The 57,671-nt window shown below is 67.1% G+C and carries 47 protein-coding genes and 1 pseudogene (2 of these 48 running past the window's edge); 17 read left to right on the forward strand and 31 right to left on the reverse strand.

The window, feature by feature from the left end; genetic code table 11:
- The 3 genes from ABIB38_RS04770 to ABIB38_RS04780 all read right to left on the reverse strand — a co-directional run.
- Positions 1-259 carry the beginning of an ABC transporter permease subunit gene (locus tag ABIB38_RS04770; protein WP_429202205.1) on the reverse strand. The gene continues 1,553 nt to the left of window position 1, outside the view, so 259 of the gene's 1,812 nt are visible here — the first part of the coding sequence; the start codon lies at positions 257-259; its stop codon lies beyond the left edge, outside the window.
- A gap of 2 nt (positions 260-261) precedes the next feature.
- Entirely contained in the window at positions 262-1,137 is an 876-nt protein-coding gene (locus tag ABIB38_RS04775; RefSeq protein WP_429202207.1) for a branched-chain amino acid ABC transporter permease, read from the reverse strand.
- A gap of 66 nt (positions 1,138-1,203) precedes the next feature.
- Complete coding sequence (locus tag ABIB38_RS04780) at positions 1,204-2,445, reverse strand: ABC transporter substrate-binding protein (RefSeq protein ID WP_429202209.1); 1,242 nt, start codon at positions 2,443-2,445, stop codon at positions 1,204-1,206.
- Positions 2,446-2,600: 155 nt separating this feature from the next.
- On the opposite strand from ABIB38_RS04780, the gene ABIB38_RS04785 reads away from it, so the two are divergent.
- Both ABIB38_RS04785 and ABIB38_RS04790 read left to right on the forward strand, forming a co-directional pair.
- Positions 2,601-3,482: an IclR family transcriptional regulator gene (locus ABIB38_RS04785; protein WP_429202211.1), complete on the forward strand. Its 882-nt coding sequence runs from the start codon at positions 2,601-2,603 to the stop codon at positions 3,480-3,482.
- Positions 3,483-3,581: 99 nt separating this feature from the next.
- Positions 3,582-3,960, forward strand: a pseudogene (locus ABIB38_RS04790) (transposase); the annotation flags it as partial.
- 129 nt (positions 3,961-4,089) lie between these two features.
- On the opposite strand, the gene ABIB38_RS04795 reads toward ABIB38_RS04790, so the two are convergent.
- Entirely contained in the window at positions 4,090-4,863 is a 774-nt protein-coding gene (locus ABIB38_RS04795; protein ID WP_429202213.1) for an IclR family transcriptional regulator domain-containing protein, read from the reverse strand.
- Between the two features lie 144 nt (positions 4,864-5,007).
- Here ABIB38_RS04795 and pcaH point away from each other — a divergent pair, with 144 nt between their 5' ends.
- The 4 genes from pcaH to pcaD are packed head-to-tail and all read left to right on the forward strand — an operon-like array spanning position 5,008 to position 8,927.
- Positions 5,008-5,700 (forward strand): protocatechuate 3,4-dioxygenase subunit beta, encoded by a 693-nt coding sequence (pcaH, locus tag ABIB38_RS04800; protein WP_429202215.1) that lies wholly within the window; start codon positions 5,008-5,010, stop codon positions 5,698-5,700.
- Positions 5,701-5,712: 12 nt separating this feature from the next.
- Positions 5,713-6,240: a protocatechuate 3,4-dioxygenase gene (locus tag ABIB38_RS04805; protein ID WP_429202217.1), complete on the forward strand. Its 528-nt coding sequence runs from the start codon at positions 5,713-5,715 to the stop codon at positions 6,238-6,240.
- A 12-nt stretch (positions 6,241-6,252) separates the two neighbouring features.
- On the forward strand, positions 6,253-7,644 hold the full coding sequence (gene pcaB, locus ABIB38_RS04810; RefSeq protein WP_429202219.1) for a 3-carboxy-cis,cis-muconate cycloisomerase: 1,392 nt from the start codon (positions 6,253-6,255) through the stop codon (positions 7,642-7,644).
- A gap of 20 nt (positions 7,645-7,664) precedes the next feature.
- Entirely contained in the window at positions 7,665-8,927 is a 1,263-nt protein-coding gene (gene pcaD, locus ABIB38_RS04815; protein ID WP_429202220.1) for a 3-oxoadipate enol-lactonase, read from the forward strand.
- A gap of 42 nt (positions 8,928-8,969) precedes the next feature.
- Here pcaD and ABIB38_RS04820 read toward each other — a convergent pair whose 3' ends face one another.
- Positions 8,970-9,926 carry a PDR/VanB family oxidoreductase gene (locus ABIB38_RS04820; RefSeq protein WP_429202222.1) on the reverse strand — a complete coding sequence of 319 codons (957 nt, stop codon included), beginning with the start codon at positions 9,924-9,926 and terminating at the stop codon, positions 8,970-8,972.
- Positions 9,923-10,966, reverse strand: coding sequence for a Rieske 2Fe-2S domain-containing protein (locus tag ABIB38_RS04825; protein WP_429202224.1), 1,044 nt, complete (start codon positions 10,964-10,966; stop codon positions 9,923-9,925). The genes ABIB38_RS04820 and ABIB38_RS04825 overlap by 4 nt, the downstream gene beginning before the upstream one ends.
- A 163-nt stretch (positions 10,967-11,129) precedes the next feature.
- Here ABIB38_RS04825 and ABIB38_RS04830 point away from each other — a divergent pair, with 163 nt between their 5' ends.
- Positions 11,130-11,627: a MarR family winged helix-turn-helix transcriptional regulator gene (locus ABIB38_RS04830; RefSeq protein ID WP_429202226.1), complete on the forward strand. Its 498-nt coding sequence runs from the start codon at positions 11,130-11,132 to the stop codon at positions 11,625-11,627.
- 25 nt (positions 11,628-11,652) lie between these two features.
- On the opposite strand, the gene ABIB38_RS04835 is transcribed toward ABIB38_RS04830, so the two are convergent.
- The 8 genes from ABIB38_RS04835 to ABIB38_RS04870 all read right to left on the reverse strand — a co-directional run bounded on the left by ABIB38_RS04835 (position 11,653) and on the right by ABIB38_RS04870 (position 18,958).
- Entirely contained in the window at positions 11,653-12,828 is a 1,176-nt protein-coding gene (locus ABIB38_RS04835; RefSeq protein WP_429202835.1) for an ABC transporter substrate-binding protein, read from the reverse strand.
- Positions 12,829-12,933: 105 nt separating this feature from the next.
- Entirely contained in the window at positions 12,934-13,635 is a 702-nt protein-coding gene (locus ABIB38_RS04840; RefSeq protein WP_429202227.1) for an ABC transporter ATP-binding protein, read from the reverse strand.
- A complete protein-coding gene (locus tag ABIB38_RS04845) occupies positions 13,628-14,401 on the reverse strand; it encodes an ABC transporter ATP-binding protein (protein WP_429202229.1) in 774 nt (257 codons plus the stop codon). Before ABIB38_RS04845 ends, ABIB38_RS04840 begins: the two co-directional genes overlap by 8 nt.
- The gene (locus ABIB38_RS04850; RefSeq protein ID WP_429202837.1) at positions 14,398-15,411 is read right to left on the reverse strand and encodes a branched-chain amino acid ABC transporter permease; all 1,014 of its coding nucleotides are present in this window, start codon (positions 15,409-15,411) and stop codon (positions 14,398-14,400) included. The genes ABIB38_RS04845 and ABIB38_RS04850 overlap by 4 nt, the downstream gene beginning before the upstream one ends.
- A gap of 56 nt (positions 15,412-15,467) precedes the next feature.
- The gene (locus tag ABIB38_RS04855; protein ID WP_429202231.1) at positions 15,468-16,334 is read right to left on the reverse strand and encodes a branched-chain amino acid ABC transporter permease; all 867 of its coding nucleotides are present in this window, start codon (positions 16,332-16,334) and stop codon (positions 15,468-15,470) included.
- 79 nt (positions 16,335-16,413) lie between these two features.
- Entirely contained in the window at positions 16,414-17,616 is a 1,203-nt protein-coding gene (pcaF, locus tag ABIB38_RS04860) for a 3-oxoadipyl-CoA thiolase (protein WP_429202233.1), read from the reverse strand.
- Positions 17,617-17,618: 2 nt separating this feature from the next.
- Positions 17,619-18,269, reverse strand: coding sequence for a CoA transferase subunit B (locus tag ABIB38_RS04865; protein ID WP_429202235.1), 651 nt, complete (start codon positions 18,267-18,269; stop codon positions 17,619-17,621).
- A 23-nt stretch (positions 18,270-18,292) separates the two neighbouring features.
- Positions 18,293-18,958 (reverse strand): 3-oxoacid CoA-transferase subunit A, encoded by a 666-nt coding sequence (locus tag ABIB38_RS04870; RefSeq protein ID WP_429202236.1) that lies wholly within the window; start codon positions 18,956-18,958, stop codon positions 18,293-18,295.
- A 223-nt stretch (positions 18,959-19,181) separates the two neighbouring features.
- Between ABIB38_RS04870 and ABIB38_RS04875 the strand changes: the two genes are divergently transcribed.
- Complete coding sequence (locus tag ABIB38_RS04875) at positions 19,182-20,036, forward strand: IclR family transcriptional regulator domain-containing protein (RefSeq protein WP_429202238.1); 855 nt, start codon at positions 19,182-19,184, stop codon at positions 20,034-20,036.
- Between the two features lie 158 nt (positions 20,037-20,194).
- On the opposite strand, the gene ABIB38_RS04880 is transcribed toward ABIB38_RS04875, so the two are convergent.
- Positions 20,195-21,295, reverse strand: a complete 1,101-nt coding sequence (locus ABIB38_RS04880; RefSeq protein WP_429202240.1) for a porin — start codon at positions 21,293-21,295, stop codon at positions 20,195-20,197.
- A gap of 192 nt (positions 21,296-21,487) precedes the next feature.
- On the opposite strand from ABIB38_RS04880, the gene ABIB38_RS04885 reads away from it, so the two are divergent.
- The gene (locus ABIB38_RS04885; protein ID WP_429202242.1) at positions 21,488-22,663 is read left to right on the forward strand and encodes an ABC transporter substrate-binding protein; all 1,176 of its coding nucleotides are present in this window, start codon (positions 21,488-21,490) and stop codon (positions 22,661-22,663) included.
- A 63-nt stretch (positions 22,664-22,726) separates the two neighbouring features.
- On the opposite strand, the gene ABIB38_RS04890 is transcribed toward ABIB38_RS04885, so the two are convergent.
- Positions 22,727-23,212, reverse strand: coding sequence for a MarR family winged helix-turn-helix transcriptional regulator (locus tag ABIB38_RS04890; protein ID WP_429202244.1), 486 nt, complete (start codon positions 23,210-23,212; stop codon positions 22,727-22,729).
- 91 nt (positions 23,213-23,303) lie between these two features.
- Between ABIB38_RS04890 and ABIB38_RS04895 the strand changes: the two genes are divergently transcribed.
- The 8 genes from ABIB38_RS04895 (at position 23,304) to ABIB38_RS04930 (ending at position 36,242) form a co-directional block, all read left to right on the forward strand.
- The gene (locus ABIB38_RS04895) at positions 23,304-24,140 is read left to right on the forward strand and encodes a p-hydroxycinnamoyl CoA hydratase/lyase (protein WP_429202246.1); all 837 of its coding nucleotides are present in this window, start codon (positions 23,304-23,306) and stop codon (positions 24,138-24,140) included.
- A gap of 108 nt (positions 24,141-24,248) precedes the next feature.
- Positions 24,249-25,694, forward strand: coding sequence for an aldehyde dehydrogenase (locus tag ABIB38_RS04900; RefSeq protein WP_429202247.1), 1,446 nt, complete (start codon positions 24,249-24,251; stop codon positions 25,692-25,694).
- A gap of 11 nt (positions 25,695-25,705) precedes the next feature.
- Positions 25,706-27,589: a feruloyl-CoA synthase gene (locus ABIB38_RS04905; RefSeq protein ID WP_429202249.1), complete on the forward strand. Its 1,884-nt coding sequence runs from the start codon at positions 25,706-25,708 to the stop codon at positions 27,587-27,589.
- Positions 27,590-27,612: 23 nt separating this feature from the next.
- Positions 27,613-28,779, forward strand: coding sequence for an ABC transporter substrate-binding protein (locus tag ABIB38_RS04910; protein ID WP_429202251.1), 1,167 nt, complete (start codon positions 27,613-27,615; stop codon positions 28,777-28,779).
- Positions 28,780-28,897: 118 nt separating this feature from the next.
- A complete protein-coding gene (locus ABIB38_RS04915; protein WP_429202252.1) occupies positions 28,898-30,628 on the forward strand; it encodes a tannase/feruloyl esterase family alpha/beta hydrolase in 1,731 nt (576 codons plus the stop codon).
- Positions 30,629-30,877: 249 nt separating this feature from the next.
- Entirely contained in the window at positions 30,878-32,449 is a 1,572-nt protein-coding gene (locus ABIB38_RS04920; protein ID WP_429202254.1) for a tryptophan halogenase family protein, read from the forward strand.
- Between the two features lie 236 nt (positions 32,450-32,685).
- Positions 32,686-32,928, forward strand: coding sequence for a hypothetical protein (locus tag ABIB38_RS04925; RefSeq protein WP_429202256.1), 243 nt, complete (start codon positions 32,686-32,688; stop codon positions 32,926-32,928).
- A 251-nt stretch (positions 32,929-33,179) separates the two neighbouring features.
- Positions 33,180-36,242: a TonB-dependent receptor gene (locus ABIB38_RS04930; RefSeq protein WP_429202258.1), complete on the forward strand. Its 3,063-nt coding sequence runs from the start codon at positions 33,180-33,182 to the stop codon at positions 36,240-36,242.
- 195 nt (positions 36,243-36,437) lie between these two features.
- On the opposite strand, the gene ABIB38_RS04935 is transcribed toward ABIB38_RS04930, so the two are convergent.
- The 15 genes from ABIB38_RS04935 to ABIB38_RS05005 form a co-directional block, all read right to left on the reverse strand.
- On the reverse strand, positions 36,438-38,837 hold the full coding sequence (locus ABIB38_RS04935) for a glycoside hydrolase family 3 N-terminal domain-containing protein (RefSeq protein ID WP_429202259.1): 2,400 nt from the start codon (positions 38,835-38,837) through the stop codon (positions 36,438-36,440).
- A 329-nt stretch (positions 38,838-39,166) separates the two neighbouring features.
- A complete protein-coding gene (locus tag ABIB38_RS04940) occupies positions 39,167-41,995 on the reverse strand; it encodes a TonB-dependent receptor (protein WP_429202261.1) in 2,829 nt (942 codons plus the stop codon).
- 121 nt (positions 41,996-42,116) lie between these two features.
- A complete protein-coding gene (locus tag ABIB38_RS04945) occupies positions 42,117-43,079 on the reverse strand; it encodes a carbohydrate kinase family protein (RefSeq protein WP_429202263.1) in 963 nt (320 codons plus the stop codon).
- Positions 43,076-44,194, reverse strand: coding sequence for an ABC transporter ATP-binding protein (locus ABIB38_RS04950; protein ID WP_429202265.1), 1,119 nt, complete (start codon positions 44,192-44,194; stop codon positions 43,076-43,078). Before ABIB38_RS04950 ends, ABIB38_RS04945 begins: the two co-directional genes overlap by 4 nt.
- A gap of 13 nt (positions 44,195-44,207) precedes the next feature.
- Positions 44,208-46,598 carry a GH32 C-terminal domain-containing protein gene (locus ABIB38_RS04955; RefSeq protein ID WP_429202267.1) on the reverse strand — a complete coding sequence of 797 codons (2,391 nt, stop codon included), beginning with the start codon at positions 46,596-46,598 and terminating at the stop codon, positions 44,208-44,210.
- Between the two features lie 61 nt (positions 46,599-46,659).
- A complete protein-coding gene (locus ABIB38_RS04960) occupies positions 46,660-47,637 on the reverse strand; it encodes a family 43 glycosylhydrolase (RefSeq protein ID WP_429202269.1) in 978 nt (325 codons plus the stop codon).
- A gap of 28 nt (positions 47,638-47,665) precedes the next feature.
- A complete protein-coding gene (locus tag ABIB38_RS04965) occupies positions 47,666-48,550 on the reverse strand; it encodes a carbohydrate ABC transporter permease (RefSeq protein ID WP_429202271.1) in 885 nt (294 codons plus the stop codon).
- A complete protein-coding gene (locus ABIB38_RS04970; RefSeq protein ID WP_429202273.1) occupies positions 48,550-49,617 on the reverse strand; it encodes a carbohydrate ABC transporter permease in 1,068 nt (355 codons plus the stop codon). Before ABIB38_RS04970 ends, ABIB38_RS04965 begins: the two co-directional genes overlap by 1 nt.
- Complete coding sequence (locus tag ABIB38_RS04975) at positions 49,614-50,897, reverse strand: sugar ABC transporter substrate-binding protein (RefSeq protein ID WP_429202275.1); 1,284 nt, start codon at positions 50,895-50,897, stop codon at positions 49,614-49,616. Before ABIB38_RS04975 ends, ABIB38_RS04970 begins: the two co-directional genes overlap by 4 nt.
- Positions 50,894-51,919 (reverse strand): LacI family DNA-binding transcriptional regulator, encoded by a 1,026-nt coding sequence (locus tag ABIB38_RS04980; RefSeq protein ID WP_429202277.1) that lies wholly within the window; start codon positions 51,917-51,919, stop codon positions 50,894-50,896. The genes ABIB38_RS04975 and ABIB38_RS04980 overlap by 4 nt, the downstream gene beginning before the upstream one ends.
- A 220-nt stretch (positions 51,920-52,139) precedes the next feature.
- Positions 52,140-52,466, reverse strand: coding sequence for a tripartite tricarboxylate transporter TctB family protein (locus tag ABIB38_RS04985; RefSeq protein WP_429202279.1), 327 nt, complete (start codon positions 52,464-52,466; stop codon positions 52,140-52,142).
- A 22-nt stretch (positions 52,467-52,488) separates the two neighbouring features.
- Positions 52,489-53,961: an aldehyde dehydrogenase family protein gene (locus tag ABIB38_RS04990; protein ID WP_429202280.1), complete on the reverse strand. Its 1,473-nt coding sequence runs from the start codon at positions 53,959-53,961 to the stop codon at positions 52,489-52,491.
- Positions 53,962-53,993: 32 nt separating this feature from the next.
- Entirely contained in the window at positions 53,994-55,775 is a 1,782-nt protein-coding gene (locus ABIB38_RS04995) for a thiamine pyrophosphate-binding protein (RefSeq protein WP_429202281.1), read from the reverse strand.
- 44 nt (positions 55,776-55,819) lie between these two features.
- Complete coding sequence (locus ABIB38_RS05000) at positions 55,820-56,797, reverse strand: Bug family tripartite tricarboxylate transporter substrate binding protein (protein WP_429202283.1); 978 nt, start codon at positions 56,795-56,797, stop codon at positions 55,820-55,822.
- 35 nt (positions 56,798-56,832) lie between these two features.
- Positions 56,833-57,671 carry the 3' portion of a porin gene (locus ABIB38_RS05005; RefSeq protein ID WP_429202284.1) on the reverse strand. 226 nt of this gene lie beyond the right edge of the window, so the window shows 839 of its 1,065 coding nt (coding positions 227-1,065); its start codon lies off the right edge, out of view; the stop codon is at positions 56,833-56,835.

Below are 57,671 nucleotides of genomic sequence, written 5' to 3' on the forward strand. Positions count from 1 at the left end.
GGATCATGCCGAGGCCGAAGCGGGTCGACAGGATGGCCACCGCATAGGCACCGATGGCAAAGAGGCCGGCCTGGCCCAGGCTGATCAGGCCAGTCAGGCCGGTGAGCAGGTTCAGCCCGAGGGCGACCATGACGTAGATCAGCAACAGCATCCAGATGCGCAACTCGTACACGTTGGCCACCATGTGGGGCAACAGGTACAGGGCGATGCCGAGTCCGGCCACCAGCACCGGAAACCCGAATTTTTTGATCGTATGCATATTCATACTTTGGCCACCTCTCTGCGTCCGAAGATTCCTTGAGGGAATGCCAGCAGGATCAGGATCATGATCGAGAAGCCGACGATTTCCCGCGCTGCCGAACTGATGTAGCCTTCGACAAATTTTTCCATCACGCCGTACAGCAGGCCGGTGATGACGACACCGCGCGCACTCGTGACACCGGCCATGATCGCGACCGCAAAACCCTTGAGACCGATCAGCACGCCCATGGTGGCGGATACCTGGATGATCGGGCCCACCAGGACCCCGGCAAAGCCGCCCAGGCCGGCTGCGAGGCCGAATGAAATCCCGGTGACGCGGCTGACGTTGATGCCCATCAGGCCAGCGGCGACCCGGTTGAAAGCGATGGCCCTCATCGCGCGGCCCAGCATGGTGCGCCGGTAAAAGATTTCCAGGCCGAACATGAAGGCGATGGCGAACGCGGGAATCAGCAGTTCCTGCAGGTAGACCCCGGCGCCGAAGATCTCGATCGGCTCGTCCACGCCGGGCGACGGCAAGGCACGCGCAAACGAGCCGAACTTAATGGTGGCAAAACTCTCGACCATGATGCCGATCGCGATCGTGGTCAACATCCAGCCGATCGCACTGGCGTCCTTGTTGAACGGCCGGACCGCCAGGCGCTCGACCAGCATCCCGTACCCGACACAAACGATGACTGCCAGTGGCAGGCCCACAGCCAGGGAAATACCGGCGTCAAGGCAAACCACGGCGACGACGCCACCGACCATGACCACGTCCCCGTGCGCAAAATTGACCGCACGGCAGGCGGACCACATGATGTAGAACCCCAGTCCGATCAGGCTGTAGATCGCGCCGATCGACATCCCGCTTAATACATATTGAATGAAGGTACTCACTTTAAGACTCCCAGGTTTCGTCGCGCTGACGCGGCATCGCGCCAGCGCCAGCGCAGGAATTGCCGATTACTTGTATCGGGTCTGTGCCAGCGGCAGCAGCGCGCCGTCCTGCCAAACCGTCAATTTGTAGTCCTTGGGAAGAATCGCATCATGTTTCTCGAGCGATGCGCCAAAGGCCGGGTTGTAGTTGGCAACCAGTCCCTGGTGCTTGACGCGAAACAGCGCGTCACGCACCTTCGCCCGGTCATAGCTCCCGGCCACCTCGATCGCCTTGGCGATCAGGTACACCGCGTCATACGCGTTGGCGGTGCCGCTGCCCATCTTGAGTTCCGAGGGTTTTTTCAAGCCGAACTTCTGCGCAATCTTTGCGTAGACTGCGGCCGTCCTGGCGTCTTGCTGCCCCATCCAGCTGAAGGTCTGGACCACCATGACGCCATTGGCCAGCGGGCCGGCGATTTCACCGAGGTTCCCAGCCAGGCCCCAAGCGCCTGCGATCACGGGCCGGTACTTGAGCTTGTCCATGCCGCGCAGGATCTGGTTGCCTTCACGGTCCAGTGCAAACATGACGATCGCTTCAGCGCCGGCGGCCCGCGCGCGCATCAGTTGGGCAGTCATGTCCTGGTCGCCCCAGTTGAAGGTTTCCATCGCAACCGGCGTGACGCCATTCTTGAGCAGTGCGGCCTTGACGTCCGGCGCGGCACCGTTGCCCCACCCGGTGTTTTCATAGAAGACCGCGACCTTCTTGTTCGGTGCGCGCTTCAGGGCGACATCGACCAGGTATTCGGCGACCCAACGGTCCTTGGCGGAGACACGGAACATCCATTTGTTCGTGCCGCTGTCAGGCTCGATGATCTTGGTGCCGGCCGCCATCACGCCAACGTAGGGTATGCCGATCTTTTCGATCGGATCGCGCATCGCCAGCGCCACGCCACTATGGTAGCCGCCCAACATCGCGATGCAGTTATCGGCCAGCGCGATGCGGCGCACGTTATCGACGCCCTTCGGCGGCTGGCCGGCATCGTCATACATCTTGAGCGTGAGCTTCTTGCCCAGCACCCCACCTTTGGCGTTGATCTCGTCGAGCGCCACTTCGGCTCCCATCCTTGCCGCATCACCGCTGAAGGTGGCGGGGCCCGTCAGCGCGCCCGAAAAACCGATGCAGGACTGTTTGTCCTGGGCCTGCACCGGCGACGAACCGACCGCCAGCAACAGCCCGGCGGCGGCTGCGAATGTACGTACCACCAAACTCGTCTTTTTCATTTCGAACTCCCTCTGATTGGAAACGGTGCAAGATGCGTGAGCGCGCACCAAATTGCTGCGCAATGCACCAGAAAGAAGCGTTCACACTGTGAACTAATTTCCGATTGCTTGCGAGTTGAGTAAACAGTACATTAAAATCATTGGCTTATAGCGGCCCGCGCATAATTTTACGGTCCAGATAGTGAACTAATCGGAGTAACACAATGAGCGCAAGCATCGACAAATCGATCGCGGCACGAGTCGGGAAGCGATCCAGGGAGGGTTCTTCAGAAACTGCATCGGGGACGCAAAGCATTCACCGCGCCGCGCGGATCCTGCGTGAAATCGCCTCCTACAGCCTGAATGGATTACGCCTGGTCGACCTGGCCAGGCAACTGGACCTGAACCGCACAACAATCCACCGGATCCTGAATTGCCTGATCGAAGAGGGCCTGGTGATGCAGAACCTGACGTCGCGGCGCTATGTGCTTGGGCATGGGCTGTTCGAACTGGGGCTGACCGCAGCTTCGCAATTCAAGCTGCGCGAAATCTGCGGCCCCTCGCTGGAACGTATTGCAGCCGAAACCGGACATACCGCATTCATGACCATCCGCAGCAACTACGATGCGCTGTCGATCCAACGGGTTGATGGGACAACCCCGCTGGACATTCCCGCGCTCGATATCGGCGTGCATCGCCCTTTGGGCGTTGGCGCCGGCAGCCTGGCAATATTGAGCGCCCTGGCCGACGATGAGATCGAACGGATCGTATCGGCGAATGCACGACGGCTCGCGGGTTTCGGCAAACTGACAGTGCCGCTGCTACTGGAAATCGCCCGGCAATCGCGTGAGGCCGGCTATGGAATTCACGACGGGCGCATGATTGCCGGCATCAGCGGCGTTGGGGTCCTGGTGCATGACGGCTCCGGCGCTCCGCTGGGCGCCATCAGCATTTCGGCAAAGGCCGACTGCCTGCCATTGAAAGCGCAAGGCGAGATCGTCCTGATCCTGAAGAAGGAGGCGCGGGCGATCCAGAACTTGCTGCACCAGGCGAACTTTGACATGGCCGAATACAACCGGCAGTACCTTCAAGGGAAATTCCGCTGAGGATCGCGTCGGTAGAACGCCATGGCCAAAGCACTTCTCCCCAAAGACCTTTGGTCGCTTGTAGCAACTCATCTCCCGACCCATCGTCGCAGATCGTAGAAAGGCGCACGGCCACGTATCGATGATCGCGCGACCCTGACTGGGATTCTATTGTGCTCAAGACTGGGATGCCGTGGGAACACCTGCCTCGCGAACTCGGCTGCGGCATTGGCATGACTTGTTGGCGTCGACTGCACGAATGGATGCAAGCCGGCGTTTGGCAGCGCATCCACGAGGCAGTTCTGCGACGACTGCGAGAGCACGACCCGATCATCCGGGATCGAGCTAGCGTTGATGCTGCCAGCGTACCGGCCCCTGCAGGTGGCGAACATATGGGCCCGAAACCCGACCAATCGTGGCAAGCTTGGCTGCAAGCACCATGGATCAACGTGGCCTGCCGCTCGACGCCAAGATGTCGGGCGCCCAGGTGCACGACACACGTTGACTTATTCCGTCATCGCGAATCCGGCATGAGCGACGGGCAGACATCCATCAGGCGTCTCTTTCACTTGCCTGCTCGCTCATCTGCTGGCGGTACGTCCAGAGGTCTTGTCAGGCGCTTAGCCGCTTACAGCAGCGCGCCCAACTCGACCTGAATCTTGATCATCGCCGGCAGGCAGCGCTCGACCATCTGCTGGGCAGGCAGGCGCGCCGCGTGGACGCTGACGTTCATCGCGGCCACGACGTCGCCGCGAAAATTCCTGAGCGGCACCGCAATCGCGCGCAGGCCCAGTTCCAGTTCCTGGTCGACCAGGGCGTAGCCCTGGGCCCGGCTGCGCGCGATTTCCAGCGCCAGGCGTTCCTTGTTGACGATGGTGTGCACGGTGATCTGCTCGGGCTGGGCGCGTTCCAGGAACTCGTCGACCCGCTCCTGCGGCAGGCTGGCGAGCAGCATCCGCCCGTTGGCCGTGCACCAGGCCGGCACGCGCGTGCCCGGCTGCAGCGTGCCGGATACCAGCTGGCCCGCGCTCACGGCCGCCACGCAGACCAGCTGGTCGTGGTCGAGCACACCCACCGAGGCGGCTTCGCCCAGCGAATACGCCAGCCGGTACAGCAGCGGCTGGGCGATGCGCGGCAGGCGCGCCGAATGCAGGTAGGACTGGCCGAGCCGCAGCACGGCCGGGGTCAGCGAGAACAGCTTGTTCTCGTGGCGCATGTAGCCCAGATGCGTGAGCGTGATCAGGTAGCGGCGCGCGGCGGCGCGCGTCAGCCCGGTCGCCTGCGCCACCTCGGCGATCGTCAGGCGCGAGCGTTCCTGGTCGAACGCTTCGATGACCTTCAGGCCCTTGTCGAGGCCGGCGACGAGGTCGCGGGCGAGCGGCTGCGCTGCGTCTTGGCTCATGGACTGAAAAGAAGGATGATTTGTGCGAGTATCGCACACTTCGTGCGCTGTGCGGACGCCGCGCTCATCCCTCCCATTGTCGGCCCAACCACCTTTCCTTACGATATCCCGGCACTGACCAACCATATCGAAGGAGACAAGGCCGTGAAATTCGATCTCGTCGAGCCGGGCGTGTACCCCGAACTCGTCTACCCGTCCTACAAATCCACCGTCAAGCGTGGCCCCTCCCAGCCGATGCTGCGCATCGAAGCGCCGCTGCCGGTGACGCAGAACATCGTCGCCACGCCGCGCATCCTGCTGCCGAACGATGTCGACCTCACGCGGCACGGCGACGGCGAGCCGCTCGGCGAAAAGATCGTCGTCACCGGGCGCGTGTGCGACGAAGACGGCAAGCCGGTGCGCAATTCGCTGGTGGAGGTGTGGCAGGCGAACTCGGCCGGACGCTACTGGCACAACCGGGACCAGCACGCGGCGCCGCTCGACCCGAATTTCCACGGCGTCGGCAAGATGCTGACCGACGACGAGGGCCGCTACCGCTTCGTGACGATCAAGCCCGGCCCCTACCCCTGGGGCAACCACGACAAGGCCTGGCGCCCGGCCCACATCCACTTTTCGCTGTTCGGCAACGTGTATGCGCAGCGCCTGGTGACCCAGATGTATTTCCCGAGCGACCCGCTGTTCGACTACGACCCGATCTTCCAGAGCGTGCCCGACGAAGCGGCGCGCCAGCGGCTGGTGTCGCGCTTCAGCCTCGAACACACGGTGGGCAGCGAGATGCTGGGCTACGAATTCGATATCGTCCTGCGTGGCCGCCATGCCACGCCCATGGACCTGTAAGGAGAACGCACGATGAGCAAGATCACGACTTCCCAGACCATCGGTCCGTTCTCGCATGAAGCCTGGCAGTGGGCCGTCGACGCCTCGCTGCCGGACGCCGTGCCGGCGGCCGGCGCCACGGTCCTCGTCAGCGGCGTCATCTACGACGGCGACGGCGCGCCAGTCAACGACGCCCAGATCGAGGTCTGGACGCCGCAGGGGGCCGACGCCGAGCCCGGGCGGCTGATCCCGGGCTTTCGCCGCGCGCCGAGCGGCGAGCAGGGCGAATTCAGCATGCGCGTGGCCGCGCCCGCCGGCGGCGGCGAGCCGCTGATGTACGTCACCGTGTTCGCGCGCGGGCTCGTCAAGCACCAGTTCACGGCGGTCTTCCTGGAGGACGACGCCGCCCTGGCGCAGTCCGCCATCCTGAACCAGGTGCCGCAGGCGCGCCGCGCCACGCTGCTGGCCCGCAAGATGGAGGATGGCCGGGGCGAGCCCTCCTATCGCTGGGACATCCATCTGCAGGGCGAGCAGGAAACCGTTTTCTTCGACTATGTATGAGCAACTAAACGTATGAGCGTCTCGATCTTCGACAGTTTCCTGACCACGCCGGACATGATCGCCGCGTTCGACGACGCGGCGGTGGTGCAGGCCATGTTTGCCTTCGAAGCCGCGCTGGCGCGTGCGCAGGCGGCCGAGGGGCTGGTGCCGCCCGCGGCGGCGGCGGCCATCGCCGGCGTGTGCAACGCCCAGCTGTACGACATCCCCGCCATCATCGATGCCGGGCGCCGCGCGGGCAGCCTCGCCATTCCCCTGGTGAAGGAACTCACCCGGACGGTCGGCCTGTACGATGCCGAGGCCGCGCGCCACGTGCACTGGGGCAGCACCAGCCAGGATGTGGTCGACACGGCGATGGTGCTCGTCACGCGCGAAGCCCTGCGGCTGCTGGACGATGGCCTGCACGAACTGGGCGAACACCTGCTGGCGCTGGCCGAGCGCCACCTGGCCACGCCCGTGCTGGCACGCACGCTGATGCAGCCGGCGCAGGTGACGAGCCTGGGCTTCAAGGCCGCCGGCTGGCTGGCGCCGCTGGTGCGCGCGCGCGAGCAATTGCGCCTGGCGGCCGCCCGCGCGCTGCAGCTGCAGCTGGGCGGCGCGGTCGGCACCCTGTCGGTGCTGGGCGAACACGGCGGCGCCGTGGCCGAACGCGTGGCAGAGGAGCTGCGCCTGAAGGTGGCGGACGCCGCCTGGCACACCCAGCGCGACGAATGGGTGCGGCTGGGCCTCGAAGTGGCCGTGCTGGCGGGCAGCCTGGGCAAGCTGGCGACCGACCTGAGCCTGATGGCCCAGGGCGAGGTGGCGGAGCTGGCCGAACCGTCCGGCAATGGCCGCGGCGGCTCGTCGGCGATGCCCCACAAGCGCAACCCGGTATCGGCGATGATCGCGCTGGCCGCCGCCCGGCGCACGCCCCAGCATGCCGCCGCCCTGCTGGCCTGCATGGGCCAGGAGCACGAGCGCGGCCTCGGCAACTGGCAGGCCGAGCTGGCAGAGTGGCCGAACCTGTTCCTGTCCGCCCATGGCGCCCTGCGCGCGCTGAACGAGGCCTTCGCGGGCTTGATGGTCGACCCGGCGCGCATGCTGCGCAATATCGAGGCGCTGCACGGCCTGGTGTTTGCCGAAAGCGCGTCGAGCTACCTGGCCGGCGCCATCGGCCGGCCGCAGGCGCATGCGCTGCTCGAAGGCCTCAGCCGGCGCGCCGGCCACGATCGCGACCTGCACGCCCTGCTGCGCGAAGCCGTCCAGGCCGACCCGCAGCTGGCCGGGCACGTCGACCTGCCCCAGCTGGCCGCCCGCTTCGACCCGCTCGCCGCCGCCCAGCCCGCGCGCCGCCTGGCCGAAGGCCAGCTGCAAGGCCTGCGCGGCCGCATGGCCGTGCTCGGCGCCACCCATCCCTTTCACGACTGAATTCACGGAGTACAACGCGCATGAGCTTCGATCCCCTTGACCACGATTTCGAACGCGGCCTGCAGAACCGCCGCAGCGTCCTCGGCGACGCCTGGGTCGACCGTTCGCTGAACAATGCGAATGGTTTCAACGCCGACTTCCAGAACCTGATCACCCGCTTCGCCTGGAACGAGATCTGGGGCCGCCCCGGGCTCGAGCACAAGATGCGGCGCGCGATCGTCCTGTCGATCACGATCGCCCTCGGGCGCTGGGAAGAATTCGAGCTGCACGTGCGCGCCGCCCTGCTGGGTGAGGAAGACAGCCGCCTGAGCCCCGACGAGATCAAGGAAATCCTGATGCAGTCGGCCGTCTACGCCGGGGTGCCCGCCGCCAACACGGCCTTCACGCACACCCTGCAGATCCTGCGCGAAGTCGGCGAGCAGATCGGCTACGCCCTGGCGCCGGCGGCGCCGGCCGCGGCCGCGCATCCGGGCATCGGCCGCGCGGGCCGCACGGCGAGCAGCCCGGCCCTGCACTACAGCGTGCGCGAGCCGCGTAGCGGCAAGGCGCCGCGCCACACGGTCGTCCTCAGTCATGCGCTCGGCTGCGACCTGAGCATGTGGGACAGCCTGGCCAACACGCTGGCGCAGGACTGCCGCGTCGTCGCCTACGACCACCGCGGCCACGGCAGTTCGGACGCGCCCGAGGGGCTGTATGCGATGGCCGACCTGGCCGACGACGCCGCGCGCCTGCTGCGCGAACTCGACACCGGCCCGGTGGTCTGGATCGGCCTGTCGATGGGCGGCATGGTCGGGCAGGAACTGGCCCTGCGCCATCCGGCGCTGGTGCGCGCGCTGGTGCTGGCCAACACCACCAGCGGCTACCCGGAAGCGGCGCGCGCCGTGTGGGAGCAGCGCATCGCCACCGTACGCGAACAGGGCATCGAGGCGATCGCCGACGCGGTCATGGGGCGCTACTTCCATGACGACTTCCGGGCGCGCAAAGCCGCGACCGTGGCGCGCTTCCGGCGGCGCCTGGTGACCACCGATCCGGCAGGCTATATCGGTTGCTGCAATGCGGTGGGGCGCGTCGACACCACCGCGCGGCTGGGGCAAGTCGCCGTGCCGACCCTGGTGCTGGCGGGAGAACTGGACCAGGGAACGCCGGTGGCGATGGCCGAGGTGCTGGCGCAAGCGATTCCCGACGCGCGGCTGGAAGTGATCGCGCACGCCTCGCACCTGGCGGCGGTGGAGCAGCCGGAGGCGTTTGCGGCCAGTGTCGCCGGCTTCGTGCAGGCGCTGTAGGCGCTGTGAGCGGGTCGCCGCGGGAGCTTCCCGCGGCGCGTCCTACAGATCCAGCACCAGCACCCTGGTTTTCGCGCGCGAGCAGCACGGCGTGAACTGGTCGTTCGCCGCCTGCTCTTCCTCGGTCAGGTACATGTCGCGGTGTTCCGGCACGCCCTCGAGCACGCGGGTCAGGCACGTGCCGCAGACGCCTTCCTCGCACGAGTACGGGACCGTGACGCCGGCACCAAGCAGCGCCTCGATCACCGTCTGGCCGGCCGCCACCGTCACCACCTTGCCGTTCGACGCGAGCCTGACCTCGAACGCCTGGTCGCCGCTCGTGTCCACCGCCGCCGCGCTGAAGTACTCGACGTGCAGCTGCGCCTGCGGCCAGCCCAGCGCCTGTGCGCCGCCCAGCACGTAGTCGATGAAACCCTGCGGCCCGCACACGTACAGGTGGGTGCCGGGCGCCGGCGCGCCGAGTACGGCCGGCAAGTCGAGCTTTTGTGCGGACTCGCCGCTGTCGTAGTGGAACTGCACGAGGCTGCGCAGGTGCGACTGCCCGAGCCGCTCCTTGAACGCCGCCTTCTCGGGAGAACGGGCACAGTAATGGAGCTCGAAGGCTGCGCCCCTGGCCGCCAGCGCCTCGGCCATCGCCAGGATCGGCGTCACGCCGATGCCGCCCGCCAGCAGTACCGTGCGCTCGGCCTCGACCAGCGGAAAATGGTTCTTCGGCGCGCTGATCGTCAGCACCGAGCCGACCTCGATCTGGTCGTGCATGGCCTGCGAGCCGCCGCGCGAATCGGCGTCGAGCAGCACGCCGATCTGGTAGCGGTGGGTTTCGCCCGGCGCGTTGCACAGCGAGTACTGGCGCACCAGATTGCCGGGCAGGTGCACGTCCACGTGGGCGCCGGCCTCGAATCCCGGCAACGCGCCGCCGGCGAGCGGCGCCAACTCATAGCTGCAGATGCCGTCGGCCTCGATCGCCTTGCCGGCCACCCTCACCTCGATCGTGCTCATGCCGCCACCTCCTGCGGCCGTTCCCTGGCCAGCCAGGCGTCGATGATGCGGCGCGACTGCACGCCGCCGGCATCGATGTTCAGCATCAGGAGCTTCCTGTCCGGATGGCGCAGGATGTTTTGCTGCTGCAGTTCCAGCATCTCGCGGTCTTCGCTGAAGATCTTGCCCTGGCCTTCGCGGATGGTCTTCGTCAGTTCGGCGTCCTGTGGCTTGAAGTTGCGCGCCATGCCCCAGAAATACCAGTGCGAGGTCTCGGTTTCGGGGGTGATGAAGTCGACCACGATGCTCGAGGCCTTGTACGCCGGATCGGCGTGGTAGCCGCCGTGGCCGGCGTGCGCCACGCCCACTTCGATCATCACGTGGCTGGGCGCGTTGAAGCGGCAGATCTGCCAGCGGTCGACCGGCACGTCGTCGGCCAGGCCGTTGCCGCGCAGCGCCGCCTGCCAGAACGGCGGCGGCATGATGTTTTCCATGAAGCGGCTGGTGACGACCTGCTCGCCCTCCACTTTCGTGGTGACCGGCGCCTCGTCGATTTCCTTCTGGCCGATGCTCGAGGCATGGACATAGGTTTCGTGCGTCAAGTCCATCAGGTTGTCGACCATCAGGCGGTAGTCGCAGTTGATGTGATACAGGCCGCCGCCATAGGCCCACTCGGGACTGTCCGCCCACTCCAGATGATGGATGGCGGCAGGGTCGGCCAGCGCCTGCTCGCCCGGCCAGACCCAGATGAAGCCGTAGCGCTCCTCGACGGCGTAGCTGCGGATGCAGGGGAAGCCGCGCACGCGCTGGCCCGGCATGCTGATGGCCTTGCCTTCGCACCCCATCTCGAGCCCGTGGTAGCCGCACACGAGATTGCCGTCACGGACGAAACCGAGGGACAGCGGCGCACCGCGGTGGGGGCAGAAGTCCTCGACCGCCGCAACCTTGCCGTTCTCGCCACGGTAGAACACGATTTTCTCGCCGCAGATCTGGCGGCCCAGCGGCTTGCCATCGATCTCGTCCGGGGTGCAGGCCACGTACCACGCATTTTTAGGGAACATCCTTGTCTCCTTTGTCGTCTTTATCGTATATTCAGGGATATTCAGTACACTGAATGTGAGAAAAGTATTACGCGTTTGCGGGCCGAAGTAAACCGGGTTTCGTGATTATTTTGATGGTGCGCTGCGCAAGAACGACGCGCGGATAACAACTAGAAACATGCAAATGGAAAAAGCTCCTGACGACCAGAGCTCGATGCTCGACTTGTACCAGCACCCCGGCCACCTGTTGCGGCGCGCCCAGCAGATCTCGGTGTCGCTGTTCTACGACGAGATGGGAAGCGAACTGACGCCGGTGCAATATGCGATGCTGAGCCGGCTCGCCGAGCATCCGGGCATCGACCAGGTGTCGCTGGCCGGGCTGGCCGCGATCGATACCTCGACCGGCGCCACGGTCTGCGCCCGCCTCGAAGAAAAGGGACTGCTCGAACGCAAGGTGATTCCGCATAACCGGCGCCAGCGGGCGCTGACGATCACGGCCGCCGGCCGGCAACTGCTCGACGGCCTGGTGCCGGGGGCGCAGCGGCTGCGCCAGCGCCTGCTCGCGCCGCTGAGCGGCGAGGAGCAGGCGCAGTTCATGGGCCTGCTGGCCAAGCTGGTCGAAGAGAACAACGAACAAAGCCGGGCGCCGCTGGCCATGCCGGGCGAGAGCGGCGGCAAGTGATGCCGCCTCTGCACCCGCGCGAGATTTATTCGACGCCTGGATCCTTGAACTTCTCGACCTTGTCGAATTCGACGTTGAACACGCCGCCCGCGCCCTGCTCGGCCTTGCGGATATAGACCGTCTGCACGATGTCGCGCGTGGCCGGGTCGATCGAGACAGGGCCGCGCACGCTGTTCCACGAATGCCCCTTCATCGCCGCGATCAGCTTCGGCCCCTCGCTATTGCCATTGGTCTTCTTCAGGGCCGCCCACAACAGTTGCATGCCGTCGTAGGCGCCCACCGCATGGAAGTTCGGGCGCATGCCCTTGTTCGCCTGGGTGAAGGCCGCAACGAACGTCTTGTTCTCGGGCGATGGGTGGGCGGCCGAATAATGGTGGCTGCTGACCACGCCGATCGCCGAAGGCCCGATGCTCGGCATCAGGTCGTCGTCCAGCACGTCGCCGGTGGCGATCAGGCGAATGCCGGCCTGGCCCAGGCCGCGGTCGGTGAACTGCTTGAGCACGGCCGCGCCCTCGCCCGAGGGCACGAAGACGAACAGCGCGTCGGGCTTGGCATCCTTGACGCGCGCCAGGAACGGCGAATAGTCCGGGTTGCGCAGCGGCGCACGCAGCGAGGCGACGATCTTGCCGCCGGCCTTGGTGAAGTCCTTGACGAAGACCTTCTCGGCATCGATGCCGGGGCCGTAGTCGGACACGAAGGTGACCACCGATTTGATGCCGTTCTTCGCCGCCCACTGCGCCATCGGCGCCGTCACCTGCGGCAGCGTGAAGCCAGTGCGGACGATGTACGGCGAGCGCTGCGGAATCACCGAGGTGGCCGCGTTCATGACGATCATCGGCACCTTGGCCTGGGTGGCGACCGGGGCGGCCGCGAAGGCCAGGGGCGTGAGGCCGAAGCCGGCCAGCACCTGGACCTTGTCGCGCGCGACCAGTTCCTGCGCCAGGCGCTTGGTCACGTCCGGCGCGACCCCACCGTCATCCTTCAGGATCACCTCGATCCGGCGGCCGGCCACGGTGTCGCCGTTTTGCTGGAGGAACAGCTTGACGGCGGCTTCGACCTGGCGTCCGGTCGAGGCGAAGGGGCCGGACATGGGCACGATCAGGCCGACTTTCAGGGGTTCGGCGGCGTAGGCAGGGCTTGAGGAAAGGCCGGCGCAAAGGACGGCGGCGCCGAGGACGATGTGGCGACGGGTTGGGTTCAGCGTGTTCAAGGTGTGTCTCCTGTTTTCTTATGATTGCGCCGTGGCGGCGCGGGTACAAACCATTACGGCTCGAGCGGGCCCGCAGGGTGAACCTGGAGCGCAGGCCTAAGCCACTGCCACCAGCCGGTCGAGCTTCTCGCCATCGGCCAGCAGGCTCGCGCTGTCGGAATCGTGCACGATGCGGCCGCGATCGAGCACGATGGCGCGCGAGGTCAGCGACAGCGCCAGGCGCGCGTGCTGCTCGACCACGATCACCGACATGCGTTCCTCCGCCACCAGGCGGCGGATCACGCGCACCAGTTCCTGGACGATGATCGGCGCCAGGCCTTCCATCGGCTCGTCGAGCAGCAGGATGCGCGGGTTGGTCATCAGGGCCCTGGCGATCGCCAGCATCTGCTGCTCGCCTCCCGAAAGCTGGCTGCCCATGTTGGCACGGCGTTCATACAGGCGCGGGAAGATCTCGTAGATCTTCGCCAGCGTCCATGGCCCCGGGCGCTCCACCACCGTCAGGTGCTCCTCGACGGTCAGCGAAGGGAACATGTGGCGCTCCTGCGGTACCCAGCCCAGGCCGTCGCGCGAGCGGCGGTAGGTCGGCACCCGCGCGATGTCGCGTCCGGCCCAGCGGATCGCGCCCTTGTGCAGGCGCGTCAACCCCATCAGCGTCACCAGCAGGCTGGTCTTGCCGACACCGTTACGCCCCAGCAGCGCCAGGCTGTCGCCCTCGTTCATCGAAAACGAGACGTCTTCGAGCACGATCGATTCGCCGTAGCCGGCCGTTACCTTGTCCAACACCAGCAGTTCAGCCATGTTCCACCTCGCCCAGATACACTTCCTTCACGCGCGGATCGGCCGCGATCTCCGCCGGCGTCCCCTCGGTCAGCACCTGGCCTCCCACCAGCACCGTGATGCGTTCGGCGAAGCGGAACACCAGTCCCATGTCGTGTTCGATGAAGACCACCGTCACGTCGCGCGGCAGCCCCGCGATCACTTCGAACAGTTCGCGGCTCTCGGCCGAGGGAATGCCGGCCGCCGGCTCGTCCAGCAGCAGGATCTTCGGTTTCGTGGCCAGGGCCAGCGCGATCTCGACCAGGCGCTGCTTGCCGTAGGCCAGGCTGCTCGTGATGGCGTCGGCTTCCCTGGTCAGCTTCAGCGTCGCCAGCAGGGCCATCGCCTCCGCCACGACGTCGTCGTGCTTCTCGACCGTCTTCCACCAGGTTTTCTGCAGGCCGCGCCGCTCGCAGATCGCCAGCACCACCGACTCGAGCACGGTCATGCCCGCGAACAGCGTGTTGATCTGGAAGGTGCGCGTCATGCCGAGCTTCACGCGCTCGTGCTGCGGCAGCCTCGTGATGTCCTGGCCGCCGAGCCAGACCTTGCCGCTGGTGGGCGCAAAGCCGCCGGTCAGCAGGTTGATGAAGGTGGTCTTGCCGGCGCCGTTCGGGCCGATCAGCGCATGGCGCGCACCCGGCTCGAACGTGAGCGAAATGTCGGTGTTCGCCTTGAAGGCGCCCCATGCCTTGGACAGCGCTTCGGTGCGCAGGGCGCCGGTGCTGGTGCTGTTTCTGGTGCTCATGCCGCCTCCTTGCGCTTGAACCTGGCGACGATCTTCTCGAGGCCGCCGAGGATGCCGCCGCGTGCGAACAGCACGATCAGCACCAGCAGCAGGCCGATGTAGAACTGCCAGTAGGCCGGATCAAGACCCGAAATATAGTCCTGGGCCACCATGAATACCGCCGCGCCGATGAGGGCGCCATACAGGCGGCCGGTGCCGCCGAGGACCAGCATGATCAGGAGTTCGGCCGAGCGCGGGAAGCCCAGCACGTCCAGCCCGACGAACTGGGTGGTCTGGGCCAGCAGCGCGCCGGCGACGCCGGCGATGGCCGCGCTGACCGTGAAGATCGCCTTCAGGCGCAGGTCGACGTCGGCGCCGATGGCCGGCATGCGGCGGCCGCTTTCGCGGATGCCGCGCAGCGACAGGCCGAAGGGCGAGTTGACCAGTCGGCGCAGCACCACGAACAGGATGAACAGCACGCCGAAGCTGTACCAGAAGGCGGTCTTGCCGTACAGGTCGAACTCGAAGACGCCGAACAGGTTATCCATCACCATGCCCGACAGGCCGTCGACGCCGCCGGTGATGAAGGCCGCCTTGTTGGCGGCCTCGAACAGCATCAGGCCGATGCCGAGCGTGACCATCAGGCGCGCCAGGTCCTGGCCGCGCACCACGAGGAAGCTGACGATGAAGCCCATCACCCCGGCCACCAGCGCCGCGGCCAGGAGCCCGGAAACCGGTTCGCCCCAGCCATGCACCGACAGCAGGCCGGCGGTATACGCGCCCAGGCCGAAGAACGCCGCGTGGCCGAGCGAGACGATCCCCGCATAGCCGAGGATCAGATCGAGCGACAGCGCGAACAGGCCGATGATCATGATCTGGCTGGTCAGCACCAGGTAGTCCGGGAACAGGAAGTAGGAGGCGACCGGCAACAGCCAGAACATGATCTCCAGCGGCTTCCAGCGGTCGTTCGGCAGGCGCCGCGCACGGTGCTGCATGGCGCTCGGTGGTACGGTGGTGGTCGCAGTGTCCATGGCGGAATCCGGGGTGGTCGGGGCCTTGGCCCTCAAGGCGGAAGTGGAATAGTCGCTCATGCTTTCCTCCGTACCAGACCGAACGGGAACAGAATCAGGAGCACGACCATCAGCGTGTAGATGACGAAGGCGCCCACTTCGGGCACGTAGTACTTGCCGGCGACGTCGAACACGCCGAGGATCAGCGCGGCGATCAGCGGTCCCTTGATCGAGCCGGCGCCGCCGACGGCGACCACCAGCAGGAAGTAGACCATGTACTTGACGGGGAAGCTCGGGTCCAGGCCCAGCACGTCGATACCCAATCCTCCGCCCAGGCCGGCGAGACCCGAACCGAGCGCGAAGGTCAGCGAAAAGACGCGGCTGACGTTGATGCCGAGACCGGCGGCGGCGGTCTGGTTGTCGACCGAGGCGCGGATCTGGGCGCCGAAGCGGGTACGCTCGATCAGCAGGTACAGGCCCAGCGTGATCAGCACGACGACCGCGATCAGGAACAGCCGGTAGGAACCCAGGTCCAGGCCCAGCACGTGGACCTGGCCGCGCAGCCAGTCGGGCAGGTTGACCGGTTGCTGGGTCGGGCCGAACAGGAAGGTGGCGCCGGCCACCGCCATGAAGGTCAGGCCAATCGAGAACAGCACCTGGTCGAGGTGGCTGGCCTTGTACAGCCGGCGGTACAGCGTGCGTTCGAGGACCAGGCCGACGACCGCCGCGGCGATGAAGGCCAGCGGCAGCGTGGCCAGGAAGGGCAGCCCGAGCTTGCCGAGCAGGGTGACGCAGACGTAGCCGCCCACCATGGCAAAGGCGCCGTGCGCCAGGTTGACGAAGTTCATCAGGCCCATCGTGACCGACAGGCCGACGCTAATCAGGAACAACAGGCTGCCGTAGGCGATCCCGTCGAAGAGCACGCCGATGAAGTTGCCGATCATGGCTGCCTCCCGCGTGAGGTGTGGTGCTTGTTCATTTTGTCTCCTGCTACTCTGTTACTCGAATCGGTGAAAACCGCTGTCAGACGCGTTCGATCACCATGGCGATGCCCTGCCCGACCCCGATGCACATGGTGCACAAGGCGTACCGTCCGCCCGTCCGGTGCAGCTGATACACCGCCGTCGTCACCAGGCGCGCGCCGCTCATGCCGAGCGGATGGCCCAGCGCAATGCCGCCGCCGTAGGGATTCACGCGCGGATCGTCGTCGGCGATGCCCAGGTCGCGCAGGACGGCCAGCGCCTGCGACGCGAACGCTTCGTTGAGCTCGATGATGTCCATCTGGTCCAGGTGCATGCCGAGCTGCTGCATCAGCTTCCTGGTGGCCGGCGCCGGGCCGATGCCCATCACGCGCGGCGGCACGCCGGCGGTGGCCATGCCGACGATGCGCGCGCGCGGACGCAAGCCGTATTTTTCCATGGCCTCTTTGCTGGCCACCAGCAGCGCCGCCGCACCGTCGTTCACGCCCGAGGCGTTGCCGGCGGTAACGCTGCCCTCGGGATGCACGACCCCTTTCAGTTTCGCCAGCGCTTCCATGCTGGTCTCGCGCGGGTGCTCGTCCTGGGCGAAGACGATGGGCTCTCCTTTCTTCTGAGGGATCAAGACCGGCACGATTTCGTCCGCATACAGGCCCTCTTTCTGGGCGCGCGCCGTCTTCTGCTGGCTGGCCAGGGCGAAGCGGTCCTGGTCCTCGCGCGAGATCTGGTAGTCGTTTGCCACGTTCTCGGCCGTTTCCGGCATCGAGTCGGTGCCGTACAGCGCTTTCATCTGCTTGTTGGGGAAGCGCCAGCCGATCGTGGTGTCGAAGAGCGCGGCCTGGCGCGAGAAGGCGCTGTCGGCCTTGCCCATCACGAACGGCGCGCGCGTCATCGATTCGACGCCGCCGGCGATCATCAAGCGCGTCTCGCCCGACTTGATGGCGCGCGCGGCGATGCCGATCGCGTCCATCCCGGAGCCGCACAGGCGGTTCACGGTCGTGCCGGGCACGTCCGGCGGCAGTCCCGCCAGCAGCGAAGCCATGCGGGCCACGTTGCGGTTGTCTTCGCCGGCCTGGTTGGCGCAGCCGAACACCACGTCGTCGACGGCGCTCCAGTCCACGCCGGGGTTGCGCTGCATGAGTTCGCGCAGCGGCACCGCGCCCAGGTCGTCGGCGCGCACGTCCTTGAGCGCGCCGCCGTAGCGGCCGATGGGCGTGCGGATCGCGTCGACAATATACGCTTCAGTCATGTTCATCCTTTCGATTCGGGGGCCAGGAGGGGTGCGCTGGTGGCCGCCTGCAAGGCTTCAAAAGAGAGGCCCGGCGCCATTTCGCGCACGACCAGGCCATTCGGGGTGACGTCGAGCACGGCCAGATCGGTGTAGATGCGGTTCACGCAGGCCACACCGGTCAACGGGTAGGTGCATTCGCGCACGATCTTGCTTTCGCCCTGCTTGGTCTGGTGGTCCATCATCACGAACACCTGCTTGGCGCCGATCGCCAGATCCATCGCGCCGCCCACGGCGGGGATCGCGTCCGGCGCGCCGGTGTGCCAGTTGGCCAGGTCGCCCTTTTCCGAGACCTGGAACGCGCCCAGCACGCAGACGTCGAGGTGACCGCCGCGCATCATGGCGAACGAGTCGCCGTGGTGGAAGTAGGCGCCGCCGGTAAGCAGGGTGACCGGCTGCTTGCCGGCGTTGATCAGGTCGTCGTCTTCCTCGCCCGGACCTGGGGCCGGCCCCATGCCGAGCAGGCCGTTCTCGCTGTGCAGGAAAACTTCGCGATCGGCCGGCAGGTAGTTGGCGACCTTGGTCGGCAGGCCGATCCCGAGGTTGACATACGCGCCTTCGTGGATGTCCTGCGCCACGCGGGCGGCGATCTGGTCGCGGGTGAATCGGTTCATTGGGCTGTGGTTCAGTGGGCTGTTCATGCTGCCTCCTTCACGACACGCTGCACGAAGATGCCAGGCGTGACGATGACTTCCGGGTCGAGTTCGCCGAGCGGGACGATCTCGGCCACCTGGGCGATGGTGGTCTTGGCGGCCATCGCCATGATCGGGCCGAAGTTGCGCGCCGTCTTGCGGTACACGAGGTTGCCCCAGCGGTCGCCGCGCAGCGCCTTGATCAGCGCGAAGTCGGCGTGGATCGGCGACTCGAGCACATAGTGACGGCCGTCGATCAGGCGCGTTTCCTTGCCTTCGGCCAGCAGTGTGCCGTAGCCGGTCGGGGTGAAGAAGCCGCCGATGCCGGCGCCGGCGGCGCGGATGCGTTCGGCCAGGTTGCCCTGCGGCGTCAGTTCCAGCTCGATCTCGCCGGCGCGGTACAGGGCGTCGAAATGCTGCGAGTCGGTCTGGCGCGGGAAGGAGCAGACGATCTTGCGGACCCGCCGGGCCTTGAGCAGCGCCGCCAGGCCGGTGTCGCCGTTGCCGGCATTGTTGTTGACGATCGTGAGCTCGCGCGCACCTTGCGCGATCAGCGCGTCGATCAGCGCGGACGGCATGCCGGCGTTGCCGAAGCCGCCGATCATGACGGTTGCGCCGTCGTGCACGTCGGCGACGGCGCGCTCCAGCGATTCATAGGTTTTGTCGATCATGTGTTCACCTTGGTGTTCCCTGTCGTGCGCCCTGTGGCGACGGCGCAGCCTGAATGTCGAGCTTGAATATCGCGCTCGAATTTCGAGCTTGATTGAATTTTCGAAATGTTCGATAATCGAACTAATGATTGATTACCGACCAAATCAGTGTAGTGGCACGGCGCCCGAAAGGTCAAGAAAAAATCCCAATCAAAGCGCCCTGCCCTTGCATTAAAATCGCGCCATGAAAAAACCGATAAGCAAAGCACCCGCGACGGCCGCCGCCGGCCCTGCCGGCCTGCACGAGGAACGCGAGGCGACCATCGCCGAGCAGATCGACGCGATGACCGATCCGAGCTTCATGACCTCGCTGGCCCGCGGCCTGGCGGTGGTGCAGGCCTTCAGCGACTCGGGCAAACCCCAGACCATCGCCCAGATCAGCCAGAAGACCGGCATCCCGCGCGCCGCCGTGCGCCGCTGCCTCTACACGCTGCAGCAACTCGGCTATGTCGACGCCGAACTGAACAACTTCTCGCTGCGCCCGAAAGTGCTGACGCTCGGCTACTCCTACCTGTCGTCGACGCCGCTGACCGTCTCCAGCCAGCCCTACCTGAACGCCATCAGCCGCGAGCTGGGAGAGTCGTGCTCGCTCGCGGTGCTCGACGACGGCGAGGTGCTGTACGTGGCGCGCTCGGCCACTTCGCGCGTGATGTCGGTGGCCCTGAACACGGGCAGCCGCCTGCCGGCCTATTGCACGTCGCTTGGCCGCGTGATGCTGGCGCACCTGCCGCCCGAGGCCCTGGACGACTATCTGGCGCGCGTGAAGCTGCGCCCCATGACGGACAAGACCGTCACCAGCCAGAAGCGCCTGCGCGAGATCCTGCTGCGCGTGCGCCGCGACGGCTACGCCGTCAACGACGAGGAACTCGAACTGGGCTTGCGTTCGATCGCCGTTCCGGTGCGCGGGGCGACCGGCCAGGTGCTGGCCGCGCTCAACGTCGGCGCCCAGGCCGGCCGCGTGAGCGTCGAACGCATGCGCGAGGAGTTCCTGCCCATCCTGCAGCGCGGCGCGCAGGAACTCTCGGTGCTGTTGCCGTAATGCTTTCGAAGCTTCCCCCCATCTGTCACGCGACGTCCCCGCGCCTCGAGAAACCGTAGCGAGCGGAAGGAGCTTCGGTCGAGGAGCGCAGCCGTACAAACGTACGGCGAGCACCGCAGACCGAAGATCCGACGCGCAGTAGGTTGATCGAGGCGCGTTCAGAAGTGGTGACGCAGGCCCGCCATGACGCCGTTCTGCGCCAACCCAACCCCGACGGTGCCGCCGGCATCGAGCGCCACCGCCGAGGCGCCGTCGTTGTCCATGCGGCCCACCGCCGTGTAGACGAAGGTGCGCTTCGACATCGCGTAGGTCAGGCGCGCAACCAGCATGTCGACGTCCGAGTCCGAGTCCTTGGTGTCGCGGCGCGCGACCTGGGCGTCGATCGTGAAGGCGCCGATCGGGTGGCTGACGCCGAAGTAGTACAGGTTCGATTCGGTTTGCCCGGTCACGGCATTGAGTTCGCGCGCGATGACGCCGCCGCCCAGCTTGGTCGGACCCAGCATCAGGTAGCCGTTGACGGTGGCACGGATGTCGGTGTTGGCGCTGGTGGCCAGGCCACCGGCCGCGCCGGTGTTGCCGTACATGCGGTCATACGTGGCATTCAGGCCGAAGGCCTTGGTCTCGTAGCCGATCAGGCCGGTGTACTGGCGGCAGGCCTTGGCGTTGCCCGCCACCTCGCCGGGACAGTTGGTCGCGGCAGGACCGCCGGCGCTTGAAGCGTCGCGCCCGAAGCTGTAGGTCGCGCCCAGCACGAAGCCACTGAAATTGCCCATGTAGCCGATCGCGTTGTCGCTGCGCGCATTCGGCAGGTAAGGATCGATGCTGCCGATGGCGAACAGGTGCGGTCCCAGCACGTCGGTCTTCAGTCCCGCGATGTAGGTCATGTTCTGCTGGCGACCCACCGTCAGCGTGCCCCACGCGCCTTTCAGGCCGACGTTCGCCGCCCGCCCGAACAGGCGGCCGCCCTGCTGCTGCGCCCCCGTGTCCATCGCCAAGCCGTTCTCGAGCACGAAGAACGCCTGCAGCCCGCCGCCGAGATCCTCGGTGCCGCGAAAGCCGATGCGCGACGGGAAGGAGCTGGTAAGCGACGGCATCTTGGTGACCGAATCGCCCGCGCTGTTCACGTTCGTCATGCGGGCCAGGCCGCTGTCGACGATGCCGTAGAGCTGGACCGTGGCCTGGGCGTGGGCGAAGGTGGTGGCGCAGGCGGCGGCGATACCGCATACCAGCGCGGCGGCGCTGCAGGTGGTGTTCTTCATGTTGTCTCCGTGGTTTTTATGGGTCGTGCGATTATCGAACAAGAAGTTGTTAATCGAACGTGTTTTAGATACTATTGACGTCGCCGAAGGTTGTCAACAATATGAGGCAGCCTGATATGATCCGTGTCGACAACGACACACCGATGCCTGGCCCACCAGGCATCGGACAAGACCCACCACAGGAGACAAAACATGAAATACACGACGATTGCCGCCGCAACCGCGCTCGCTGCCGCCACCCTCGCCTTCGCGCCCGGGGCGCATGCGCAGGACACCATCAAGGTCGGCGTCATCGCCGCGTTTTCCGGACCGTTCGCCGACTACGGCAAGCAGATGCAGGGCGGGATCAAGGCCTGGATGGCCCAGCACGGCGACACGGTGGCCGGCAAGAAGATCCAGATCATCTACAAGGACACCACCGGTCCGGCGCCGGAAGTCGCCAAGCGCCTGGCGCAGGAACTCGTCGTGCGCGACAAGGTCGACTTCCTGGCGGGCTTCGGCCTGACGCCGGAAGCCCTGGCCGTGGCGCCGATCGCCCAGCAGGCGAAAAAGCCGATGATCATCATGAACGCGGCCACCTCGGTGATCACCACCAGGTCCGATTACATCGCGCGCTTTTCGATGACGCTGCCGCAGATCTCAGCGCCCATGGCCGACTGGGCCGTCAAGAACAAGGTGAACAACGTGGTGACCGTGGTGGCCGACTACGGCCCCGGGATCGACGCCGAAAAGGCCTTCAGCGAGCGCCTGGTGAAAAACGGCGGCAAGATCGTCGACGCGATCCGCGTCCCGCTGCGCAACCCGGAATTCGCCCCCTTCATCCAGCGCATCAAGAACATCAAGCCGGACGCCGTGTTCGTCTTCGTGCCGGCCGGCGAGCAGAGCATCGCCTTCATGAAGGGCTACCGCGAACGCGGCCTGGCGGAGGCCGGCATCAAGGTCATCGCCACCGGCGACCTGACCGACGACCACGTGCTGCCGGCCATGGGCGACAACACGCTGGGCGTGATCACCACCTTCCACTACTCGGCCGCGCACAAGTCGCCCGAGAACGAAGCCTTCCTGAAGAGTTTCGCCTCGGCCAACCCGCAGGGCGGCCGCCCGAACTTCATGGCGGTGGCCGCCTACGACGGCATGAACGCGATCTACCAGGTCAGCAACAAGCTGGGCGGCAAGATCGAGGGCGACAAGGCGATGGCGGTGCTCAAGGGAATGAAGATCCAGAGCCCGCGCGGGCCGATCATGATCGACCCGGCCACGCGCGACGTGGTGCAGACGGTCTACGTGCGCAAGGTGGAAAAGGTGAACGGGCAGCCGTACAACGTGGAGTTCGACCAGTTCGCGAACCAGAAGGATCCGGGCAAGTAACACCCGGGCGCCGGCGCGCCATCAGGCCCGCCGGCGCCATGACCGCAGGCCTCAAGCGCGGCCTTACGCCTCCAGCGCGCTCAGCGCCTTGACCGCCCCGCGCAACTGCGCCAGCAGCTGCGCCCTTGCGGCCTCGTCCAGATCCGGGAACATCGCCCGCTCCACCTCTGCCACCTTTGGATCGCACTGCCCCAGCACCGCATGCCCGGCCGTGGTCAGGTTGATCTGGATGATGCGCCCGTGCGCCGGATCGGGCGTGCGCGCGATCCATCCCTTCGCTTCCATCTGCTTGACCATCTCGTTGGCCGACTGCGGCGAAATCATCGTGCGCGTGGCGAGCTGGGCGTTCGACAGGGACCCGTGCGCGCGAAACACGGACAGGGCCGTGTACTGCGGCACGGTGAGGCCGGCCGGCGCCAGGCTCTCGCGCAGGCGCTGGCTCAGTATGTGGTCGAGACGCCCGACCAGGTACGCCAGGCCGATCGGCTTGGCGGTGGAGACGGCGGCGGGGGCCCTGGATGCCGGTGAAGGTTTTTTTGAAATAGTCATGAAAAAGTGCTTGTCAGCGAAATCAGCTCGGCATAGTATAAGCCGTATATCAGGCAGCCTGATAATATTCTTACTACTGAGGAGACATTGTATGTCCAAATACGCTGCGCGCTGGCAAACCGTCGAAGTGGAAGTCGCGAACGGTATCGGCTGGATCACCCTGAACCGTCCGGAGAAGCGCAATGCCATGAGCCCGACGCTCAACCGCGAGATGATCGACGTGCTCGAAACCCTCGAGCTGGACGACGATGCGCAGGTCGTGGTGCTGACCGGCGCGGGCGAGGCCTGGACCGCCGGGATGGATCTGAAGGAATACTTCCGCGAGACCGACGGCAAGCCCGAAATCATGCAGGAGCGGATGCGCCGCGACTGCTCGCAGTGGCAATGGAAGCTGCTGCGCATGTACAGCAAGGCGACCATCGCCATGGTCAACGGCTGGTGCTTCGGCGGCGCGTTCTCGCCGCTGGTCGCCTGCGACCTGGCGATCGCCGCCGACGACGCCGTGTTCGGCCTGTCGGAAGTGAACTGGGGTATCCCGCCGGGCAACCTGGTCAGCAAGGCCGTGGCCGACACCATGGGCCACCGCCAGGCGCTGCACTACATCATGACCGGCGACACCTTCACCGGCAAGGAAGCGGCCGCCATGGGGCTCGTCAACAAGAGCGTGCCGAAGGACCAGCTGCGCGCCGCCGTCATCGAACTGGCGAACAAGCTGCTCGAAAAGAACCCGGTGGTGCTGCGCTATGCGAAGGTCGGCTTCAAGCGCTGCCGCGAGCTGACCTGGGAACAGGGCGAGGACTACCTGTACGCCAAGATCGACCAGTCGAACTTCCGCGATCCGGAAAAAGGCCGCAAGGAAGGCCTCAAGCAGTTCCTGGACGACAAGACGATCAAGCCGGGCCTGCAGACCTACAAGCGCCAACCGTGAGCCGCGCGGCGTAGCGGTCGATCATAATAATTGCGAATAATAAATACACCGCGCGGCGCCCGCAACCGGGCAGCCGCCTACCATCGAAGTTGACAGAGGAGACCTCTGATGTTCCAAGCAGACCTGCTGCTGAACGGGCAAGCCCGTCCCGCATCGAACGGCGCCACCTTTGAGCGCCGTAATCCCGCCACCGGCGACGTCGCCACCCGCGCCGCCGCCGCCACCCTCGACGATGTCGACGCCGCCGTCGCCGCCGCAAAGGCGGCCTTCCCCGCCTGGTCGGCCATGGCGCCGGGCGAGCGCCGCACCCTGCTCCTGCGAGCGGCCGACAAGATGGAAGCGCTGCGCGGCCAGTTCGTCGAAACCGCCGTGGCGGAATGCGGCGGCGCGCCGATGTGGTACCAGTTCAACGTGACGCTCGCGTCCAACATGCTGCGCGAAGCGGCGTCCATGACGACCCAGATCAGCGGCGAAGTCATTCCGTCCGACGTGCCGGGTTCGCTCGCCATGGGCGTGCGCCAGGCCTGCGGCGTCGTGGTCGGCATCGCGCCCTGGAACGCGCCGATCATCCTCGGCACGCGCGCGCTCGCCATGCCGCTCGCCTGCGGCAATACGGTCATCCTGAAAGCGTCCGAGATGTGCCCGCTGCTGCACCGCCTGATCGGCCAGGCGTTCGTCGACGCCGGCTTCCCGCAAGGCGTGGTGAACGTCATCACCAACGCCCCGGACGACGCGCCGCAGATCGTCGAGCGCCTGATCGCCGCTCCGGCCGTGCGCCGCATTAACTTCACCGGTTCGACCAAGGTCGGACGCATCATCGCCCAGCAGGCGGCGAAATACCTGAAACCGGTGCTGCTGGAACTGGGCGGCAAGAACCCGGTCGTGGTGCTGGACGACGCCGACCTCGATGCGGCGGTGGAAGCGGCGGCGTTTTCCGCCTTCTTCAACCAGGGCCAGATCTGCATGTCGGCCGACCGCATCCTGGTCGACCGCAAGGTCGCCGACGCGTTCATCGGCAAGCTGGCCGCCAAGACCGCGACCCTCAAGGCGGCCCGCAGCGACGCCCCGCTGGCCGGCATGATCGACCCGGGCGCGGCCGAGCGCGTGCAGGCGATGCTGGACGACGCCAGCGCCCGCGGCGCGGCGGTGACCCGGTCCGGTCCTGGCGTGGAAGGCAACATCATGCAGCCGGCGATCGTCGACAACGTCACGCCCGAGATGCTGGTCTACCAGGAGGAATCGTTCGGCCCGATCGTCTCGGTGCTGCGTTTCGACAGCGACGAGGAAGCCATCCGCATGGCCAACGACAGCGAATACGGCCTGTCCGCGGCCGTGTTCAGCCGCGACATCGGCCGCGCGATGGCGCTGGCCCGGCGCATCGAGTCGGGCATCTGCCACATCAATGGCCCGACCGTGCATGACGAAGCGCAGATGCCCTTCGGCGGCGTCAAGGGCAGCGGCTACGGGCGCTTCGGCGGCAAGGCGGCCATCGCCGAGTTCACCGACCTGCGCTGGATCACGATACAGACCACGCCGCGCCACTTCCCGATCTGAAGGGGGCTGCCATGACCCAATCAACGATTGTGGCGGGCGGTGGCACTGATGGGCTCGCAGCTGGGACGCATGCGCGGCGGCATGTCGACCTCGGCAATCCCGAAGTCGCCGCCTACCAGGTGGACGGCGCCTGGCATCTCGACGCGGTCACGCCGCTCGCGCCCTTCCCCGCGCGCTTCACCGACCGGCTGGTCGAGGGCGCGCGCGCGCACCCGGAGCGCACGCTGGTGGCGCGGCGCGGGCTTGATGGCGAATGGATCCGCCTGTCCTATGCGAAGGTGCTGGAAAACGCGCGCCGCATCGGCCAGGCCCTGCTGGACCGCGGCCTGTCGGAGCAGCGCCCGCTGGTCATCCTGTCGGGGAACGACCTCGAACACTTCCAGCTCGCCCTCGGCGCCATGTATGCCGGCATCCCCTATTCGCCGCTGTCCCCGGCCTATTCGCTGGTGGCGACCGACCCGGCCAAGCTGCGCGACCTGATCGAGCAGTTGACGCCGGGCGCGCTGTTCGCCAGCGACGGCGCGGCCTATTCGCGCGCCATCGAGGCCGTGCTGGCGCCGGACATGGAACTGATTCTGGCATCAGGCGACGTGCCGGGACGCCCGGCCACCGCCTTCGCGTCGCTGCTCGCCACCGAACCCACCACCATCGACGCCCGCAACGCACAGGTGGGGCCGGCGACCATCGCCAAGTTCCTGTTCACCTCGGGCTCGACCAAGAAGCCGAAGGCGGTCGTGACCACCCACGGCATGCTCAGCAGTAACCAGCAGATGCTGCTGCAGACCTTCCCCTTTTTTGGCGCGGAGCCGCCGGTGCTGCTCGACTGGCTGCCCTGGAACCACACCTTCGGGGGCAGCCACAACGTCGGCATCGTGCTCTACAACGGCGGCACGCTCTACCTCGATGACGGCCGGCCGACGCCGAAGGACTTCGCCACCACCCTGAGGAACCTGCGCGAGATCGCCCCGACCGTCTACTTCAACATCCCGGTGGCCTGGGAGATGCTGGCCGAGGCGCTGGAAACCGACGACCAGTTGGCCAAGACCTTCTTCTCGCGCGTGAAACTGTTCTTCTGCGCCGGGGCCGGGCTGTCGCAGGCCGCGTGGGAACACCTGGACCGGGTCGCGCTCGCGCGCTGCGGCGAGTCGATCCGCATCATGACCGGCCTGGGCATGACCGAAACGTCGCCGTCGTGCACCTTCGGCACCGGGCCGATCCTCAAGGCCGGCTACGTCGGCGTGCCGGCGCCGGGCTGCAAGGTGAAGCTGGTGCCGCTCGCCGGCAAGCTCGAGGCCCGCTTTCACGGTCCGCATGTGACGCCCGGCTACTGGCGCGCGCCGCAGCTCACGGCCGAGGCCTTCGACAGCGACGGCTACTATTGCACCGGCGACGCCCTGCGCTTCGTCGACGAGGCGCATCCTGAACTGGGCTTCATGTTCGACGGACGCATCGCCGAGGACTTCAAGCTCAGTTCTGGCACCTTCGTGAGCGTCGGTCCGCTGCGCGCGCGCGTCATCAGCCAGGGCGCGCCCTACGTGCAGGATGCGGTGGTCACGGGCCTGAACCGGCACGCGATCGGCCTGCTCGTGTTCCCGCGCATGGACAACTGCCTGGTGCTGTCGGAGCTGCCGCCCGGCGCTGCGGCGGCCGAGGTGCTGGCCAGCGAACCGGTGCGCGCTTTCTTCACAGGTCTGCTGGCGACCCTGAACGTGGATGCGGGCGGGTCGTCGAAGCGGGTCGAGCGCATGCTGCTGCTGGCCGAGCCGCCCTCGATCGACGCCAGGGAGCAGACCGACAAGGGATCCATCAACCAGGCCGCGGTGCTGCAGCGGCGCGCGGCCCTGGTCGATGCGATGTATGACGGAACCGAACCCGGCACCATCGTTGCTGCATGAAACCTAAAAAACACGGAGACAACATGAAACTGCACACCCTGGCCTGCCTTGGCCTTGCCATCCTGCCTCTCGCCAGCGCCCCCGTTCTCGCGCAGGACACGATCAAGATCGGCGTCATCGCCGCGCTCACGGGGCCGTTCGTCAACATCGGCAAGCCGTTCGAGGACGGGATCAAGACCTACATGAAGCTGCACGGCGACCAGGTCGCCGGCAAGAAGATCCAGGTCATCTACCGCGACGACGGCGGCAGCAACGTCGAGCACTCCAAGCGCGCGGCCCAGGAGCTGATCGGCCGTGAAAAGGTCGACTTCCTGATCGGCTTTTCGCTGACGCCGAGCGCGCTGGCGGTGGCGCCGGTGGCGACGCAGGGCAAGACGCCGATGATCGTCATGAACGCGGTCACGACCGGCATCACGTCCAGGTCGCCCTACATGCTGCGCACCTCGATGACGATGCAGCAGATGACCGAGCCCTTCGGCACCTGGACCGCGCAGAACAAGATCGGCAACGTGTTCTCGCTGGTGACCGACTACAGCACCGGCCACGACGCCGAGGCGAAGTTCGCCAAGGGCTTGACCGAGAGTGGCGGCAAGATCATCGGTTCCTCGCGCATCCCGCTGGCCAATCCCGACTATTCGCCGTTCGTGCAGCGCGTGAAGGACGCCAAGCCGGACGCGGTCTTCTTCTTCGCGCCGGGGGCCGAAGACGGCGCCGGCATGCTCAAGGCGTACAGCGACAAGGGACTGGACAAGGCGGGCATCAAGTTTCTCGGCGTGGGCGACATGACGAGCGACAGCCCGACCCTGGAGGCGCTGGGCGAGCGTGCGCTCGGCGCGGTCACGGTGCTCAATTACTCGACCGCGCTCGACAACGAGGCCAACAAGATCTTCCTGAAAGCCTACGCTGACGCCAATCCGGGCCGTCCGGCGCCCACGTTCGTCACCGTCGCGGCCTACGACACGATGGGCATGATCTATGAAACCGTCCGCAAGCTGGGCGGCAAGGTCACCGGCGACGCGGCGCTGAAGGTGCTGTCGAACATGAAGTGGAACAGCCCGCGCGGACCGATCAGCATCGATCCGAAGACCCGCGACATCGTGCAGAACATGTACATCCGCGAGGTGAAGAAGGTCAACGGCAAGCTGGTGAACCAGCCGATCGGCGTCCTGAAGGACGTCCGTCCGGACTGAGCGCCGCTCTCCGACGTAACTGCTGCGCGCCCCTGCCGGGGCCGCGCAGCCGCACAGCGCACAGCCGCACATCCGACGTTTCGACACGATCTGTTACCCCGCAGAGGAGACATCACGCATGAACGCCCGACACCTCGGCATCGTCGCCGCCCTGACCACGTCGCTGGGCCTGGCCGGCTGCAGCGACGATGACGCCCCCGTCCCGCCGCCCGTCGCACCCGCTCCGCCCGTGCAGGGCGCGCCGCTCCCCCGGCTGGCCCCGGCCGTCGGCGCCGCGCTCGGCGCCTGTGCCGAACTCGCAACCCGCATCAGCTATCCCGACACGCACATCACCGCCGCCAAGCCGGTCGCCGCCGGCGCCCTCGCCGTTGCCGGCAAGCCGGTCGCGGCCCACTGCCAGGTCACCGGCCAGATGCTGCGCAGGGTCAGCCCGGTCGACGGCGAGCGCTACGCGATCGGCTTCGAGATGCGCCTGCCGCTCGACTGGAACGGGCGCATGTTCTACCAGGCCAACGGCGGCGTCGACGGCAGCGTCGTTCCCGCCACCGGCCCGGCCGGCGCCGCGGCGCTCGACAACGCGCTGAACATGGGCTTTGCCGTCATCAGTTCGGACGCCGGCCACGGCGCCCCGACACCGTTCTTCGGGCTCGACCCAGAGGCCCGCCTCGACTACGGCTACGCCGCGGTCGGCAAGCTCACGCCGATGGCCAAGAGCGCGATCCAGGCCGCCTATGGCAAGGGCCCCGACCGTTCCTACATCGGCGGATGCTCGAACGGCGGGCGCCACGCGATGGTGGCGGCAAGCCGCTACGCCGACCAGTACGACGGCTTCCTGGTCGGGAACCCCGGCTACCGCCTGCCGCTGGCGGCGATCGCCAACATCGCCGGCGCCAAGACCTACGCGGCGCTGGCCAGCACGCCGGGCGAACCCGCCACCGGGTTCACCCAGCCGGAACGCGCCCTCGTGTCGAACGCGGTGCTCGGCAAGTGCGACGCGCTCGACGGCGCCACGGACGGCATGATCCAGGACGGCGCCGCCTGCCAGGCCGCGTTCGACCTGCAGCGCGACGTGCCGACCTGCAGCGGCGCGCGCGACGGCGCCTGCCTGAGCGCGGCGCAAAAGACCGGCATCGGCGCGCTATTCGCGGGCGCCAGGACCGGCTCCGGCGCCACCATCTACACCAGCTTCCCCTACGACGCCGGGTTGGCGGCGAACGGCTGGGCCAGCTGGAAGTTCAGCGCGCCGATCAACCTGGATTCCGGCGCGGTCGCCTTCATCTTTTCGGCGCCGCCGGAAGACCCGGCAAGCTTCGACGGCCGCGACTTCGTCCTGACGCGCAGCCTCGACCAGATGCTGGCACGGATCAACGCCACCAGCGCGCGCTTTCCCGAGAACGCCATGTCCTTCATGACGGCGCCCGACGCGACCAATCTCGGCAAGCTCAAACAGCGCGGCGCCAAGATGCTGGTCTACCATGGCACCAGCGACCCGATCTTTTCCAGCGACGACACCCGCGACTGGTACCGGGGCCTGGCCACGGCCAACCTGGGTGACGCATCGAACTTCGCCCGCTACTTCCCGGTGCCCGGCATGAACCACTGCGCGGGCGGCCCGGCCACCGACCAGTTCGACATGCTGACGCCGCTCGTGAACTGGGTCGAGCATGGCCAGGCGCCGGACAGCGTGACCGCCAGCGCCCGCGGCGCGGGCAATGCCGCGGGCGTGAACGCCGACCTGCCGCCAACCTGGTCGGCGACACGCACGCGGCCCCTGTGCCCGTTCCCGCAGGTGGCGCGCTACAAGGGCAGCGGCAACGTCGAGGACGCGGCCAGCTTCGCCTGCCGATAGCGCTGCCCCGCAAACGGATTGACGCCACGCCGGCCTGGGCCGGCGGGCGTCCGTGCGCCCCGCCGCACTCTCCAACGACACCCCGACCCGCCACGCGGCGTCGCGGCCGCGCGAAAACTGCACAACATCGTTTGTTATGCGCAAACATTTTGATTGCGCGGCCATCGGAACCTGCCCTACACTTCCCGTCGTATGCAGAACACGCCGTGACAGGCACGCCCTGCGGCGGGAACCGGAACAGGAGACGACATGAACGACAAACCGATCCGCCGGATCGTGATCGTGGGCGGCGGCACCGCCGGCTGGATGACCGCCGCCCCGCTGGTGCAGCGCCTGGCGCGGCGCGCCGGCGCCCCCTGCGAGGTGACCCTGGTGGAGTCGCCCGAAATCGGCACCATCGGGGTCGGCGAGGCGACCCTGCCCACCATCCGCTTCTACAACGCCGCGCTGGGCCTGGATCCCGACGACTTCGTGCGGCAAACCCGGGCCAGCTACAAGCTCGGCATCGAGTTCAGGGACTGGGGCCACGTCGGCAACCGCTTCTTCCATGGCTTCGGCGACTTCGGCCCTTCGCTCGGCAAGCACCCGACCCACATGTTCTGGCTGCGCATGGCCAGGGAGTTCAACAACATGCCTGCGCTGGAGAACTGGTCGGTGTCCGCGATGATGGCGCGCCAGTCGAAGTTCGCGCCGCCGGACAACCGCACGCCCTCGGTCAGCGACGCGTATTCGTATGGCTACCATTTCGACGCTGGCCTGTACGCCGGTTACCTGCGCGACTACGCCGTGGCGCGCGGCGCCCGGCGCATCGAGGGCATGGTGGTCGAGGTCGAGCGGCACCCGGACAACGGCTTCATCACGGCGCTCAAGCTGCGCGACGGGCGCCGGCTCGAAGGCGACCTTTTCATCGACTGCTCGGGCTTTCGCGGCCTGTTGATCGAGGGCGCCCTGAAAGCCGGTTACGAGCACTGGAGCGGGCAGCTGCCATGCGACAGCGCGCTGGCCGTCCCCTGCGCCGCCGCAGGGACGGCCAGCGCGCTGTCGCCCTCGCTGTCGCCCTCGCTGTTGCCCTCGCTGTTGCCCTATACCCGCTCCACCGCCAAGGACGCCGGCTGGATCTGGCGCATCCCGCTGCAGCACCGCACCGGCAACGGCCACGTCTACAGCAGCGCCTTCACCAGCGACGATCGGGCGCGCGAGGCGCTGCTCGCCTCCCTCGACGGCGCCGCGCTCGACGAGCCGCGCCAGCTGCGTTTCGTGACCGGCCGCCGGCGCAAGTCCTGGATCGGGAATTGCGTGGCGGTGGGCCTGGCCGCCGGCTTCGTCGAGCCGCTCGAATCGACCAGCATCCACCTGATCGAGACCGCGGTAGGCAAGCTGCTCGAACTGTTCCCGGACCGTGACTGCCGCCCCGAACTGGCTGACGAGTTCAACCGCGTCATGGGCATGCGCTACGAATCGGTGCGCGACTTCATCATCCTGCACTACAAGCTGACGCAGCGCGACGATTCGGAATTCTGGCGCTACTGCGCCAACATGCCGATTCCGGATTCGCTGCGCCACCAGATCGCGCTGTTTCGCGAGACCGGACGGGTGACCATCCTGGACCACGACGGCTTTGCCGAGCCGTCCTTCGTGGCCATGCTGATGGGGCTCGGCGTGGTCCCGAAGCGCTACGACCCTTTCGTGGACGCGCTGGACATGCGCCAGGTGCACGGGCACTTCGCCGGCGTGCGCGACATGATCGGCCAGGTCGTGAGCCGGATGCCGGAACATCGCGCCTACATCGCGCACCAGGTGCGGCCGCCCGCGGCCGCCTGATTCACCGCCCTGCCCTCGACCGGATCAGGGCCGTCGGCCGCGCCATTCGCCCCGTGACGACGCCCGCGTGAGGCTGGGCGCTGGGCCATGCCAGGCGCGCGCCCCGGACTGCCTGGCGCTACCCGCCTTATCCGACGGGGCTCGGCATGGCGCGCCGCTGTCGTCGGGCCGAAAGTACTCCGGAGTAAAAATGTTCACGCTACCATTCATATGCCTGCCTGTGCTCCCTGGCGTCCATGAAAACCTTTCATGGGCTGCGCGTTCGCCAGCCTGCAACGCCGCAGCCGAGCCGGCGCCGCACCACGTCGCAGCGCGCCAGACTGCGGGCGCCGCGCCGCATGCGGTTGCTCTTCCTCCTATGGGAATCAGGTAGCCCGACCCTGGAAGCGGTGGCTAAAACAACAACCTCAAAAAAAACCGACTTGGATGAAACCGATTTCTTGACGAGCGCGGCGCAATTACGTACGGTAGACATGTAGACAGACCGAACATTGTTACCAGGCACCCTCGCAGCGCAAGTGCTTCTCTCGTAGCGACATTCGGGACGCGCCCGGCTGCGCCCAGCGCTTTACCGCATTAACTGTTGTGTATTCACAAAAACTTCAGATGAACAGGAGGTCGGCAGAATCTTTATGGTAGCGTATAACAAATAGTGTTAGTGACAGCCCGATTCATCATGGCGCGTGACAACCTGTTGGATAAAAAAAATTACCTAAATTACGGAGACAACGTGAGAAAGTTCCAGAGAACAGTGATCGCCGCGGCGGTTGCGCAGACTGCCGTCCTGTACAGCGGCGCAGTATGGTCCCAGTCCACCGACACCACCGCCGCCGATCCCGGCGCGCCGAACGCGGCCGTCGTCAAGGTGACCGGCCAGCGCGCGGCGCTCCAGTCGGCCCAGAAGCTCAAGCAGGATTCCGACGAAGTGGTCGACTCGATCGTCGCCGAAGACATCGGCAAGCTGCCCGACCGTTCGATCACCGAGGTGCTCAGCCGCGTGGTCGGCGTGACCATGGACCGCAGCGCGCCGAACGACCCGCAGCACTATGCGGTGGAGGGTTCAGGCATCGCGATCCGCGGCCTGACCTACGTGCTGTCCGAACTGAACGGCCGCGAAGCCTTCTCGGCCAACGGCGGGCGCTCCCTGAGCTTCAGCGACGTTCCCCCCGAGCTGATGGCCGGCGTCGACGTGTACAAGAATCCGTCGGCGGAGCACATCGAGGGCGGCATTTCCGGCATCGTCAACCTGCGCACCGCGATGCCGTTCGACTTCAAGGGCTTCAAGGGTTCGGCCACGGTCAACACCAGCTACTCGGAGCTGCTCAAGAAGCGCGCCGACCCGAGCGGCTCGCTGCTGTTTTCGAACCGCTGGACCACGCCGCTCGGCGAGGTCGGCGCCCTGATCGACCTGGCCTCCTCCAAGACCAACACCCGCAACGACGCGATGTACGTCGCGCCCTACTACCCGCACGTCGACGACATCGTTCCAGGCAGGACCATGTGGGTGCCCAAGGGCGCCGAATGGCGCTCGCAGGAATTCAACCGCAACCGCAAGGGCGACTACGCGGCCTTGCAGTGGCGCCCCATGCGCGACCTGACCGCCGGCCTGACCTATTTCCGCTCGCGCTACCGCGAAGACTGGTCCGAGCGGGCCCTGCTGACCCAGGAGAGCAACCCATACGACATGCAGGTGCAGGACGGCGTCTGGAGCGATACCGGCGCGCTGCTGGCCGGCACCTGGTCCAATCCGGAAAACGGCGGCGTCAACTACAACAGCGACCGCCGCGTGTCCGACCGCAGGTCGAGCACCCAGGACATCGCCCTGAACCTCCAGTGGCGCGTGTCGCCCAACTGGACCGTGGTCACCGATTTCCAGCGCATCAAGGCCCGCACCAACGGCTTCGATTCGGACGTGGCGACCGGGATCAAGGTGCCGAGCCAGAGAGTGGACTTCCGCGGCGACCAGCCGACGTTCAGCTTCAGCCCGGCCGACCTGGCCCATTTCGCCGATCCGGCGAAATACTACTGGGCCTACACCATGGAGCACCTGGACAACTCGGTCGCCGACAGCAAGGCGTGGAAGACCGACGTCAGGTACGACTTCGATCACCCGGTGCTGCGCGACGTCCGTTTCGGCGTGCGCCTGCAGAACCGCGATTCGCTCAACCAGAACACCAATCCCGACTATAACTGGCAGGGCGTGACCCAGCCGTGGATGATCGGCTCGCGCATCCCGCACGAGGCATTCCTGAACGACCCGCGCTTCGCCGGCGGCGCCTCGCTGGTCGGGCAGCCCAACTTCTTCGGCGGCGACGTGACCATCCCGGGCGTGTGGTTCCCCGACGACGCCGTGGCGCGCGGCTACCCGGACAGCTATGCCAGGCTGCACGGCTACCAGGCCGTCCTGTGCGACGAGCTGACCGCCATCCAGGGCTGGAACAGTTGCACCCCCTGGAAGCCGGCCGGCTTCGCCAACGACCCGGCCAGCATCAACCGGCAGAGTGAAAAGAGCCGCGCCTTCTATACCCAGGCCCGCTTCAGCTTCGACGACCTGGGCTATCCGATCGACGGCAACATCGGCGTGCGCTACGTGAAGACCTCGTCGAACGCCTTCGGCTACACGGTCTTCTCCCCGACCGTGCCGACCATCCCGGAGGGCGCAAACGTGCGCGGCGCCGAACTGATCCCGAACATCCCGGCCTTCGCGCAGCGCCAGGACTACGAGAACGATTACCACAACTGGCTGCCGAGCCTGAACCTGCGCTACAAGGCCGCGGACAACCTGCAGTTCCGCTTCGCCGTGGCCAGGTCGATGTCACGCCCCGACTTCAGCCAGCTGAGGGCCTACACCTCGCTGTCGCAGTCGGTGCGCTCGACCACCACCGGTGGCGGCGACACCGGCCTGCCGACCACGGTGACGTTCAACGGCGTCAACCTGGTCGGCACCGGCCAGGGCAACCCGAACCTGCGCCCGGCCACGGCCACCTCGGTCGACCTGACCGCCGAGTGGTACTTCGCCAAGGCCGGTTCGCTGACTTTCGCGCTGTTCAACAAGGACATCAAGAACATCATCGTCAACCAGAACTACAACTACGTGGTGAAGGACGCCGCCGGACAAGACCGCCAGTTCCTGGTCACCGGCCCGACCAACGGCGCGCACGGCTACGCCCGCGGCTTCGAGCTCGCCTACCAGCAGTACTTCGACTTCGTGCCGGAGTGGCTGCGCGGCATCGGCACCCAGCTCAGCTTCACCTACGTCGACAGCGAGCGCAAGCTCGACAACCCGGTCTCTTCCGAATGGTGCAGCGGTGGCGAAGGCGCGGACAACCTGAACCTGTCGATCAACGGCTGCGACGTCGACATGCGCTCGTTCGGCAACCTGCCGCTGCAGGGCCTGTCGAAGCAGACCGTCAACCTCGCCCTCATGTACGAGCGCGGACCGGTCCAGGCGCGCCTGGCCTACAACTGGCGCTCGCGCTACCTGCTGGGGGTGAACACCTACGGCACCCGCGGCACCGACGCGCGCGACATGAACCCGGCCAGCCCGACCTACGGCACCTACAACGGCGACAACAACCAGGCCTTCGGCCTGCCGCTGTGGATGGATGACTATGGCCAGCTGGACGGTTCGTTCTTCTACAACGTCACCCCGAAGCTGCGCATCGGCGTGGAAGCGACGAACCTGACCGACACCACGGTCAAGCAGCTGATGCAGCAGCACGTGGGCATGCTGGGCCGCGCCTGGTTCAAGACCGGCCGCAGCTTCGGCGTGCGCGCGTCCTACGACTTCTGATCCCGGTCGCTTCCAGCGCAAGACAACGCGGGCCGCAAGCGGCCCGCGTTTTTTTTGATTGCCGGAGTTCGCAGAGAGCACATCCCAGGCGCATCCAGGGCGCAAGCGCCCGGGCGCGACCGCGCCCTCCCGCCCGAGGCGAGCAGACAGAGGCCGCCTGCCTGTCCCCAGGCGGCGGCCAGCACGTTGCCTGGTTTACGCCACCGTCAGGGTCGCCTTCTTGAGCTCGACGCTGTTCGGTCCCACGAAGATGGAGAACGTGCCCGGCTCGACGACACGCTGCATGCCGGTGTCGAAGAACCACAGATCGCCCGGTCCGATGTCGAAGCCCAGGCTGCGGGTTTCGCCGGGCTCCAGGGTCACGCGCTGGAAGCCCTTCAGCTCCAGCAGCGGGCGAGTGACCGAGCTGACGTCGTCGCGAATATACAGTTGCACGACCTCGTCGCCGCGCCGGTTGCCGACGTTGCGCACCTCGACCCGCACCCGGGTGCGGCCGTCCACGCCGATGCGCGCGGGCGCCAGCGTCGGCGCCGAGATCTCGAAGCGCGTGTACGAGAGGCCGAAGCCGAACGGGTACAGCGGCGTGGTGACCCCGTCGATGTAGCCGCGGCGCGTGCTCGGCTTGCGGTTGTAGTACATCGGCAGCTGCCCCGGATCGCGCGCGATCGAGACCGGCAGCTTGCCGCCCGGGCTGGCCCGCCCGAACAGCAGGTCGGCCACCGCGTGGCCGGTCTCCTGGCCCAGGTACCAGCATTCGAGCAGGGCGTCGGCGCGCTCGGCGAGCAGCGTGGCCGACAGCGGGCGGCCGTTGAGCAGCAGTACCACGGTCGGCTTGCCCAGCGCGAAGATCGCGCGCGCCAGGTCGTTCTGCTGGCCCAGCAGGTCGAGCGTGATGCGGTCGCCCAGGTGGTTGTCGGCCCACGCTTCGCGCGCCGTCATTTCGTTGTCGCCCAGGACCATGACGATGGTGTCGGCCGCTTTCGCCGCCTCCACCGCTTCGGCGATCAGGCGCGCGTTGACTTCCGGCTTCGTAAAGATGATCTCGGCCTTGCCCCAGATCCGTTCTTCGGTCAGGCGCACGCCTTCCGCGTAGGCCAGCGCGAAGCCGTGCGCGCGCGCTTCCTCCTGCAGGCCCTCGTAGACCGAGACCACGTGGCGCGGCACATCCGAATAGCCGCCGATCGGGGTATCCCTGGCATGGGCGCCGAGCAGCAGCAGCTTGCCGACCTTGTCCGCCTGCAGCGGCAGCAGGCCCTTGTCGTTTTTCAGCAGCACCGCGCTGCGTCGCGCCGCCTCGCGCGCAAGCGCGATCGCGTCCGGGGTGGCGGTGCGGGCATCGGCCTGGGCCGCGTCGGCATACGGATGCTCGAACAATCCGGCGTCGAACTTCAAGGTCAGGGTGCGGCGCACGGCGTCGTCGATCTCCTTGAGCGCGACCTTGTTCTCGCGTACCAGCTCGGCGAGGGTCAGGAAGCCCAGCGGATCCGGGGTTTCGACGTCGACCCCGGCCTGGATGGCGCGCAGCGTCGCTTCCTTGGGCGTGGCGGCCAGGCTGTGGCGGGTGACCAGTTCGTTGATCGCCATGTAATCCGACACGGTGACGCCCTCGAAGCCCCACTCCTTGCGCAGCACGTCGGTGAGCAGCCAGCGGTTGGCGTGCGACGGCACGCCGTCGATCTCGTTATACGAGGGCATGACGGCCGCGATCTTCGTCTCGCGGACGATCTTTTCGAAGGGCGGGAAGAAATCTTCGCGCAGGGCGCGCTCGCCGACGTTCGCCGGGCCGATGTTGGTGCCGCTCTCAGGCTGGCCGTGGCCGGTCATGTGCTTGAGGGTCGCATGCACCTTGCCCGGTGCGAGCGGCAGCGTCTCGCCCGAGAAGCCGATCACGGCGGCCTTGCCGATCACGCCGCACAGGTGCGGATCTTCGCCAAACGTTTCCTCGATGCGGCCCCAGCGCGGATCGCGCGCCACGTCCACCACCGGCGCCAGCGCCAGGTTGGCGCCACGTGCGCGCATTTCGCGGGCGGCGACCGCGAACACCCGGGTCACGAGGCCCGGATCGAAGCTCGACGCCAGGCCGATCGCCTGCGGGAAGCTGGTCGCTTCGCGCGCCGCATAACCGTGCAGCGCTTCCTCGTGCATCAGGACCGGAATACCCAGCCGGGTCCGCTCGAGCGCCCATTTCTGCACCGCGTTCACGTACTCGGCGGTCTCGCGCGGGCCGCGATTCACGGTCTGGCCGGCGTCGCCGGCGACGTTGGCGCCGCTGCCAAGCTGGCGGTCGGACGGGCGTGCGAGCATGCCCACCCCGTGCGGGAGTGCGGCGGCAGCCTTCTCGCCCGAGAAGCTGCTGTCCGCGTTCTGCACGGCGACTTTTTTCTGCCATAGGCACTGCATCTGCGCGATCTTCTCGTCGAGCGTCATGCGCCCGAGCAGGTCTTCGACCCGCGCCCGCACCGGTGCGCCGCCCTGCCGGTAGAGCGGGGCCCCGCCCCTGGCAGCGGCGCTGGCGACGCCCGGCACGCTGCCCAGGCCGGCAAGACCGGCCGCGCTGCCGGCCGAGGCCAGGAATTGTCTGCGTTTGATGCCCATAGAGATGGTCTCCGCTGCTGAGTGGTCGCTTATCGTTATTGCCGCTGGTGAACGGCACTGGCTGCGCGGTACGGGGCTCTTAAGCCCCTACAAACATGCGCATAACAGTAATGGTACCGCAATCATACCAGCGTGGACGGCGGATTGATTCCGCCACAGGAGCGTGACACTGGCCAGCGCCCAGGCCCGACTACTGCAGACGCAGAGCGCACCAAGGCGCTGCAGCGAGAAGTGCGCGCGCTGCGCAAGGCCGGTCTGCAACGCGTCTGCCCGAATCTTGCTTGAGGCGGGTTTTCGTCCCGCCTCTTCTCGCAAGCGTTGGGACTGCGTCAGAACCGGTACGTCAGACTCGCACGAATGGTGCGCCCGAACAGCGGCCGTGCCACGCCACGATTGCGCGTGCCGTCCGGCGACAACAGGTCGTTGAACAGTGGATCGCCTTCGGTGAAGGTCAGCGAATCGCGCAGGTTGGCCACGTGCACCTGTGCCATCAGGCGCGGCGTGACCTCGTACTGCGCGCCCAGGTTGATGATGCTGTACGACGGCAGCAGGGTGACGTTGGTATCGGTCGCTTCGGAGAAGCGGTCGCCCGTGTACTGGTACTGCCCATAAATCGTCAGAGGCAGGCCAGTGGCGGCGCGCAGGTCGTACGATGGCGTGAAGTTGGCCATGAACTTGGCCAGGCGCCGCGGACGGCGCCCATCCTCGCTCACCTGTACGTAGTGGTAACCCGTGATCACGCCGTCGGGCGTCTTGTCTTCTTGCGTGAGGGTATAGTTGGCTCCTTCGATCTTGGGCTGCTGGACCAGGAAGTTCCCTTTCAGCTCCAGGCCGTCGATGAAGCGCGGCCGGTAGGTCAGCTCGACTTCGGCGCCGACATTCTCGACCCCGCGCTTGTACAGCTGCGCCACCTCGGGGCAGGAATTGATCTGAGTGACGCCGCCAATCGCCGAACACTGGCTCGATTCGATATCGCGGTAGATATTGACCGCGCTGCGTGGCGAGAACTTGTTGTAGAACACCGCGATCGAGGTGCCGAACTCGCGCGTCATGTAGCGCACGCCGCCTTCATACTGGCGAATGCGCTCGACCGCGTCGATGTCGACCGCTTCGCCATTGGCGCTGATGGTGCCGGCGGCGCTCAGGTCGACCAGGTCGCCCACGCTCGGCAGGCGGAACGAGCTCGAGGCCAGCGCATAGACCGACAGCGGCCGGCTGATGCTGTAGTTGGCGCCGATCGACCAGCCGACCGCGTCGAACTTCTTCTTCAGCGTGCGCGCGGTGGACGGGAAGAATACCTCGTTGTCGGCCGTCGTATCGGCGGTCGAGCCGACCACGACACCGGCCGGGGTCAGGTCGACCGCCGTCTCCCGGTTGCGGCGCACCACATTCGCGTCCAGGCTCTGGTAGCGCACGCCGGCATCGATCCGCAGGCGTTTATTCATTGTCTCCCAATGGTCGAGCAGGTAGACCGCCCGGCCGTCGCCCTTGAAGTCGGCCAGGTGGCCGTTCCAGCCCGGCAGGATCGCGCCGCCCAGCGTCAGCGATGGCCCGACCTGCTGGCCGTTGGCGTCCACCGCGATCAGGTCGGCCAGGCGGCTGCGTGCGGCGCTCTCTCCCACCAGCAGGCCGGTCTGGAAGTTGACGTCGTAGGTGTAGCGGCTGCCGTAGACACCGAAGGTCACGTCGTGGGTGCCGGCGGCCTGGAAGGTCTTTTGCGCCTGCAGGTCCAGCACATTGCTGCTGGCATCCATCTTGGCGATGTACGGGATCAGGAAGTTCAGGTAAGCGTCGCCCGCGACCGCCGAGCCGTCGTTGGTCCAGCGCCCCTGCACGCCGCTCGCCTTGCCATAATTGCGGATGAAGTCTTCGCGGCTGATATTGGCGAAGGCCGAGCAGGCGCCGCTGGCGGGGACATTGAAGTAGCCGCGCAGCTTGGCGTTGTCGAGGTTGCAGTTCAGGGCCGCGCCATGGGCCGGCGAAATCACGTCGTTCTGGTAGCGCGCATTGAGGAAGTTGCTGGCGCCGGCCGTGTCGTTGCCGGTGAAGACGGCGTTGAAGCCGCTGCCGCCACCGGTGTGGCGCAGGTTGGCCGACAGCTTGAGCCCCGAGTCCAATACATGGGTCGCCTTGGCGCTGAACATCCGGAAGTTCGGGTGCAGGCCGTCGGCCTGGTCGATCTCGCGGCTGCCGTACTCGCCCAGCATCGTGAAGCGGCGGTTGTAGGGCGAGGCCGTGGTGCCGTTACCGAAGTCGATCCCGAGCGGCTGGATCGAATCGTTGTTCAGCACCGTCGGGTTGGCCGGCGTGCCGCTCTGGGTAAAGCGCGGCACCGAGATCGGCAGGTTCTGGTAGAAGGCGGTGCGGTCGTTCAGGTAGTGGCCGTCCAGGCGCAGCGTGGTGCGTTTGTTGTCGCTGGTGAAAATCAGGTTGCCGCGTACCTGGCCGCCCTGGTCGGCCGTGTAGCCGGTGTCGCGGATGCCGTCGCTGCGGCGGTAGAAGCCGCCGATGGCGCCGGTCAGGTTGTCGTTGATCGGGCCCGAGACGAAGGCGTCGTGGCGCCAGAAACCGTAGTCGGCGTACTCGATCTTGTAGCCCGCTTCCAGGCTCTTGCCGCCGGTGCGGGTAATGTGGTTGACGGTGGCGCCCAGGCCGTTCGAATACAAGATGCCGCCGGGGCCGCCCTTGACCGCCTCGACCGCTTCGGTCATCAGGTCGTCGCGCACCAGCACGTCGTTGTTCATGAACGGCACTTCCGGCTCTTCATAGGCCGGCAGGCCGTCGATCAGCTGCGGTGAGAAGCGAAAGCCACCCGCTACCGGCAGGCCGCGCACCGTGATGTTGTTGCCCGCCTCGCCGGCCGTGCTGCCCTCGGCATAGATGCCCGGCAGGTTGCCGAGCAGGTCGGCGGTGCTGATCGGCGCCAGGCGCTGCATTTCTTCCGCGCTGATCGTGTTGATCGAGAAGGTCGCGTTCTTCTTGCTGGTGGTCTGGGTGACGCCGGTGACGATGACGACGGCGGTGCCGTCTTCGGCCTGGGACTGGGCTTCGGCCGCGGCGGCGCTCGCGGCTTGCTGCTGGGCGAAGGCCAGTGCCGGCATCAGGCCGATGACCAGGGCGGCCGAGCGGCCGATATAGGATGAAATCGAGTAAGGCATTGAGAGTGTCTCCTGAGATAGATTTTATATTCGACTTGTATGTTCAAGAACTTGTGCCGTGCTCGCGACGACTAACAGGTGTCCATCGTTGTCATGAGCGACCGCAGCACGCCGGACACCACTAGAGCGCACCAGGCGCCGCCGGTCCGGCGCCTGGCATGACTTCGTTCAGATACGGCAGCTCGGCGCCCTGGCGCGAACAGGTGATGGCGGCGGCGCGCGCCGCGAACGCCAGCGCCGCGCGCAGTTCGTCGGCGCCGATGTCCTGTACCGCCTGGCGGGTGAGGCGCCCGGCGCGCTGCAGGCAGGCCAGCAGGCCGGCCTGGAAGGTGTCGCCGGCGCCGACGGTATCGACCACCGTCACCGGCACGGCCGGCAGCGTGAAGGCCGGCAACGCGCGGGTCGCCGCCACCACGCCCTGCTCGCCGCGGGTGACCACCACCAGCGCCACGCCGGCCTCCAGCGCACGGTCCACGAAATCCTTCACCGCCAGGCCCGGATACAGGGCGTGGATGTCTTCTTCGCTCACCTTGAGTACATCGGCGCGTTCCTGCATCCAGCGCAGGACCTCGCGCCAGCGGTCGACGCGCGGCTCGATCGTCAGCCGCACATTGGGGTCGTACACGATCAGGCTGCGGCCACGCTGGCGTTCGACCAGCGCGCGCAGGGTCGAGGCGACCGGCTCCACCACCATGCAGTAGGAGCCGACGTGGATCGCCTGCGCATCGTGCGCGACGCGCGCGAGGTCGGCCGGATGCACCATGCGCTCGGCGGTCTCGTTGCCGTAGAACGCATAGTGCGGCAAGCCGCGCTCGTCGACGCTGACCATGACTAGGGCCGAGGCGGCATCGGGACGCGGCGCGGCGTCAAGATCGACCCCCTCGGCCTGCAAGGCAGCGTACAGTTTGCGGCCGAACATGTCCTGCGACAGGCCGCCGAAAAACTGCGCGCGCGCTTCCAGACGCGCCAGGCCAATGGCCAGGTTGAAGGGCGAACCGCCCTGGCGCGCGGACAGCTCGATGCCGGCCGCCACCTCGTGCTGCGCGAACACATCGAATAAAGCCTCGCCACATACGACAATCATGCAACCTCCGAATGACCATTGAAACCGTTGAGTTGGATGGCGCCTGGCGCCTGTGCCTCGATGCGCGCGCCGTCGGAGCCGAATACGTGCAGCGCACCCGGCAATGGACGCACCGCCCAGGCGCTGCCGACGGCGGGCGGCGCATCCTTGCTTGAGACCACCAGCGGTTTGGAGAGGCCGGCCACTTCGAGGTGCACATGCGACTCGGAACCGAGACGCTCGACCAGCACCACCACGCCGCGCAGCGGGCCGCTTGGATCGGGCGCCAGGTGTTCCGGGCGGATGCCGGCGGTGACCGCCTGGCCGGCGGCCTCGAGCTGGGTCCAATCGAGCGCCACCGCGCCCAGCGCCAGGCGGCCGGCGGCGTCGAGCGCGGCCTCGACCAGGTTCATCTTCGGCATGCCGATGAAGCCGGCGACGAAGACATTGGCCGGCCGTTCGTACAAGGCCATCGGCGCGCCGATCTGCTGCACCCCGGATGGCCCCAGCACCACGATGCGGTCGGCCAGGGTCATGGCCTCGACCTGGTCGTGGGTGACATACACCATGGTGGCGCCGAGCTGCTTGTGCAGGCGGGCGATCTCGACCCGCATATCGGCGCGCAGTGCCGCGTCCAGGTTCGACAGCGGTTCATCGAACAGGAAGGCGCGCGGTTTGCGCACAATGGCGCGGCCGATCGCCACGCGCTGGCGCTGGCCGCCCGACAGTTGCGGCGGGCGGCGCTCCAGCAGATGCTCGAGCTGGAGCATGCGCGCCACTTCCTGCACCGCCAGCTTGATCTCGGCCTTCGGCACCCGCGCCAGGCGCAGGCCGAAGGCGATGTTCTCGAACACGCTCATGTGGGCATACAGCGCGTAGTTCTGAAACACCATCGACAGGCCGCGCCGCGCCGGTGGCGTTTCGTTGACCCGTTCGCCGTCGATGCGGATCTCGCCGGCGCTGATCTCTTCCAGCCCCGCGATCATGCGCAGCACGGTCGACTTGCCGCAGCCCGATGGACCGACCAGCACGACGAATTCGCCGTCGCCGATCGTGAAATCGATGTTTTCGAGAATGTGCTTGCTGCTCTTGCCGGGGTAGGCCTTGCCGACGCCGGCCAGCGTAATGGATGCCATTGACGTTCCTTGATTAACGGGCTGCACCGGCCGGCTGCGCGGGGGCGACCGGCTTGCCGTTCGACGCCCCCATGCGCCATACCCTGAGTTTAACGATGCGGTCGCCCGGCATCGCGTTCAAGGCCAGGCCGGTCGCATCCAATCGGCTCGGATAGACCCGGCTGGTCAGGCTCTTGCGGTCGTTCAGGTAGGCCTCGACCATCGAACGGTCGAGGAAGACGCGCAGGCGCAGGTGCTCGCCGCGCGCATCGAAGGCGCCGCCCTGCACGCCGCGCGAGCGGGCGTCCGGGTCGAGCGTGGTGTGGGTGCGGTCGATCTCGAAGCGCCTGTTGGCCGGATCGATCACCAGCGTCGTGCGCTCGGCATTGTCCGGTGTCTTGCGCAGGACCAGGCCACGTGGCACCTTGCTGCCCGGGGTCGGGATGAGTTCCAGCTCGACCTCGAGCAGGTCGCCCTTGACGCTTGCCAGGCGGGCCGCCGCGGTCGCAGCGCTCACGTCGCTCAGGTCGAGCAGCAGTTCCTGGCGCAGGCTGGCCAGTTCGGCGATCGGCGCCAGGCGCAGGTCGCCGTCGGCGCCGATACCCAAGGCGATCGGCAGGCCGGCATTGTGGGCCCAGCCGCTGTCCCATTCCTGCTGCGCTGTGCGCTGGCCCTGGGCGATCGAGAACACGATGCTGCGCCCGGTCTTGGGATCGACGAAGCCGCTTGGGCCCGAGAAGTGGCCTTCGCCCAGGTCGAACACGCGCGGCGCCTCGCTGTCGGGAATGAAGCGCGCGCTGGCGGCGTCGAACACGCCGGTCCAGTAATAGGCTTGCGCTTTCACGTCGATCAGGAAGGCGTGGCGCGGCCGGCCGTCCTTGCCCTTCCCGATCGGCAGCAGCAAGGGCAGCTCCCAGGTACGGTCGAAGGCCGGGTACTTGACCGGGTCGATCGTAAACAGCGGCCCGCGCGCCTTCCAGTTCATCAGGTCGGTCGATTCATAGACCAGGGCCGTGCCGCTGCGGCCCGGCTCGCGCGAGGCGACCAACTGGAACCAGCGGTCGCCCTGCTCGTCCCTGAACACGAACGGGTCGCGGAAATCGCCCTTGCGGCCGTAGCCTTCCTCTTGCACGGTCACCGGCACTGGATGCTTTTCCCACTGCAGCAGTTCGGGGTCATTCAAGTCCTTGGGCCAGGCCACGCCGCTGCGCTCGCGCACCGGCGCCGAGTCGTTACCGGCGGTGAAGAACAGCATCGGCGTACCGTCTTTCTTGTACGTCGCGCTGCCGGACCAGATGCCATCCGGCGCCAGCGTATCGTCTTCCGGCGCCAGGGCCATCGGCAGCTCGCGCCAGTGCACCATGTCCGGGCTGACCCAGTGGCCCCAATGGATCTGGTGCCAGAACGGGCCGAACGGATTCTTCTGGAAAAACAGGTGGTACTGGCCCTGGTAGAGGAACGGCGCATGCGGCTCGTTCATCCAGCCGAAATCGGGCATCGCGTGGTACTGCGGGCGATGGCGGTCGCCGTCGAACACGGCGGCGTCGATCGTGAGGTCGGCGCGCGCCAGTCGTGGCGCCTTGCCGCCACGCGCGGCAAGGTCGGCGCGCATGGCGGCCGCGATGCGCGCCGCGTCGCGCGCGCCGGACTCAATGCGCACCTCATCCATCAGGCCGAGGAAGGTATTCATCTCGAACACCTCCGCCACCTTGCGCGGCTCGGAGTGGCGACCGATCGTCAGGCCGCGCGCCGGCACCGTGAAGGCGCCGTCCCTGCGTGCGGCGCCGCTTGCCACCATTTCGCCATTGAGAAACAGCTTGACGCGCCGGGTGTGCGGGTCGAAGCTGGCCGCCACGTGCGACCAGCGGTCTTTCAGCAACTTGCGGTCGTTCACACGCAGGTCGTACTCATGGGCGCCGAAACCAAGTTTGATGCCCCAGGCGCCGAAGCGGTACATGCCGAAGGAAAAGCCGGACCTGGCCTGTTCGTCATACTGGCTCAGGAAGCCCGAATACTGGCCGCCATCCCCCCACTCGAAGGCATGCGGCGCGACCCAGGCGCTGATGGTCCAGCCGGCAGCCAACTGCTGCGCCGACAGGCCAGGCGCCTCGATATCGGTCGAGTAGCCGTCGAACAGCAGGCAGCCGCCCTTGATGCAGGCGCTCGCCGCGCGCCATTCCGGGTCGGAGTTCGGCTTGTAGCGGGCTTCATTGAACACGAAGCTCACCGGATCTCGGCGCTTGGACACCGCTTCGAGCGTGTCGCGGCCTCGGCCCTCGTCCAGGCTCCAAGCCGCCAGCGCTGGGCCAGGCGTGACGGGTGCCGCGCCGACGGCGGCTGAGGCTGCGGCTGCGGCTGCGGCTGCGGCTGCGGGCAGGAATGAGGCCAGCAGCAGCGCCAGGCCAGTTTGCAGGGATGGTTTCACCAGGTCTCCTTGATCGTTTTGAATGGCCGCTCGCCGGCGGCCTAATTCTTGTCTATCGTTGTCATTCCTGGCTGGACGAATCGTCCAGCAGGTAGCGTCCATCCTCCAGGCGCAGCGGGATCGGATCGCCGATCTGGCCGACGAACTTGCCGTCTGCACCGGTATCGAGGAAAGCCATCAGGCAGTCCTTGCCGGTCAGCGGATCGCGCAGGATCTTGCCGGCGTAGCGCCTGCATGGCACATCGCCATCGAGGAAACCTTCGGCCGGCGTCCACGGTCCCAGCGGGTGATCCGCCACCAGGTAATGGGTCCCGGACACGCCGCCGCCGTGACCGGCGCGCTGTGCTTCGGACCAGTGTTCGCGTACATTGCAGAAGGTGCAGAACCAGCGGCCGTCGCGTTCGAACACCTGCGGCACTTCGAGCTGGCCGTAGTGGCCGCCCGCGTACACCGGCGCGGTCGCTTCCCAGTTCACCAGGTCGGTCGAGACGGCGTGGCCGATCACACCGCGCTCGAACTTCTCACCGTCCTTGCGGCGCGCGGTGAAGAACATGTGGTAGGCGCCATCGATCTTCTCGGGCAGCACCCATGGATCGCGCAGCGCGCGGTCGTGCCAGCTGCCCTCGGCGAATTCTTCGTAATAGCGCTCGTCGAGATCGAGCGCCAGGCCGTCGCCGACCCGGGTCCATGGGCCGTGAATGCTGTTCGAGGTGGCGTGGCCGATGCGCTGGCGCATGCCGTTCTCGCTGCGGCTGGTGCCGGTATAGAACAGGTGGTAGCAACCTTCGGCGCGGATCACCGACCCGGTCCAGGTGGTGAAGTCGTCCCAGGCCGGGCTGGCGGACGGCTGGAACACGGCGCCGCGATAATCCCAGTTGCGCAGGTCGCGCGAGACGGCGTGGCCGACCGACACGTTCCAATGGCGCAGGTCGGGGTTGCCGATGGCGCGGTCGGCCTGCAGCATGAACAGATGCTGCTCGCCATCCTCGTCGAAATGCCAGAAGTCCCAGATGAATTTGTCGTCGATGCTCAGTGTCATTGTGGTTAGCGAGAGTGAAAGTGAGGCCTTAGCCCTTGATGCCGGAACCCGCCACCGAGGCGACGAACTGGCGTTGGAATGCGAGGAATACCGCCAGCACCGGCAGGGTCACCACCGACGCGTAGGCCATGATCTGTCCCCAGGAATTGGCGCGTCCAAAGAATTGCTGGATGCCCGGCTGCACCGGACGCGCGGCCTCGCCCTGCACCACCATGATCGGCCACAGGTACTGGTTCCAGGCGGCGATGAACAGCACGATGGCGGCAGTGGCGATCACCGGCCCGCTATTGGGCAGGATGATCCGGAAGAACAGGGCCCAGGGACCGGCGCCGTCCATCTTGGCCGCTTCGTCGAGTTCGGGCGGGATATCGCGGAAAAACTGATAGAACAGGAACACGCAGAAGGCATTGGCCAGGAAGGGAATGATCTGCACGTGCAGGCTGTTGAACCAGCCCATCTGCCAGGTCAGCACGCCGGCCTCGACACCCGGCCACGGCAGCCGCGCGACCAGCGACAGCAGCGGGATGGCGATCACCTCGAACGGGATCACCATCATCGCCACGACCACCGACAGCACCGCGCCACGGCCGCGCCAGCGCATGCGGCTGAGCGAAAAGGCGAGCATGCTGTTGACCAGGATGCCGCCTACCACCACCAGCGCCGCGATGATGGTCGAGTTGAGCAGGAACAGCGGCAGGTTGCTGCGCTCAAAGATGGCGGCGTAGTTGGCCAGCGACCAGCCGGCGTCGGGCACATAGCTGGTCCAGCTGGCGAGGTTGGCGAAGATGGCGTCGTCGTGCTTGAACGAGGCGGCGAACATGAACAGCAAGGGGGTCGCGAACACGACGCCGAGCGCGCACATGGCCAATAGCATGGGCAGGCGCAACAGCATTCGGCGAATCAGATCAGTCATTATTTCGCTCCTTTCGCCAGCAGCGCGCGCTGCAGCAGCGACACCAGCAGCACGATGCCGAAGAACACGACGGTGATGGTCGAGCCGTAGCCGATGTCCTGCTGCCTGAAGCCGCTGCGCACCGCGTGGTAGACCACGGTGGTGGTCGAATCGAGCGGCCCGCCCGAGGTCATCACGTCGACCTGCGTGAACAGGCCGAAGGCCATCAACATCGTCGACACCAGCACGAACACGATGGTGTTGCGCAGGCCCGGCAGGGTGACGTGGATGAAGCGCTGCCAGGCATTGGCGCCCATCAGCGTGGCCGCCTCGTACAGCTCCGACGAGATCGACTGCAGCCCGGCCAGGAACACCAGCATCTGGAAACCGGCGCCCTGCCAGGCCGACATGATGGCGATCGCCAGCAGCGCGTGGCTGCTCTCGCCCAGCCAATCGGGACCGGCGTCGGGATTGCCGGTCAGCGTGCGCAGCAACTCGTTGATCAGGCCGCGGTCGGTATTGAGCATGAACGACCACACGATCGAGGCCACCACCATCGACGTGACCACCGGCGCGAAATACACGGTGCGAAAGAAGATGCGGCCGCGCATGCGTTGGTTAACCAGCAGCGCCAGCCCGAGCGCCACGCCGCACTGCAGCGGCAGCACCAGCAGCGCGAACAGGAAGGTGTTGATCAGTGAGCGGTAGAACAGCGGATCGGTGGCCGCCAGCACCACCCGGCGCTCGCCGAGCTCGAATTGCCAGGCCGGCCGGTAGCCGGCCAATCCGGGCTGGGCCTGGCGCACCTGGCGCCAGGTGGGATAGCGCAAACCCTCTTCATCGCGCTGCACGTCGCCCGCGGCATCGCGCAGCGGCGCCACCGTCGTTACCTGCAATGCCAGCAGCCGCGTGTAGTTGTCGAGCCCCACATAGCGGGTGGGCTCGGGCGACACCAGCCGGTGGTTGGTGAAGGTGGCGGCTGCCGCCAGCAGAAGCGGCAGCAGCACGAACACGCCGAACAGGATCAATGCCGGCCCGGCAAAGCCGCTCACCGCCAGCGGGTGGTCGCGCCCAAGAATCGTCTTCATTTGCTGGCCGCCTCTCGTGCGTGGATGTTGCGATAGCCGTTGTTGCGGGCGATGTCGTACTCGATCGCTTCGACCGCCTCGTCCATCGCTTCATCGGGGTCCTTGCCGCCGCGCAGATCGGACATGGCTTTCTCGAAGGCCGCCGAGATCGCGGGATAGGCCGGCGTGGCCGGGCGCGGGACCGCGTAGCGGGCCGCGAAGTCGAAATAGATGCGGCCCTCGCCGCCCGGGCGATAGCGCTCGGTGAGCGCCGCTGCCTGCACAGTGACCGGAATCAGGCCGGTGGCGCGCGACATGGCGGCCATCTCGTGCGCTGACAGCACGTGGGCCAGGAAGGCGGCCGCGCCTTCCGGATGCCGGCAATTGCGTGCGATCGCCCACTGCCACGAGGCGGCGCCGACCCGCGGGCCTTGGCCGAAGTCGGGCGGCGGCATCACCGCCAGATCGTCGCCGAAACGCTCGGCATAGTCGCGCGCCTTCCATGATCCGGTGTACTGGATCAGCGAACGTCCCTGTTCAAAACCCTTTTCGTCGGCCGGATTGCGTTCGGCCAGGCGTTCCTTGAACAGGCGCGCGTAATAGCGCGCCACGCCCAGGGCCGGGGCGCCATTGAGCACGCCGTCCACGCGCCGGTAATCGGCGCGGTCGATCAGGTCGGCGCCGGCGCTCTGGAACCAGGGCGAGAAACCATAGCTGACCCACTCTCCCCTGGCCTTGCCATTGAGGTCGAGCGGAAAGCGGTAGCGGCCTGCGTTCTTCACTTTCGCGACGATCTCATACAGTTCCTGGGCCGTGTAGGGCTGCTCGATGGTGGCCACCCGCACGCCCTCGCGCGCCAGCGCCGAACGGCGCGCGAACAGGGCCAGCACCACGTCGAACTGGCCAACGCTGTACAGGCGCTCGTCGTAGACGCCGCGGCCGCCCGGCAGCAGCGGTGCTACCACCGCCGCCGGCAGCAGGTCGTCCAGCGGGCGGATATTGCCGGCCCAGGCGAAATTGGGCACGGCCGGCTGGTCGATCGTCATCACGCATGGCAGGTGGCCCACCAGTGAAGCGGCGGTGACCGATTCGGTATAGGAACCTTGCGGGATCGATTCGACCACCACCTTCCAGCGGTCCTGGCTGCGGTTGAAACGTTCGACCATCTGGCCGCTGGCGACCATCTCGGCGTCGCCCGTATCATGGCGCCAGGCCTTGATCTCGATCGGCGCGGCCTGTGCCTGACAGGCCAGTGCATGACAGGCCAGCGCTGCGACCAGGGGAAACAGGACCGGCTTCATCGGCGCGCGCCTTTCGCCTTCGCGGGCGCGCTCAGGGTGCCGCGCAGCACCGGGCGGCAGGCCACGCGCACCATGCCGGCATCCTGCACGCCGCCCAGGGCCTGGCGCGCCGCCAGTTCGCCGATCTCGCGGTACGGCAGCGCGACCGTGGTGAGACCGGGATCGAGCGCCTCGGAGATCAGGCGAAAATCGTCGAAGCCGACCACCGAGACGTCTTCGGGCACGCGCAGGCCGCGCCGCTGCAGGATGAAGATGACCCGCATCGCCATCTTGTCGTTACCGCACAGGATGGCGCTGGGTCGATCGGCGCCGGCAACCAGGCCGTCGATCGTGGTTTCGAGCTGGGCGAATTCGTCCTCGGCCGCGGTGGCGCCATGCAGGAGCCATTCGGTGCGCGGCGCGACCCCGTGCTCCCGCATCGCGCGCTGGAAACCCTGCATCCGCAGGCGGGTCGCGACCATGTCTCCGATCAGCTGCAGGAAGGCGATCTTGCGGTGGCCGGCCTGCAGCACTGTCGCCGCCGCCGCGTACCCGCCCGCCTCGTCGTCCGGCACCACTTGTGGATAGCGCGGCGTGGCTTCGAAGCAGTTGGCAAGCACCGTCGGCGTCTGGCCCAGCATTTCGTTGAGGGTGATCTCGCGGTGAAATGGCGTGGCGAAGATGATCGCTTCGACCCGCCGCGCGCGCATATCGGCCACCAGGCGGCTGGCGACATCGGCGCGCCCGCCGGTCTCGCCGATGATCAGCATCTTGCCCAGCTCTTCGCACACCGACTGGATGCCCTTGATGATCTCGGACGAATCGGGGGTGGTGGTGAGTTTTTCGGCGATCACGGCGACCAGCCCGGTCGGCACGCCGCGCAACATGCGCGCCGCCGCCGATGGGGCGAAGTCGAGCGCCTGCATGGCCTCTTCGATGCGGACGCGGGTCTTGGCCGACACGCTGCTCGCGTCGTTGAGTACGCGCGACACGGTCTTGATCGATACGCCTGCCTTTTCGGCGACGTCGTGGATAGTGGACAAACTGTCTCCTTGGGCCTGGGGCCTGTGCGTCGGCGCATTCCGCTCGAGGGCCCCGCCCCCGGCGAATTGTCCAACGTTGTCATTTTTAGGAATGCTATCGGCTTTCTGAACTTGGGTCAATCGGCACTTGTTGAAAATTCGATTTTGAAACACATCACTGCTGCGTTGAAGCAATAGTTTCCGCGTATCTCGTCGGGTTGGCCCGGCTCCTCGCTTCTGCTCAGCAGCTGCGACGGGCGTTCGCCGTCCAAGCTACATCGACCACGCCGGCGCCGCGCATCAGCAAATCGAACAGCAGCACCGGCACCAGCACCAGCGCCAGCTCCTTCTGGTGCAGGCGCCCGACCGGCTCGCCGCTGCCGAAGTCCGAACGCGCCACGCCGATGACGCCCACAGCGGCCAGCATCCCGCCGAGCACGATCGGGAAATAGCTCGGGCCCATGCGCGCGGCGCTGCCCGCCTCGTCATTCTCGCCAATGACGATGGCGCCGATACCGAAGCCCAGGAAGACGACGCCGACCCAGAAAATCTTCGGATGACGGATCAATGATGGCAGTGCAGCCTCCCGCTCACCCGAACTTCAGGTTGACATTCTTGGTGTAGGTGAACTCGAGCAGCTCGGCGAAGCACTCTTCGCGGCCGATCCCCGACTGCTTGACGCCGCCGAACGGCGCGCCCATGAAATGCTGGCTGGCGTTGTTCAGCCAGACGTAGCCGGTATGGATGCGGCGCGCCGCCCGGTGCGCGGTGTCCAGGTCCTGGGTCCAGATCGACCCGGTCAGTCCGAAATCGACGCCATTGACCTGGGCCCAGAGTTCCTCTTCGTCCGACCACTTGAAGACTGACAGCACCGGGCCGAACACCTCTTCCTGCGCCAGGCGCATGCCTGGCTGCATGTCGGCGAACACCGTCGCCTCGTAGAAAAAGCCATCCTTGAGCGCCGGGTCGTCGGGTTGCCGGCCGCCGCAGACCAGGCGCCCGCCGTCCTCGAGCCCCTTGGCGACATAGCCCTTGACCTTGTCGAGCTGGGCCTGGCTCACCAGCGAGCCCATGGTGGTCGCGGGATCGGTCGGGATGCCCGGCTTGTGGCGCTGCGGCAAGAGGGCCGCCACCCGCTCCAGCACTTCGTCGTGGATCGACTGGTGCAGGAACACGCGGCTGGTGGAACCGCAGCTCTGGCCCGACCACGTGAAATTCATGCCGGCGATGATGCCGTCCACCAGCTTGTCGATGCGCGCATCCGGGTAGGCCACCAGGGCGTTCTTGCCGCCCAGTTCCAGCAGCACCGGCTTGAGCGCGTCGGCCGCGCTTTTCATCACCGCGCGGCCGGTCGGGACACCGCCGATCAGCGTGACCTTGCGCACCAGGGGATGGCGGGTCATGGCGTCGCCGCACGCGCGGCCGCCGCACAGGAAGTTGACCACGCCGGGCGGGAAGATATCACCCACCAGCTCGGCCAGGCGCAGAATCGACAGCGGGGCCTGGTCGGGCGCCTTCACCACCACCGTGTTGCCGGCCGCCAGCGGCGCCGCCAGACGCGCGGCGGCGAACATCAGCGGATGGTTGTAGGCGACGATGCGCGCGATCACGCCCAGCGGCTCTTGCACCGTGTAGTTGAAGTTGCCGTCGCCCATCGGGATCGTCTCGCCCTTGACCTCGGTGGCCAGGCCCGCGAAATAGTCCAGGCAGTCGGCCGCGAAGCCGGCATCCATGGCCAGCGCGGCGACCGGATTGCCGTTGTTGAGCGCGTCGAGCAGGGCCAGCGGCTGCGCGTGTTCGCGCAGCACGGCCGCCGCGCGCCGCAGCAGGCGGCCGCGCTCCACCGGCGGCGTCGCCGCCCAGGCCGGGAAAGCCGCGTGCGCGGCCTGGGCCGCGGCGTCGACGTCGGCGCCGTCGGCCACCGGCGCCGTCGTGATGACTTCGTTGTAGCAGGGGTTGAAGGTCTCGGCCTGGCCGCCCGCCATCGGTGCGTGCCAGATACCGCCATAGAACAGGCCGCGGTGCGTCGGCAGGATGCCGTTAGGAATGTCTTTCGTGCGCATGATCGCTTTCGAATAAATGGTTTGCCCGTCGTTCAGTCGGCCCGCGTCAGTCCCGCCGTCATCGCCGGGCTGTAGCCGGTGCGCACGACGGCGTCGATCACCACCGCGGCGCCGCCCTCGACCAGGGCGATGGCGTCGGCCAGGACACGCTCGAGTTCGGCCGCATCCTCGACCGGGCCGAAGGCCGTCAGGCCCTGGGCCCGCGCCATCATGGCCAGGTCGGGCTCGGGATTGGCGATGCGCTGGCCGATCCAGCGGTTCTCCACCGGCCGGTTGCGCTGGCGCGCGACGCGCTCCTGGTGGATCTCGTCGTTGAAGAACGAACGGTTGTTCACGACGATCATCAGGAGCGGGACTTGCGCATTGGCCGCCGTCCACAGGGCGTTCACGCCCATCATGTAGTCGCCGTCGCCGATCACCGCCACCGGCAGCCGGTCGCCGCCCTTGAGCGCCAGCGCCGAGCCGATCGCCATGCCGGGGCCGGAACCGATGCCGCCGCCGCCGTCGTAGCCGAGGAAGTCGAGCGGATGATCGAAGTCCCACAGGTCGCCGCTCCAGCTCAGCGGCAGGCGCATCAGGCAGGCCTTGCGCGCGCCCACGGCGCGGCGCAGGATGCCGGCCACCATCGCCACCGTCATCGGGCCCGGCTGGATCTCGGCCGGCGCCGGCAGCGGCGCCCGCTGCGGCGCCGGCGCCTGCCGCCGCTCCACCGCGCCCAGCAGCAGCGCCACCGCCGGCTCGGGCTCGGTGGCCAGGAACACGTCGACCGGCGGCAGGCCCTGGTGGTCCATGCTCCAGCCGTTGTGGCTGTAGTGGTCGACCGAGACCTGGATGATCTGGCTGCCGACCGGCTCGTCGCCCCAGGCCTGCCTGAGCGTGCCCGCCAGGTCCAGCCAGTCGAGGCTCAGCACCACGTCGGCGCCGCGCAGCACCGCGCGCGCGGTCTCGTTCAGGAAGTGGCCGCTGGGGGCGGCGTGCAGCGGATGCGCGGTCGGGAAGGCGGCGCCGATCTTGAGGTCGGTCAGCACCTCGGCGCCCAGCAGCTCGGCCAGCTCGACGCGCTGGCGCCAGCCCTCGAGGTCGCGGCTGACCCGGCCGGCCAGGATCACCGGCCGGCGCGCGCCGGACAGCAGCCGCGCCGCCTGCGCCACCAGTTCGTCGGCCGGCCGCGCCGGCGGCGGGGCCCGGTACCGCGCCGGATCCGGCAGCGCCGGCGCCTGCGCCAGCTTCGACTCCTGCAGCGCGGCGTCGAAGCAGACGTACACCGGCCCCTGGGGCGCGGTGGTGGCGATCTGCTTTGCGCGCAGCAGCGCTTCCTGGGCGGCGCCGATCGACGCCGGCTGGGCATCCCACTTGATGAAGTGGCGCACCAGCGCGGCCTGGTCCTGGGCCGTGTGGATCCAGTCGATCCAGGGCCGGCGCTTGGCGGCGTCGACCGGGCCGGTCGCGCCCAGCACCAGCACCGGCACGCGATCGACCCAGGCGTCGAAGATCGCCATCGAGCCGTGCATCAGGCCGACGTTGCTGTGCAGGATGGCGGCCAGCGGCTTGCCGGCCACCTTGGCGTAGCCGTGGGCGATCGCCACCGCGTGTTCCTCGTGCAGGACGACGATCATCTGCGGCTTCTCGTTGCCCAGGTGGTTGACGATGCTGTCGTGCAGGCCGCGAAAGCTCGCGCCCGGGTTGAGCAGCACGTAGGGCACGTCGAGCGCGCGCAGCATGTCGGCCAGCGCGTCGCTGCACCACACGGTGCCGTCCGGCTCCGACGGGGTGGGAATGTCGCGGCGCACCGCCGGCGTAGGGGTCGTGGTCATGGTGAGTCCAGATAAAAAAGGTCGAGGTCGAAAACGGCCGGCCGTCATTCCGGCTTGATGTTGGCAGCCTGGATCACGCCGGCCCAGCGTTTCTGGTCGCTCGCGATCAGGCGGGTCAGCTCGGCCGCGCTGCTGGAACTGGCGGTGATGCCCTGCTCCGCCAGCTTGGCCTTCACGTCGGGCAGGGCCAGCACGCGGCGCAGCTCGGCATTGAGCCTGGCCACCACGGCGGGCGGTGTGCGCGCCGGCGCGACCATGCCGATCCAGATGTCGCTCTCATAACCGGGCACCGTTTCGGCGATCGCCGGCACGTCGTCCAGCAGCGCCAGGCGCTCCTTGCCGGTCGAGCCCAGCGCGCGCAGCCTGCCGCTGCGGATCAGGGGCAAGGCCGAATTGAGCGGGCAGAACATCACGTCGACCAGGCCGGCCAGCACGTCGACCAGCGCCGGCGACGAGCCCTTGTAGGGCACCTGCAGCAGGTCGGTGCCGGTCATCGACTGGAACACCTCGGCCGCCATGTGCTGCGGGCTGCCCGAGCCGGCCGAGGCATAGGTCAGCTTGCCGGGGGCGGCCCTGGCCTGGGCGACCAGTTCGGCCACCGATTTCGCCGTGACCTTGGACGAGACCACCAGCACCATCGGCACCTGGCCGAGCAGCGAGATGCCCTCCAGGTCCTTGAGCACGTTGAAAGGCAGCTTGGGATAGAGGACGGGATTGACCGCCACCGTCTGGTTGGGGGCGATGCCGAGCGTGTAGCCGTCCGGCGCCGACTTGGCGAGATGGTCGGTGGCGATATTGCCGGCCGCGCCGGGACGGTTCTCGACGATCACGGGCTGGCCGAAGGTCTCGCTCATCCTGGCGGCCAGGATGCGGGCCAGCACGTCGTTCGAGCCGCCCGGCGGCAGCGGAACGATGATGCGGATCGGCTTGTTCGGGTAGTTGTCCTGGGCCAGCGCCGGCGCCGCGGGCAAGGCGGCGATGGTGCAGGCGGCGACGGCGAATTGGCGGCGGTTCATGGTCATGCTTGTCTCCTGTCGAAGTGAGCAGCACTGCGCGCTCAGAAGCGGTGGCGGATGCCGACGATCGCGCCGCCCTGGTTGTCGCCCGGGTTGACGGCGCCGCCCATGCCAAGCATCGCCGCGTCCTGGTTCTTCATGAACGCGACCTCGCTGTACAGGTCGGTGCGCTTGGACAAGGCATAGCTGGCCATCAGGGTCAGCATGGTGGACTTGTTGGCGCTGCCGTCGGGATCGTTGAAGTACAGGCCGCCGCTGAAGGTCCAGGGGCTGGGGCCGGCGTGCACCGCGCCGACCCAGTACAGGTCGGTGTCGCGGCGCAGCGCCGGCGTCTCGGCGCGCTGGCGCTGGTAGGACGCGAACAGCTTGAGCCGCGCGACGGTGTAGAAGGCGCCCGCCGTCATGCGCTCGAGGGTATTGTGCTGGGTGCCGACCGAGGCGCCGTTCTGGCGGTCGTACAGCAGCCCGAACTGCAGCGGACCGATCGCCTGGCTCGCATGCACGCCCATCTGGCGGCCGACCCGCGACGCGCCCGCCACCTCGCTGCCGCCCGCGATCAGGCTGTCGTAGCCGACGCTGTACTGGGCGCCGACGTTCAGGCCGCCGAACTTGCCGAGGTACTTGACCGCGTTGTCGACGCGCCCGGCATACATCAGGTCGAACACCACGGCCGAATAGCGGGTCGCCGTGACCGGATCGTACTGCACGCCGTAGTCGTACACCACGCTGGCCTGGCGGCCCAGCTGCAGTTCGCCCAGGGTCTTGTGGTTCAGGCCCACGTAGGCATGGCGGCCGAACAGGCGGCCGCCCTGGCTCAGGCTGCCGGTGTCGATGGCGATCCCGCTTTCGAGCGCGAACACGGCGGACAGGCCGCCACCCA

It is taken from the genome of Massilia sp. UYP11 (assembly GCF_050434805.1).
Taxonomy (GTDB): Bacteria; Pseudomonadota; Gammaproteobacteria; order Burkholderiales; family Burkholderiaceae_D; genus Telluria.

Bases quoted from the DNA above. Each gene is read 5' to 3' on its own strand.
- ABIB38_RS04785 (WP_429202211.1), top strand. From the start codon at position 2,601: ATGAGCGCAAGCATCGACAAATCGATCGCGGCACGAGTCGGGAAGCGA.
- ABIB38_RS04795 (WP_429202213.1), bottom strand. From the start codon at position 4,863: ATGAGCCAAGACGCAGCGCAGCCGCTCGCCCGCGACCTCGTCGCCGGC.
- ABIB38_RS04805 (WP_429202217.1), top strand. From the start codon at position 5,713: ATGAGCAAGATCACGACTTCCCAGACCATCGGTCCGTTCTCGCATGAA.
- pcaB (WP_429202219.1), top strand. From the start codon at position 6,253: ATGAGCGTCTCGATCTTCGACAGTTTCCTGACCACGCCGGACATGATC.
- pcaD (WP_429202220.1), top strand. From the start codon at position 7,665: ATGAGCTTCGATCCCCTTGACCACGATTTCGAACGCGGCCTGCAGAAC.
- ABIB38_RS04820 (WP_429202222.1), bottom strand. From the start codon at position 9,926: ATGAGCACGATCGAGGTGAGGGTGGCCGGCAAGGCGATCGAGGCCGAC.
- ABIB38_RS04825 (WP_429202224.1), bottom strand. From the start codon at position 10,966: ATGTTCCCTAAAAATGCGTGGTACGTGGCCTGCACCCCGGACGAGATC.
- ABIB38_RS04830 (WP_429202226.1), top strand. From the start codon at position 11,130: ATGGAAAAAGCTCCTGACGACCAGAGCTCGATGCTCGACTTGTACCAG.
- ABIB38_RS04840 (WP_429202227.1), bottom strand. From the start codon at position 13,635: ATGGCTGAACTGCTGGTGTTGGACAAGGTAACGGCCGGCTACGGCGAA.
- ABIB38_RS04845 (WP_429202229.1), bottom strand. From the start codon at position 14,401: ATGAGCACCAGAAACAGCACCAGCACCGGCGCCCTGCGCACCGAAGCG.
- ABIB38_RS04850 (WP_429202837.1), bottom strand. From the start codon at position 15,411: ATGGACACTGCGACCACCACCGTACCACCGAGCGCCATGCAGCACCGT.
- ABIB38_RS04855 (WP_429202231.1), bottom strand. From the start codon at position 16,334: ATGATCGGCAACTTCATCGGCGTGCTCTTCGACGGGATCGCCTACGGC.
- pcaF (WP_429202233.1), bottom strand. From the start codon at position 17,616: ATGACTGAAGCGTATATTGTCGACGCGATCCGCACGCCCATCGGCCGC.
- ABIB38_RS04865 (WP_429202235.1), bottom strand. From the start codon at position 18,269: ATGAACCGATTCACCCGCGACCAGATCGCCGCCCGCGTGGCGCAGGAC.
- ABIB38_RS04870 (WP_429202236.1), bottom strand. From the start codon at position 18,958: ATGATCGACAAAACCTATGAATCGCTGGAGCGCGCCGTCGCCGACGTG.
- ABIB38_RS04875 (WP_429202238.1), top strand. From the start codon at position 19,182: ATGAAAAAACCGATAAGCAAAGCACCCGCGACGGCCGCCGCCGGCCCT.
- ABIB38_RS04880 (WP_429202240.1), bottom strand. From the start codon at position 21,295: ATGAAGAACACCACCTGCAGCGCCGCCGCGCTGGTATGCGGTATCGCC.
- ABIB38_RS04885 (WP_429202242.1), top strand. From the start codon at position 21,488: ATGAAATACACGACGATTGCCGCCGCAACCGCGCTCGCTGCCGCCACC.
- ABIB38_RS04890 (WP_429202244.1), bottom strand. From the start codon at position 23,212: ATGACTATTTCAAAAAAACCTTCACCGGCATCCAGGGCCCCCGCCGCC.
- ABIB38_RS04895 (WP_429202246.1), top strand. From the start codon at position 23,304: ATGTCCAAATACGCTGCGCGCTGGCAAACCGTCGAAGTGGAAGTCGCG.
- ABIB38_RS04900 (WP_429202247.1), top strand. From the start codon at position 24,249: ATGTTCCAAGCAGACCTGCTGCTGAACGGGCAAGCCCGTCCCGCATCG.
- ABIB38_RS04905 (WP_429202249.1), top strand. From the start codon at position 25,706: ATGACCCAATCAACGATTGTGGCGGGCGGTGGCACTGATGGGCTCGCA.
- ABIB38_RS04910 (WP_429202251.1), top strand. From the start codon at position 27,613: ATGAAACTGCACACCCTGGCCTGCCTTGGCCTTGCCATCCTGCCTCTC.
- ABIB38_RS04915 (WP_429202252.1), top strand. From the start codon at position 28,898: ATGAACGCCCGACACCTCGGCATCGTCGCCGCCCTGACCACGTCGCTG.
- ABIB38_RS04920 (WP_429202254.1), top strand. From the start codon at position 30,878: ATGAACGACAAACCGATCCGCCGGATCGTGATCGTGGGCGGCGGCACC.
- ABIB38_RS04925 (WP_429202256.1), top strand. From the start codon at position 32,686: ATGAAAACCTTTCATGGGCTGCGCGTTCGCCAGCCTGCAACGCCGCAG.
- ABIB38_RS04935 (WP_429202259.1), bottom strand. From the start codon at position 38,837: ATGGGCATCAAACGCAGACAATTCCTGGCCTCGGCCGGCAGCGCGGCC.
- ABIB38_RS04940 (WP_429202261.1), bottom strand. From the start codon at position 41,995: ATGCCTTACTCGATTTCATCCTATATCGGCCGCTCGGCCGCCCTGGTC.
- ABIB38_RS04945 (WP_429202263.1), bottom strand. From the start codon at position 43,079: ATGATTGTCGTATGTGGCGAGGCTTTATTCGATGTGTTCGCGCAGCAC.
- ABIB38_RS04950 (WP_429202265.1), bottom strand. From the start codon at position 44,194: ATGGCATCCATTACGCTGGCCGGCGTCGGCAAGGCCTACCCCGGCAAG.
- ABIB38_RS04960 (WP_429202269.1), bottom strand. From the start codon at position 47,637: ATGACACTGAGCATCGACGACAAATTCATCTGGGACTTCTGGCATTTC.
- ABIB38_RS04965 (WP_429202271.1), bottom strand. From the start codon at position 48,550: ATGACTGATCTGATTCGCCGAATGCTGTTGCGCCTGCCCATGCTATTG.
- ABIB38_RS04970 (WP_429202273.1), bottom strand. From the start codon at position 49,617: ATGAAGACGATTCTTGGGCGCGACCACCCGCTGGCGGTGAGCGGCTTT.
- ABIB38_RS04975 (WP_429202275.1), bottom strand. From the start codon at position 50,897: ATGAAGCCGGTCCTGTTTCCCCTGGTCGCAGCGCTGGCCTGTCATGCA.
- ABIB38_RS04990 (WP_429202280.1), bottom strand. From the start codon at position 53,961: ATGCGCACGAAAGACATTCCTAACGGCATCCTGCCGACGCACCGCGGC.
- ABIB38_RS04995 (WP_429202281.1), bottom strand. From the start codon at position 55,775: ATGACCACGACCCCTACGCCGGCGGTGCGCCGCGACATTCCCACCCCG.
- ABIB38_RS05000 (WP_429202283.1), bottom strand. From the start codon at position 56,797: ATGACCATGAACCGCCGCCAATTCGCCGTCGCCGCCTGCACCATCGCC.